The sequence below is a fragment of the Pseudomonas sp. Pseu.R1 genome (assembly GCF_045764065.1).
Classification (GTDB): Bacteria; Pseudomonadota; Gammaproteobacteria; order Pseudomonadales; family Pseudomonadaceae; genus Aquipseudomonas.
In genome coordinates this window covers 4044680-4102350 of record NZ_JBJGEE020000001.1, presented here as the reverse complement: position 1 = coordinate 4102350, position 57671 = coordinate 4044680, and the positions used below count along the sequence as shown (strand labels likewise).

At 59.6% G+C, this 57671-nt stretch carries 38 protein-coding genes (2 of these 38 running past the window's edge); 25 read left to right on the top strand and 13 right to left on the bottom strand.

The window, feature by feature from the left end:
• The 4 genes from aceE to msrA all read left to right on the top strand — a co-directional run.
• Nucleotides 1–1992, top strand: partial view of a pyruvate dehydrogenase (acetyl-transferring), homodimeric type gene (gene aceE / locus ACI5GA_RS18905; protein ID WP_404636403.1) — the 3' portion only. Its footprint begins 657 nt before the window's first position; only the last 1992 of its 2649 coding nucleotides appear in the window; the start codon falls outside the window, past its left edge; the stop codon is at nt 1990–1992.
• Between the two features lie 140 nt (nt 1993–2132).
• Nucleotides 2133–3788 carry a dihydrolipoyllysine-residue acetyltransferase gene (gene aceF / locus ACI5GA_RS18900; RefSeq protein ID WP_421423793.1) on the top strand — a complete coding sequence of 552 codons (1656 nt, stop codon included), beginning with the start codon at nt 2133–2135 and terminating at the stop codon, nt 3786–3788.
• Between the two features lie 448 nt (nt 3789–4236).
• On the top strand, nt 4237–6930 hold the full coding sequence (locus ACI5GA_RS18895) for a putative bifunctional diguanylate cyclase/phosphodiesterase (RefSeq protein ID WP_404636401.1): 2694 nt from the start codon (nt 4237–4239) through the stop codon (nt 6928–6930).
• Nucleotides 6931–7035: 105 nt separating this feature from the next.
• Entirely contained in the window at nt 7036–7698 is a 663-nt protein-coding gene (gene msrA / locus ACI5GA_RS18890) for a peptide-methionine (S)-S-oxide reductase MsrA (RefSeq protein WP_404636400.1), read from the top strand.
• A 140-nt stretch (nt 7699–7838) separates the two neighbouring features.
• On the opposite strand, the gene ACI5GA_RS18885 is transcribed toward msrA, so the two are convergent.
• Nucleotides 7839–8681: a 23S rRNA (adenine(2030)-N(6))-methyltransferase RlmJ gene (locus ACI5GA_RS18885; RefSeq protein WP_404636399.1), complete on the bottom strand. Its 843-nt coding sequence runs from the start codon at nt 8679–8681 to the stop codon at nt 7839–7841.
• A 332-nt stretch (nt 8682–9013) separates the two neighbouring features.
• On the opposite strand from ACI5GA_RS18885, the gene ACI5GA_RS18880 reads away from it, so the two are divergent.
• A complete protein-coding gene (locus ACI5GA_RS18880; RefSeq protein ID WP_421423790.1) occupies nt 9014–9277 on the top strand; it encodes a hypothetical protein in 264 nt (87 codons plus the stop codon).
• Nucleotides 9278–9410: 133 nt separating this feature from the next.
• Here ACI5GA_RS18880 and ACI5GA_RS18875 read toward each other — a convergent pair whose 3' ends face one another.
• Together ACI5GA_RS18875 and ACI5GA_RS18870 are read right to left on the bottom strand one after the other, a co-directional pair.
• The gene (locus tag ACI5GA_RS18875; RefSeq protein WP_093465236.1) at nt 9411–10514 is read right to left on the bottom strand and encodes a GlxA family transcriptional regulator; all 1104 of its coding nucleotides are present in this window, start codon (nt 10512–10514) and stop codon (nt 9411–9413) included.
• A 567-nt stretch (nt 10515–11081) separates the two neighbouring features.
• Nucleotides 11082–12458, bottom strand: a complete 1377-nt coding sequence (locus tag ACI5GA_RS18870; RefSeq protein WP_404636396.1) for an L-serine ammonia-lyase — start codon at nt 12456–12458, stop codon at nt 11082–11084.
• 466 nt (nt 12459–12924) lie between these two features.
• On the opposite strand from ACI5GA_RS18870, the gene ACI5GA_RS18865 reads away from it, so the two are divergent.
• From ACI5GA_RS18865 to yccS, 12 genes are all read left to right on the top strand, one after another.
• Complete coding sequence (locus ACI5GA_RS18865) at nt 12925–13872, top strand: choline ABC transporter substrate-binding protein (protein ID WP_404636395.1); 948 nt, start codon at nt 12925–12927, stop codon at nt 13870–13872.
• A gap of 64 nt (nt 13873–13936) precedes the next feature.
• A complete protein-coding gene (gene choW / locus ACI5GA_RS18860; RefSeq protein ID WP_404636555.1) occupies nt 13937–14785 on the top strand; it encodes a choline ABC transporter permease subunit in 849 nt (282 codons plus the stop codon).
• Nucleotides 14782–15963, top strand: coding sequence for a choline ABC transporter ATP-binding protein (gene choV / locus ACI5GA_RS18855; RefSeq protein ID WP_404636394.1), 1182 nt, complete (start codon nt 14782–14784; stop codon nt 15961–15963). Before choW ends, choV begins: the two co-directional genes overlap by 4 nt.
• Nucleotides 15964–16255: 292 nt before the next feature.
• Nucleotides 16256–16855 (top strand): transcriptional regulator BetI, encoded by a 600-nt coding sequence (gene betI / locus ACI5GA_RS18850; RefSeq protein ID WP_404636393.1) that lies wholly within the window; start codon nt 16256–16258, stop codon nt 16853–16855.
• A 90-nt stretch (nt 16856–16945) separates the two neighbouring features.
• Complete coding sequence (gene betB, locus ACI5GA_RS18845; protein WP_404636392.1) at nt 16946–18418, top strand: betaine-aldehyde dehydrogenase; 1473 nt, start codon at nt 16946–16948, stop codon at nt 18416–18418.
• A gap of 324 nt (nt 18419–18742) precedes the next feature.
• On the top strand, nt 18743–20440 hold the full coding sequence (gene betA, locus ACI5GA_RS18840) for a choline dehydrogenase (RefSeq protein ID WP_421423786.1): 1698 nt from the start codon (nt 18743–18745) through the stop codon (nt 20438–20440).
• Between the two features lie 207 nt (nt 20441–20647).
• Nucleotides 20648–22090 carry a TldD/PmbA family protein gene (locus ACI5GA_RS18835; RefSeq protein ID WP_421423784.1) on the top strand — a complete coding sequence of 481 codons (1443 nt, stop codon included), beginning with the start codon at nt 20648–20650 and terminating at the stop codon, nt 22088–22090.
• Nucleotides 22090–23415: a TldD/PmbA family protein gene (locus ACI5GA_RS18830; protein ID WP_421423782.1), complete on the top strand. Its 1326-nt coding sequence runs from the start codon at nt 22090–22092 to the stop codon at nt 23413–23415. The genes ACI5GA_RS18835 and ACI5GA_RS18830 overlap by 1 nt, the downstream gene beginning before the upstream one ends.
• 174 nt (nt 23416–23589) lie before the next feature.
• Complete coding sequence (gene mdtD, locus ACI5GA_RS18825) at nt 23590–25032, top strand: multidrug transporter subunit MdtD (protein ID WP_421423779.1); 1443 nt, start codon at nt 23590–23592, stop codon at nt 25030–25032.
• Between the two features lie 110 nt (nt 25033–25142).
• Nucleotides 25143–26522: an ATP-dependent RNA helicase DbpA gene (dbpA, locus tag ACI5GA_RS18820; protein WP_404636387.1), complete on the top strand. Its 1380-nt coding sequence runs from the start codon at nt 25143–25145 to the stop codon at nt 26520–26522.
• A 148-nt stretch (nt 26523–26670) separates the two neighbouring features.
• Nucleotides 26671–27849 carry an NAD(P)/FAD-dependent oxidoreductase gene (locus ACI5GA_RS18815; RefSeq protein ID WP_421425496.1) on the top strand — a complete coding sequence of 393 codons (1179 nt, stop codon included), beginning with the start codon at nt 26671–26673 and terminating at the stop codon, nt 27847–27849.
• Between the two features lie 224 nt (nt 27850–28073).
• Entirely contained in the window at nt 28074–30284 is a 2211-nt protein-coding gene (yccS, locus tag ACI5GA_RS18810) for a YccS family putative transporter (protein ID WP_404636386.1), read from the top strand.
• Here yccS and ACI5GA_RS18805 read toward each other — a convergent pair.
• Nucleotides 30265–31002 (bottom strand): substrate-binding periplasmic protein, encoded by a 738-nt coding sequence (locus tag ACI5GA_RS18805; RefSeq protein WP_404636385.1) that lies wholly within the window; start codon nt 31000–31002, stop codon nt 30265–30267. The two genes, yccS and ACI5GA_RS18805, sit on opposite strands and share 20 nt — an antisense overlap.
• A gap of 301 nt (nt 31003–31303) precedes the next feature.
• Between ACI5GA_RS18805 and ACI5GA_RS18800 the strand changes: the two genes are divergently transcribed.
• Entirely contained in the window at nt 31304–31762 is a 459-nt protein-coding gene (locus ACI5GA_RS18800; protein WP_404636384.1) for a GNAT family N-acetyltransferase, read from the top strand.
• Nucleotides 31763–32001: 239 nt separating this feature from the next.
• Here ACI5GA_RS18800 and ACI5GA_RS18795 read toward each other — a convergent pair whose 3' ends face one another.
• Genes ACI5GA_RS18795 through ACI5GA_RS18785 form a run of 3 tightly spaced genes read right to left on the bottom strand, consistent with a single transcriptional unit; the run spans nt 32002 to nt 35017 of the window.
• Nucleotides 32002–32298, bottom strand: coding sequence for a winged helix-turn-helix domain-containing protein (locus tag ACI5GA_RS18795; protein ID WP_421423776.1), 297 nt, complete (start codon nt 32296–32298; stop codon nt 32002–32004).
• A gap of 28 nt (nt 32299–32326) precedes the next feature.
• Entirely contained in the window at nt 32327–32821 is a 495-nt protein-coding gene (locus tag ACI5GA_RS18790) for a YgjP-like metallopeptidase domain-containing protein (protein ID WP_421425495.1), read from the bottom strand.
• Between the two features lie 54 nt (nt 32822–32875).
• Entirely contained in the window at nt 32876–35017 is a 2142-nt protein-coding gene (locus ACI5GA_RS18785) for a putative bifunctional diguanylate cyclase/phosphodiesterase (RefSeq protein ID WP_404636552.1), read from the bottom strand.
• 317 nt (nt 35018–35334) lie between these two features.
• Here ACI5GA_RS18785 and ACI5GA_RS18780 point away from each other — a divergent pair, with 317 nt between their 5' ends.
• Nucleotides 35335–36006: a polysaccharide lyase family 7 protein gene (locus ACI5GA_RS18780; RefSeq protein ID WP_421423774.1), complete on the top strand. Its 672-nt coding sequence runs from the start codon at nt 35335–35337 to the stop codon at nt 36004–36006.
• Nucleotides 36007–36160: 154 nt separating this feature from the next.
• Here ACI5GA_RS18780 and putP read toward each other — a convergent pair whose 3' ends face one another.
• Nucleotides 36161–37645: a sodium/proline symporter PutP gene (gene putP / locus ACI5GA_RS18775; RefSeq protein WP_404636381.1), complete on the bottom strand. Its 1485-nt coding sequence runs from the start codon at nt 37643–37645 to the stop codon at nt 36161–36163.
• A gap of 338 nt (nt 37646–37983) precedes the next feature.
• On the opposite strand from putP, the gene putA reads away from it, so the two are divergent.
• The 3 genes from putA (at nt 37984) to ACI5GA_RS18760 (ending at nt 44755) form a co-directional block, all read left to right on the top strand.
• Complete coding sequence (gene putA / locus ACI5GA_RS18770) at nt 37984–41934, top strand: trifunctional transcriptional regulator/proline dehydrogenase/L-glutamate gamma-semialdehyde dehydrogenase (protein ID WP_404636380.1); 3951 nt, start codon at nt 37984–37986, stop codon at nt 41932–41934.
• Nucleotides 41935–42482: 548 nt separating this feature from the next.
• A complete protein-coding gene (locus tag ACI5GA_RS18765; protein ID WP_404636379.1) occupies nt 42483–42695 on the top strand; it encodes a DUF6124 family protein in 213 nt (70 codons plus the stop codon).
• Between the two features lie 257 nt (nt 42696–42952).
• Nucleotides 42953–44755 carry an acyl-CoA dehydrogenase gene (locus ACI5GA_RS18760; RefSeq protein WP_404636378.1) on the top strand — a complete coding sequence of 601 codons (1803 nt, stop codon included), beginning with the start codon at nt 42953–42955 and terminating at the stop codon, nt 44753–44755.
• On the opposite strand, the gene ACI5GA_RS18755 is transcribed toward ACI5GA_RS18760, so the two are convergent.
• On the bottom strand, nt 44743–47280 hold the full coding sequence (locus tag ACI5GA_RS18755; protein ID WP_421423772.1) for a dermonecrotic toxin domain-containing protein: 2538 nt from the start codon (nt 47278–47280) through the stop codon (nt 44743–44745). The genes ACI5GA_RS18760 and ACI5GA_RS18755 overlap by 13 nt on opposite strands.
• Before the next feature lie 374 nt (nt 47281–47654).
• Here ACI5GA_RS18755 and ACI5GA_RS18750 point away from each other — a divergent pair, with 374 nt between their 5' ends.
• From ACI5GA_RS18750 to selO, 3 genes are read left to right on the top strand one after another with little or no spacing between them, the layout of a single operon-like run.
• Nucleotides 47655–49397, top strand: coding sequence for a potassium/proton antiporter (locus tag ACI5GA_RS18750; RefSeq protein WP_404636376.1), 1743 nt, complete (start codon nt 47655–47657; stop codon nt 49395–49397).
• Nucleotides 49398–49454: 57 nt separating this feature from the next.
• Nucleotides 49455–52832, top strand: coding sequence for a mechanosensitive channel MscK (gene mscK / locus ACI5GA_RS18745; protein WP_404636375.1), 3378 nt, complete (start codon nt 49455–49457; stop codon nt 52830–52832).
• A gap of 48 nt (nt 52833–52880) precedes the next feature.
• Nucleotides 52881–54344: a protein adenylyltransferase SelO gene (selO, locus tag ACI5GA_RS18740; RefSeq protein WP_421423769.1), complete on the top strand. Its 1464-nt coding sequence runs from the start codon at nt 52881–52883 to the stop codon at nt 54342–54344.
• On the opposite strand, the gene ACI5GA_RS18735 is transcribed toward selO, so the two are convergent.
• The 4 genes from ACI5GA_RS18735 to ACI5GA_RS18720 all read right to left on the bottom strand — a co-directional run.
• Nucleotides 54328–55224, bottom strand: a complete 897-nt coding sequence (locus ACI5GA_RS18735) for a hypothetical protein (protein ID WP_421423767.1) — start codon at nt 55222–55224, stop codon at nt 54328–54330. The two genes, selO and ACI5GA_RS18735, sit on opposite strands and share 17 nt — an antisense overlap.
• Before the next feature lie 671 nt (nt 55225–55895).
• A complete protein-coding gene (locus ACI5GA_RS18730; RefSeq protein ID WP_421423765.1) occupies nt 55896–56903 on the bottom strand; it encodes a hypothetical protein in 1008 nt (335 codons plus the stop codon).
• 287 nt (nt 56904–57190) lie between these two features.
• Nucleotides 57191–57553, bottom strand: a complete 363-nt coding sequence (locus ACI5GA_RS18725) for a type II toxin-antitoxin system PemK/MazF family toxin (protein WP_404636371.1) — start codon at nt 57551–57553, stop codon at nt 57191–57193.
• Nucleotides 57553–57671, bottom strand: the end of a protein-coding gene (locus ACI5GA_RS18720) for an AbrB/MazE/SpoVT family DNA-binding domain-containing protein (protein ID WP_421423763.1). 172 nt of this gene lie beyond the right edge of the window; only the last 119 of its 291 coding nucleotides appear in the window; its start codon lies beyond the right edge, outside the window; its stop codon occupies nt 57553–57555. Before ACI5GA_RS18720 ends, ACI5GA_RS18725 begins: the two co-directional genes overlap by 1 nt.

Below are 57671 nucleotides of genomic sequence, written 5' to 3'. Positions count from 1 at the left end.
TGGTGCTTCATCGGTGACGGCGAGTGTGACGAGCCGGAAACCCTGGGCGCCATCTCCCTGGCCGGTCGTGAAAACCTCGACAACCTGATCTTCGTCATCAACTGCAACCTGCAGCGCCTCGACGGCCCGGTTCGCGGCAACGGCAAGATCATCCAGGAACTGGAAGGCGTGTTCCGTGGCGCCAACTGGAACGTCAACAAGGTCATCTGGGGCCGCATGTGGGACCCACTGTTCGCCCAAGACGAAGACGGCCTGATGCAGCGTCGCATGGACAAAGCCATCGACGGCGAGTACCAGAACTACAAGGCCAAAGACGGCGCTTACGTTCGCAAGCACTTCTTCGGTGATGACCCAGAGCTGCTCAAGCGCGTCGAGAACCTGTCCGACGACGAGATCTGGAAACTCAACCGTGGCGGCCACGACCCGTACAAGGTCTACGCGGCGTACCACCAGGCGGTCAACCACAAAGGCCAGCCAACCGTCATCCTCGCCAAGACCATCAAGGGCTATGGCACCGGTGCGGGCGAAGCGAAGAACACTGCGCACAACACCAAGAAAGTCGATATCGAGTCGCTGAAGAAATTCCGTGACCGCTTCGACATTCCGCTGAACGATTCCGAACTCGAATCGCTGCCGTTCTACCGTCCGGCCGAAGACAGCGCGGAAATGAAGTACCTGCGCAAGTGCCGCGAGAAGCTGGGCGGCTCCCTGCCACAGCGCAACCGCGGCAACATCAGCATTCCGACCCCGCCGCTGGATACCCTCAAGTCCGTGCTGGACGGTTCGGGCGACCGCGAAATCTCCACCACCATGGCGTTCGGTCGTATTCTGGCCTCGCTGGTGAAAGACAAGGAACTGGGCAAGCGCATCGTTCCGATCCTGGCCGACGAAGCCCGTACCTTCGGTATGGAAGGCATGTTCCGTCAGTTGGGTATCTACTCGCCTGTCGGCCAGCTGTACGAGCCAGTCGACCGCGACCAGGTGATGTACTACCGCGAAGAGAAAGACGGCCAGATCCTGCAAGAAGGTCTCAACGAAGCCGGCGCGTTCTCCTCGTTCATCGCGGCGGGTACTGCCTACAGCAACTACAACACCCCGATGCTGCCGGTCTACATCTTCTATTCGATGTTCGGCTTCCAGCGTATCGGCGACCTGGCCTGGGCGGCTGGCGATGCCCAGACCCGCGGCTTCCTGCTGGGCGGCACCTCCGGGCGCACCACACTCAATGGTGAAGGCCTGCAACACGAAGACGGTCACAGCCACCTGCTGGCCAGCACCATTCCGAACGTGCGCAGCTATGACCCTGCCTATGCTTACGAGCTGGCGGTGATCATGCAGGAAGGCACGCACCGGATGATGACCCTGCAGGAAAACGTCTACTACTACATCACCGTGATGAACGAGAACTACCACCAGCCAGCAATGCCGGCCGGTGTAGAGCAAGGCATCATCAAGGGCATGTACCTGCTGGAAGAAGACAAGCGCGACGCGGCTCATCACGTCCAACTGATGGGTTCGGGCACGATCCTCAACGAAGTGCGTGAAGCGGCGAAGATCCTGCGTGAGCAGTTCAACATCGGTGCTGACGTGTGGAGCGTCACCAGCTTCAACGAACTGCGTCGCAACGGTCTGGCCGTTGAGCGCAGCAATCGCCTGAAGCCAGGTCAGAAGCCACAAGTGAGCTACGTTGAAGAGTGCCTGAGCGGCCGTAAAGGTCCGGTCATCGCGTCGACCGACTACATGAAACTGTTCGCTGACCAAATCCGTCAGTGGGTTCCGACCAAGGAATTCAAAGTCCTGGGCACCGACGGCTACGGCCGTTCCGACAGCCGCAAGAAGCTGCGTCACTTCTTCGAAGTTGACCGCCACTTCGTCGTGCTGGCAGCCCTGGAAGCCTTGGCTGATCGTGGCGACATCGAACCTAAGGTCGTGGCTGAAGCCATCACCAAGTTCGGTATCGATCCAGACAAGCGCAACCCGCTGGACTGCTGAGCGTAGGTCGGACGCGCACTGAGAGCGTGCGCGAAACAGCCGCCGATGCGGAATTTACTTCGGTAAATGAGCATCTCCGGCTGTTTCGTTGCAGTAGCACCAGCGCAATCGAGTGAACAGTTCTCCTGAGGAGAGACATTGTGAGTGAGTTAATTCGTGTACCCGACATCGGCAGCGGTGACGGTGAAGTCATTGAGCTGTTCGTCAAGGTTGGCGACCGCATCGAAGCCGACCAAAGCCTGCTGACCCTGGAGTCGGACAAGGCGAGTATGGAAATCCCTGCGCCAAAGGCCGGTGTCGTCAAAGCCCTGAAAGTGAAGCTGGGCGATCGCCTGAAAGAAGGCGACGAACTGCTGGAGCTGGAAGTGGAAGGTGGTGCGGCTACAGCTGCCCCGGCTCCGGCCGCTGAAGCACCCGCTGCTGCCCCTGCACCTGCTGCTGAAAAGCCTGCTGAAGCCGCTCCGGCGCCAGCCGCTGCTCCAGCCCCGGCTGCCGCTGCATCGGTTCAAGATATCCACGTGCCGGACATCGGCTCGTCAGGCAAGGCTCGCATCATCGAGCTGATGGTCAAGGTGGGCGACAGCATCGAAGCTGATCAATCTCTGATCACTCTGGAATCCGACAAAGCCTCGATGGAGATTCCGTCTCCAGCCGCTGGCGTGGTCGAAAGCATCAGCGTCAAGGTCGAAGACGAAGTCGGCACTGGCGATCTGATCCTGAAACTGAAAGTCGCAGGCGCTGCTCCGGCGGCTGCACCGGCTCAAGCGGCGGCTCCTGCTCCGGCCAAGGCTGAAGCGCCTGCTGCTGCACCGGCTGCCGCCCCTGCACCAAAAGCTGAAGCCGCACCGGCTCCGGTTGCCGCACCTGCTGCCAGCGGTGCAAAAGTCCACGCTGGCCCGGCTGTTCGCCAACTGGCTCGCGAGTTCGGCGTCGAGCTGAGTGCTGTGACTGCAACCGGCCCACACGGTCGCGTGCTGAAGGAAGACGTGCAGGCGTACGTCAAATCCATCATGACCAAAGCCAAGGATGCACCGGCTGCTGCTGGCGCGACCGGCGGCATGGGTATCCCACCGATTCCGGAAGTCGATTTCAGCCGTTTCGGCGAAATCGAAGAAGTGCCGATGACTCGCCTGATGCAACTGGGCGCCACCGGTCTGCACCGCAGCTGGCTGAACATCCCGCACGTCACTCAGTTCGACCAGGCCGACATCACCGACCTGGAAGCTTTCCGCGTTGCGCAGAAAGCCGTTGCCGAAAAAGCCGGCGTGAAACTGACCGTTCTGCCACTGCTGCTCAAGTCCATTGCGCACCTGCTCAAGGAACTGCCGGACTTCAACAGCTCGCTGGCACCTAGCGGCAAAGCGGTCATCCGCAAGAAGTACTTCCACATCGGCTTCGCCGTGGATACTCCGGACGGCCTGCTGGTTCCTGTGATCAAGAACGTCGATCAGAAGAGCCTCCTGCAACTGGCTGCCGAAGCCGCCGAGCTGGCTGAAAAAGCACGCTCCAAAAAGCTGTCGGCCAACGACATGCAAGGCGCCTGCTTCACCATTTCCAGCCTGGGTCACATTGGCGGCACTGGCTTCACGCCGATCGTCAACGCGCCGGAAGTCGCGATCCTGGGTGTGTCGAAGGCCACCATGCAACCAGTCTGGGACGGCAAAGCCTTCCAGCCACGCCTGATGCTGCCATTGTCGCTGTCCTACGATCACCGCGTGATCAACGGCGCCGCCGCTGCACGCTTCACCAAGCGTCTGGGCGACCTGCTGGCGGACATCCGCACCATCCTGCTGTAAGCCGTACAAGGCCCGTTTCCTTCGAGACGGGCCTTCGCTGTTTTCGAGCTGCCACGCTCGTACCTCAACCCCGCTCATGCAGCGGGGCTTTTTTTGCCCGGATATTTTGTATTGGCGCCGCACCATCTGTAGCAGTCCCGCTTACCGGCGGTTGCGCCCGAAAGATCACTGCCGCTGGCAAGCCGGATTGCTACAGAGAATTGCGTTCTCATTGGGCTGAGTCGATGGAGTTGCGCCTTCAGGCCTCTCGAATAACAACCAGTTACCCGCCCTTTCCGACAAATCCGACCAACAACCTTCAGTTAATGCACGATTTGCCGACAGATTTATAGCACTAAGCCATCGCGCTCACTTGTCAGCCCGTTCGCCATGATGCAACCTTGCGACACGCGATTTAACGTTGGGCTTCCTACCCACGCGCGACCGTACTCTTAAAGCGAGTTCCTTCATGAAAAGCCAACCTGATGCTGCCGCCCGATCGGCAGCCGAGGTCGTGACTCAGTTGCCGGTGCCCTCGCGGCTCGGCATGCTGCGTTTCGAGCGGCTGAATGAAGCCAGTTGGGCGATGCTGTACCTGGACCCCAACTGCGAAAAGCAGTTCGACATGCCCGCCATCGAGCTGTGCGCCCTGATCGGCGCGCCCTATGCCAGCCTGATGGAGCCTGATGCGCGCTACCAGTTGCATGACTCAGTGCAAATGCAGCTCAGCAATCACTCGCATTACATCATTCGCTACACCCTGCACACGACGCGCGGCCCCTTGGGCCTGATGGAGATCGGTGAAGGCTATCGACAGCACAATCGCGAGCTGTTACGCGGCTACCTGATCGTGGTCGATGGCGTCTTCGACCCCAGCGAGCTGGCGTTCACCCCCGATCTGGAAGTCCAGAACTCACGTTTGCAAATCGCACTGGAACTCAACCAGCGCGCGCAACACGAACAATTGCAGCATCTGGAGCGGGTTCGCGCTCAGCAAAGCCTGATTCTGCGGCTGACCCGCCATCGCTACCGCTCCAACGATTCGCTGCTCGAAGCCGCAGAGCTGATTACCAAAAGCGCCTGTGAAATCTACGACATCGACCGCGCCGCCATCTGGAACCTCAACGGCCAGGTGCTGGAACCCATTGCCGAATACCGTCGCGATATCGATGAGTACCTCAAAGGTGCGCCCATCGATATCAGTCGCTACCCCAGCTATCTGGAAGCCCTGCACAACAGCCGCGCCATCGACGCCCACGACGTGCAGCTCGACCCTCGCACTCGCGAGCTGGCCGAAAGCCTGGGGCCACGGGATATCAACGCCATTCTCGATGCCAGTATTCGCATCGATGGCCATGTAGTCGGCGTCCTGTGCCTGGAACAGACAGGCAGCGCCCGCGAGTGGCAGTCGGACGAAATCGCCTTTGCCGGGGAGTTGGCCGACCAGTTCGCGCAGGCCATCAACAATCACAACCGACGCACCGCCACCAACGCTCTGCACCTGTTCCAGCGGGCGGTAGAGCAAAGTGCCAATGCGTTTCTGCTGGTCAATTGCGATGGAGTGGTCGAGTACGTCAACCCAAGCTTTACCGAGATCACGCAGTACACCGCCGAAGAAGTGCACGGGCACCGCCTGTCGGAATTACCGGCGCTGGAAAACCTCAACTCGCTGCTGCTCGATGCCAATTCCAGCCTCGCCAGCAGCAACAGTTGGCAGGGTGAATTCAAAAGCCGCCGTAAGAATCTGGAACCGTACTGGGGCCAGTTGTCGATTTCCAAGGTGTATGGCGACAACCGCGAGTTGACCCATTACATCGGTATCTACGAAGACATCACGCAGGCCAAGCTCTCTCAACAGCGGATCGAGCGCCTGGCGTACACCGATAACCTGACCAACCTGGGCAACCGCCCGGCGTTCATTCGTACCCTTGATGAACACTTTGCTCGGGACATCGAAACGCCGATCAGCCTGTTGCTGGTGGACATCGACAACTTCAAGCGCATCAACGACAGCCTCGGTCACCAGACCGGTGACAAATTGTTGATCAGCCTGGCCCGTCGCCTGCGCAACAGCCTGAGCCCGAGCGGGATTCTGGCGCGCTTTGCCAGTAACGAATTCGCCGTCCTGCTGGATGACACAGGCCTGGAAGACGGCCAGCGCATTGCGCACCAGGTGCTGACAACCCTCGACAAGCCCATGTTCGTCGATAATCAGTTGATCAGCGTGACGGGGTCCGTGGGCCTGGCCTGTGCACCGTTGCATGGCCGCGATCCGCAAACACTGATGAAGAACGCAGGCCTGGCGCTGCACAAGGCCAAAGCCAACGGCAAACATCAGGTACAGGTGTTCACCGAAGCACTGAACGCCGAGGCCAGCTACAAGCTGTTCGTCGAGAACAACCTGCGTCGCGCGCTGACTCAGAACGAGCTGGAAGTCTTCTACCAGCCCAAGCTGTGCCTGCGCACCGGGCGCCTGCTGGGGATGGAGGCGCTGCTGCGTTGGAATCATCCGGAAAAGGGCATGATACGCCCGGATCAGTTCATCAGCGTGGCCGAAGAAACTGGCCTGATCATCCCGATCGGCAAATGGGTCGCGCGTCAGTCCTGCCGCATGAGCAAGCAACTCAGCGCTGCGGGTTACGGCAAGCTGCATGTGGCGATCAACGTGTCGCCCAAACAGTTCTCGGACCCGGATCTGGTCAGCTCACTGGCCAGTATTCTGCGCGAAGAACAGCTCGACCCCTCGTTGCTGGAACTGGAACTGACCGAAGGCTTGCTGCTGGAAGCGACCGAAGACACCCGCCTGCAACTGGAATCCTTGAAAACCCTGGGCCTGACCTTGGCCATGGATGACTTCGGGACCGGTTATTCGTCGTTCAGCTATCTGAAAAAATTCCCCATCGACGTGATCAAGATCGACCGCAGCTTCATCCGCGACATCCCGGATGATCAGGACGATATGGAAATCACTTCGGCGGTCATCGCCATGGCCCACAACCTCAAGCTGACGGTGGTCGCAGAAGGCATCGAGACCGCCGAACAACTGGCGTTCCTGCGTCGCCATCGCTGCGATGTGGGTCAGGGCTATCTGTTCGACAAGCCCATTCCCGGCGAAGACCTGATCGGCGCCTTGCGTCGCTACCCCCGCGCCACTCAAGCCTGAACCCTTCCCTGCCCCGCGCGAGTGCGGCAAACTGGCTGCCTTGACCGGAATCAGAACCCTCTGACCCCTTATTCAGCAGAAATCTGTCCAGAGAGGATTGCCCTCATGGCCCTGCGCTCGGAAATTCTTGTGAACAAAAACGAAATGCCTACTGCCCAGCAAGCTTTGCCGGGCCGTGAAACACCGATGGCTCTCCCGGAAACCCACTTCGTCAACGGTCGTCCGTTGCTGGGTCCGTTCTTTGAAGACGTCGAATTCGCCATTTTTGGTCTGGGTTGCTTCTGGGGCGCCGAACGTCGCTTCTGGCAACGGGAAGGCGTTGTCAGCACCGTCGTTGGCTACGCAGGCGGTTTCACCCCCAACCCGACGTACGAAGAAGTCTGCTCGGGCCTGACCGGCCACAGCGAAGTGGTGCTTGTGGTGTACGAGCCTGCGAAGGTCAGCTACGAAGCGCTGCTGGCCATGTTCTGGGAACTGCACAACCCGACTCAGGGCATGCGTCAGGGCAACGACATCGGTACGCAATATCGCTCGGTGATTTACGCCACTACGCCCGATCAACTGGACGCCGCAAAGAAAAGCGCCGAGGTGTATCAGGCCGAGTTGACCAAGGCGGGCTTGGGAGCCATCACCACCGAGATTGACCAGGCGCCGACCGTGTACTTCGCTGAAGCGTATCACCAGCAATACCTGGCGAAGAATCCGCAGGGCTATTGCGGGATTGGCGGGACGGGCGTGTGCATGCCGCCGAGCTTGAATCACGCATAACACGCCCTCAAGACTGACCGCGGCCATGTGGGAGCCGGCTTGCTGGCGAAAGTGCTGCGTCATTTACCGTTGTGGTGTCTGATGTTCCGCATTCGCCAGCAAGCCGGCTCCCACAGGTATCACGCGCGTCAGGCAACCTGTCACGCCTCAGCAATCAACCAATCCAGCCGCCAGTCGCCCTTGGTCTGCCCCAGCTTCTCGGCCAGCCACGGCAGCAACTCACGCAATTCCTCTTCCAGCCCCCATGGCGGGTTGGCAATCGCCAGGCCTGAGCCGTTCAGGCTGTTGGGTGTGTCCAGCGGATGCACCAGCAACTCGACGCGCAGCAACTTCGGCGCACCGGTTTCAGCCAGTTCCTGATAGAAGCGCTTGAGCGCGCGCTGGTCCTTGATCGGGTACCAAATGGCCGCCACGGTCTGACGCATGCGGCCGATGGTTTCCTTGAGCGCCACCGAGCAGCGCTTCATCTCGTCCAGTTGCTCGAATGGCGGGTCAATCAACATGACGGCGCGCTTTTCCTGCACCGGCAGCAAGGCTCGCGGCACGTGCCAGCCCTCACCCAGATGCACGGCGACGCGCTTGTCGTATTTCATGTTGTCCTTGAGCAGCACGCCATCTTCAGGGTGTTTCTCGTTGAGCAGCACGCGGTCCTGCTCGCGGGTCACGCGGCGGGCCAGCTCAGGGGAGCCGGGGTAGTAGCGCAGCTCACCGGTCTTGCGATTCATGTGGCGAATCACGTCCATGTAACCGGCCGCCATGGCAGGCACGTCAGCCGCATCCCACAAGCGGCCAATGCCTTCGATCCATTCGCCGGTGCGCGTTGCCTGATCGCCCTGCAGGTCATACAGACCGATGCCTGCGTGGGTATCAAGGTAGGCGAGCGGCTGCTCCTTGCGCGACATCAGCGCGATCAAGCGAGTCAGGACAATATGTTTCAAGACGTCGGCGTGGTTGCCAGCGTGGAAGGCGTGACGGTAGTTCATGGCGGCTCCTGGAAGGCTGCGGAGTTTAACAAAACCGCCGGTATTGCGCAGACCGCTCGTAGGCCAGCCCATCTCGTCGACAAAAACGACAGGCAAAAAAAGCCCCGGTTAAGCCGTTACAAAACCGGGGTTGAGGCACTGTCCGGGCCAGAAGGTGACCAAACCGAGGCCGGGACAATTTTGAGTGGAGCCATTATGCCGAGTTAACTAAACGGTTACATAGCCAAAACCGACACACTGATGTGCATGCCAGACATTGCCGATGACAGGTATTGCCGAGCGTGCAGCGGGCTACCAGAATCGGTTCCACCTCAATAAAAGGAGCGAGCGTCATGATGCATGCAGACCTGATCGACCAGGACGATCTACTCGGTCAACTCAGATCCATCGGCTTTGAAATGCCATCGGGCGCCACGGCCGAGCAAGCGTGCGCGCAAGCGGTCTGCGGCCTGAACGAAGACCGCGCCCGTGCGTTGCGCCAATTGGTAGAGAAGATGCTCAGCGGCAGCGCGACCATCCTGCCAGCGGTGCGTCAGGCGATTGATCAGCAGTTGTTGCCTGCGTTGGCGACGTATAACAAATCGCGCGCTCACTGATCAGGGCCAATATGGCTCCGTACTTGTGGGAGCCGGCTTGCTGGCGAATGCGGAGTATCAGACACCAATGCTGTGAATGACACACCGCTTTCGCCAGCAAGCCGGCTCCCACACCGGATAATTCGTGTCGCCTTTACAACCTCACACTCGCAAATGTCGATTCATTGCGCGCCTGGCTCAGGGCCGAAAGCGGGCCGGACAGCGGAGCGAGCACCATCGCTTGCGGAATCGGCATCATCGCCACTTGCTGGGCGGTGTTGGAACCGACGCGCTCGTCACGCGGTGGAATACCGAAGTATTCGCGGTAGCACTTGGAGAAGTGCGGCGTGGAGACGAAGCCACAGACCGACGCCACTTCGATGATCGACATCGGTGTCTGCTTGAGCAACTGCCGCGCACGGATCAGGCGCAGCTTCAAGTAGTAGCGCGATGGTGAGCAGTGCAGGTATTTCTGGAACAGCCTTTCCAACTGACGCCGCGACACCGACACGTAAACTGCCAGTTCGTCGAGGTCGATTGGTTCTTCAAGGTTAGCCTCCATCAGCGCAACGATTTCCTGCAGTTTTGGCTGGTTGGTGCCAAGCATGTGCTTGAGCGGCACGCGCTGGTGATCCTGTTCGTTGCGAATGCGCTCGTAGACGAACATTTCCGAGATGGCGGCGGACAGTTCACGCCCATGATCGCGACTGATCAGGTGCAGCATCATGTCCAGCGGGGCGGTGCCGCCAGAGCTGGTGAAGCGGTTACGGTCGAGGGTGAACAGGCGTGTGCTCATGGCCACGCGCGGGAAAGCTTCCTGCATGGCGGCCAGACATTCCCAGTGCACGCTGCAATCGAAGCCATCGAGCAGCCCTGCGCACGCCAACGCCCAACTGCCGGTGCACACGGCACCCAGACGGCGGGACTGACGGGCCTGGCTTTGCAGCCAGCTCACGTGCTCGCGGGTCACCGTACGTTGAATGCCAACGCCGCCGCAGACGATCACGGTGTCCAGCACCGGCGCCTTGTGCATGGCCGCATCAGGGGTAATTTGCAGACCGTCGCTGGCCCAGACCTGGCCGCCGTCGACGCTCAGAGTGGTCCAGCGATACAACTCACGGCCGGACAGTTGGTTGGCCATTCGCAGTGGCTCAACCGCAGATGCGAGAGAGATCAGTGTGAAATTGTCCAACAGCAAAAAGCCGATGGATTGAGGCGCACGGTTCTGGGGTTGAGCCCCGGAGTTGAACGAAGTCATCACGGTATCTCCTCACACGAAAAGCGGTTGATGGCCCCAAGTAGAGGCTCTTGTTGTTTCGCCCTCATCTCTGGAGAGCTTTATCTATTGCAACGCAAATGCCATGCCTAAAGTTGAACGCGCATTCAATAACTCTCGTTTGCGACGTCGCGAAGCGTCTATTCGGGAGCGACAGTACTGTTCCGTTAGCGACCTATCGATTGGGAAGCCGCGGAAACAGCGGGCGGGATGAGCAATTCGGTAGCACTTGTGTGAATTACCGAAAGATCATCGCCGAGGTGAGTGTCACCCCAGGCACGGGTGACGGGCGGTAGGCCTGGTAACGCCTGTGCGGCATGGCGTTGCGCCATGCCCTCACAGTTCACGCGCCAAAAGAAAGCGGCGGGGTTGGCGCGTGATCGAAAAGCGAGCAGAAGCGGTTCAACGACTGATCGTTCCCACGCTCTGCGTGGTAACGCCGCTCAGGACGCTCCGCGTCCACCGCCGTGTGACGCGGAGCGTCACAGGAGGCATGCCCACGCAGAGCCTGGGCACGATCAGGTTCTGCGTCAGATCGTAACGAGGTGTTCAGCACTCCACCGCGCTAACGGCCAACCCACCGCGCGATGTCTCTTTATATTTGTCGTGCATGTCGGCACCGGTATCACGCATGGTGCGGATCACACGGTCCAGCGAGATGAAGTGCTCGCCATCGCCGCGCAAGGCCATCTGCGCCGCGTTGATCGCTTTAACAGCAGCAATCGCGTTGCGCTCGATGCACGGCACTTGCACCAGACCGGCCACCGGATCGCACGTCAGGCCCAGGTTGTGCTCCAGGCCGATTTCCGCCGCGTTACACAATTGTGGCGGCGTGGCACCAAGAATGTCGGCCAGTCCGGCAGCCGCCATGGCACAGGCGGAACCCACCTCCCCCTGACAACCCACTTCCGCACCAGAAATCGAAGCATTCTTTTTACAGAGGATGCCGATCGACGCCGCACCGAGGAAGTAATCCACCACGTTGGCTTCGCTGACTTCATCGCTGAATTTGACGAAGTAATGCAATACCGCCGGGATGATCCCCGCCGCGCCATTGGTGGGGGCCGTGACCATTCGACCGCCCGCTGCGTTTTCTTCGTTGACCGCCAGCGCGAACAGATTGACCCACTCCATGGCGTTGAGGGTCGAGCCAATCACGTTAGGCTTGCCCAGCTCCTGCAAGCTGCGATGCAAACGCGCCGCACGACGGCGCACGTTCAACCCGCCCGGCAACACACCTTCTTCTTTAAGGCCGTGCTCGACGCAATCCTGCATCGCCTTCCACAGGCGCATCAGACCGGCGCGAATCTCTTCTTCGCTGCGCCAGACCTTTTCGTTTTCCATCATCAGCTCCGACACACGCAGGTTGTGCTTCTTGCACAACCGCAGCAGCTCTTCGGCACTGGAGAAGTCATACGGCAACACGGTGTTGTCGGCATCGAGCACGCCACTGGCCGCTTGCGCCTCGTCCACCACGAAACCACCGCCCACCGAGTAATACGTGTCGCGATGCAACTCGCCGTTCGCGTCGAAGGCGATCAGGCTCATGGCATTGGGGTGGTACGGCAGGTTTTCGTCGAGCAACAGCATGTCGCGTTGCCAGATAAAGGAAACCGGGTGATCGCCATTGAGCTTCAGCGTGTCGGTTTCGCGCAGGTCGGCAATGTGGCGGTTGATCTGCGACGGATCGATTGCGTCCGGCCATTCGCCCATCAGCCCCATGATCACAGCGTTGTCGCTGCCGTGCCCGACACCGGTTGCAGAGAGCGAGCCGTACAGGCGCACCTCAATGCGTTTCACCTGCGCCAGACGGTCGCTTTCACGCAGGCTCTGAACGAACAATGCCGCCGCTCGCATCGGCCCCACGGTGTGGGAACTGGATGGGCCGATACCGATCTTGAACAGGTCGAAAACGCTGATAGCCATTTACCGCAAACCTCCGAAGAACAGGGCTTCCGGCGCGCCCAGCGGCCGGCGACGGAGCTGCTACGCTTCACGCTGCAGTCCACCGAGATAGCGGCATCATCAGCCTTTTATCTCGAAGGGCGGCGTCTCACACCGACTCACTCTTGTCCACAAACGTCGTTCCACGCAGGAGCACATCCCCCGGAAGAAGAGCCACTGTTTTCGACACTTTTTGCCGCAACCACACTCGAAAACCTTCCGGCGAGCGGGGAAAAAATCTGTAAGCGACGTCACTGACACTGGATACGACCCCCTCTGTACTGGTTACGACGCGCCCTGTAGGCGTTTGTTTTTCCCTGTTACATGATCGTTATCGACTCAATCGCCAGACGCAGTGATAGAGCTGTTTTCCCACTTGACTCGCCGACACCAGAAAACGCGTCAGCCCTGACTGATGCCGAGAAGAAAACACCTAAGGAGTCCAACCATGAAAGGTTCACATAAGCTGTTGCTGGGCGTTGCGCTGAGTCTGCCGATGCTGGCACAAGCCGCAGAGCCAGCCGCTTGCCAGATGGTCAATTTCTCCGATGTCGGCTGGACCGACATCACCGCTACCACCGCCGTGACCAGCGTCGTGCTGCAGTCCCTGGGTTACAAAACCAAGACCACCATGATCTCCGTTCCCGTGACCTACAAATCGCTGGCCGACGGCAAGAACATGGACGTTTTCCTCGGCAACTGGATGCCGACCATGGAAAACGACATCAAGGCCTACCGCGATGCCGGAACGGTTGAAACCGTGCGCGCCAACCTTGAGAACGCCAAATACACCCTCGCCGTACCGCAAGCGCTCTACGACAAGGGCCTCCACGACTTCGCCGACATCGTCAAATTCAAGAAAGAGCTGGACGGCAAGATCTACGGCATCGAGCCGGGCAACGACGGCAACCGTCTGATCCAGAGCATGATCGACAAGAACGCCTTCGGCCTGAAAGACGCAGGCTTCAAAGTCGTCGAATCCAGCGAAGCGGGCATGCTGTCCCAGGTCGATCGCGCTTCCAAACGCGGCACCGACGTGGTGTTCCTGGGCTGGGAACCGCACCCGATGAACACCCGCTTCAAGATCAAATACCTGACCGGTGGCGACGACTACTTCGGCCCGAACTTCGGCCAGGCAACCGTCTACACCAACGTGCGCAAGGGGTACACCACCGAGTGCGCCAACGTCGGTCAACTGTTGAAGAACCTGTCGTTCACCTTGCCGATGGAAAGCGGCCTGATGGGCAACATCCTCGACGACAAAATGAAGCCTGAAGCCGCCGCCAAGGCGTGGCTGAAGAAGAACCCGCAAATCCTCGACACCTGGCTGGCGGGTGTCACCACAGTGGACGGTAAACCTGGCCTGGACGCCGCTAAAGCCGAGCTGACTAAGTAACGCGACAGGCAGGCGGGTTCGCCCGCCTGTTGTCCCCTTTTCATCCCGCACGCGGACAATCGATATCATGCTGACTGATCATAAACTCCCCTTAGGCCAGTACATTGCAGGCTTTGTCGAATGGCTGACGCAGCACGGCGCCAGCACCTTCGACGCGATTGCCTCGACACTGGAAGCCATGATCCACGGCCTGACCTCCGGTCTGACCTGGTTCAATCCTTTCGTTCTGATCGGCCTGATTGCTCTGCTCGCCCATTACATTCAGCGCAAGTGGGGCCTGACCGCCTTTGTCGTACTGTCGTTCCTGCTGATCCTGAACCTGGGCTACTGGCAGGAAACCATGGAAACACTGGCGCAGGTGCTCTTCGCGACCCTGGTGTGCGTCGTGATCGGCGTGCCACTGGGCATCGTCGCCGCACACAAACCCTGGTTCTACACCACCATCCGTCCGGTCCTCGACCTGATGCAAACGGTGCCGACTTTCGTTTACCTGATTCCAACCCTGACCCTCTTCGGGCTGGGTGTGGTGCCGGGTCTGATTTCGACGGTAGTGTTCGCGATTGCCGCGCCTATCCGTCTGACCTATCTGGGCATCTGCGATGTCCCGCAAGAACTGCTCGACGCCGGTAAAGCCTTCGGCTGCTCCCGCCGTCAACTGCTGTCCCGTATCGAACTGCCCCACGCCATGCCAAGCATTGCGGCCGGTATCACCCAGTGCATCATGCTGTCGTTGTCGATGGTGGTGATTGCGGCACTGGTGGGCGCCGACGGCCTGGGCAAACCCGTGGTCAACGCACTGAACACTGCTGATATCGCTCTGGGCTTCGAAGCGGGCCTTGCGATCGTATTGCTGGCGATCATGCTCGACCGTATCTGCAAACAACCCGACGCTAAAGTGAGGGCTGACGCATGAGCATCATCAAATTCGACCAGGTAGACGTCGTCTTCTCCAAAGACCCGCGCGAGGCGCTCAAGCTACTGGATCAGGGCCTTGCGCGGCCAGAAATCCTGAAGAAAACCGGCCAGATCGTCGGTGTCGAGAAAGCCAGTCTGGAAATCAACAAAGGTGAGATCTGCGTATTGATGGGCTTGTCCGGTTCGGGCAAATCCAGTCTGTTGCGCTGCATCAACGGCCTGAACACCGTGAGCCGAGGCTCGCTGTTCGTCGAGCACGAAGGCAAGCAGATCAACATCGCCAACTGCACCCCGGCTGAACTGAAAATGATGCGTACCAAACGCATCGCGATGGTGTTCCAGAAGTTCGCGCTGATGCCGTGGCTGACCGTCCGCGAGAACATCAGTTTCGGTCTGGAAATGCAGGGCCGTCCTGAGAAAGAACGTCGCCAACTGGTGGACGAAAAGCTTGAACTGGTGGGCCTTAGCCAATGGCGCAACAAGAAGCCTGACGAGCTGTCCGGCGGTATGCAGCAACGTGTGGGCCTAGCCCGCGCACTGGCGATGGACGCCGACATTCTGCTGATGGATGAACCGTTCTCGGCACTCGACCCGCTGATCCGCCAGGGCTTGCAGGATGAGCTGCTGGTTCTTCAGAAAAAGCTGCACAAGACCATCGTATTCGTGAGCCACGACCTGGACGAAGCCCTCAAGCTGGGCACCCGGATCGCGATCATGAAAGACGGCAAGATCATTCAGTACAGCGTGCCAGAAGAAATCGTGCTCAACCCGGTGGACGAGTACGTGCGCACTTTCGTGGCCCACACCAACCCGCTGAACGTACTGTGCGGCCGCAGCCTGATGCGCCCGATCAACGATTGCACCCGCATCAACGGCTCCCAAGTGTGCCTCGATCCGGGCGACGATTCGTGGATCGACCTGGCCGATGGCAACACCATCAAAGGCCTGCGCCAGCACGGCACTGCGGTCGATCTGCAAAGCTGGGAACCGGGCCAGGCGGTTGAAAACCTGGGCCGCAAACCCACCGTCGTGCACTCCAACATCGGCATGCGCGAAGCGCTACAGATCCGTTACCACACGGGTAACAAGCTGGTGCTGCAAGAGAACAACCAGCTGGTCGGCATTCTGGGTGACAGCGAGCTGTACCACGCGCTACTGGGCAAGAACCACGGTTAATCGCAGCACACGGATCAACGCGACACCTGCTGATCGTTCCCACGCTTCGCGTGGGAACGCATTCCGGGACGCTCTACGTCCCATGAGGTGACGCGGAGCGTCAAACACGGCATTCCCACGCGGAGCGTGGGAAAGATGATCGAATGTTTAACGGCTCTGGAACGGGGATGTTCGCGGCTTTTTCGCACGCCCATCGGTTTTTGTTGTTTGAACGTTCAATTAAAAAGCAATAGACTGGAGCCCGTTTTTTCAGCCCTTAACGATCACCCGGCGAGCCAAGGAGACCCAACAGATGCCCAAGGTCGGTATGCAACCCATTCGGCGTCAACAGCTGATCCAGGCCACCCTCACGGCGGTGGATCAGGTCGGTATGGGCGACGCCAGCATTGCGTTGATCGCCAAACTGGCCGGGGTCTCCAACGGCATCATCAGTCACTACTTTCAGGACAAGAACGGCCTGATCGCAGCGACCATGCGCCACCTGATGAACGCGCTGATTATCAACGTCGCCGAGCGCCGCCAGGCCCTGACCGATGACAGCCCGCGGGCGCACCTGAAAGTGATCATCGAGGGCAACTTCGATGCCAGCCAGGTCAACGGCCCGGCGATGAAAACCTGGCTGGCCTTCTGGGCCACCAGCATGCACTCGCCGTCGCTGCACCGGTTACAGCGGATCAACGATCACCGCCTGTATTCGAACCTGTGCTGCCAGTTCCGCCGCGTGTTGTCGCTGGACGACGCACGCACCGCCGCCCGTGGTCTGGCGGCATTGATCGATGGTTTGTGGCTACGCGGCGCGCTTTCGGGCGACGCCTTCGATACCGAACAGGCGCAACAGATCGCCTACGAATACATGGATTTGCAACTGGCAAAAGCGCCGCGCGGCTCCTGACAAGGACGCCCGGCGGCAGAACCGAATCGAGACAGCGTACAGCGTACAGCGTCTCGATCAACGCCCATCACAGACAACTGCGAGGACTCTATGGCCCGTTTCGAACTGCAAAAACTCTACATTGACGGTGGTTACGTCGACGCCAGCAGCGACGCGACTTTCGAAGCCATCAACCCGGCCAACGGCGAAGTCCTCGCCAAGGTCCAGCGCGCCAGCCAGGCGGACGTCGAACGTGCCGTGGTCAGCGCTGAGAAGGGTCAGAAAATCTGGGCTGCGATGACCGCCATGGAGCGTTCGCGCATTCTGCGTCGCGCCGTCGACATCCTGCGCGAACGCAACGACGAACTGGCCGCACTGGAAACCCTGGACACCGGCAAAGCGATCTCCGAAACCAAGTACGTCGACATCGTCACCGGCGCCGACGTGCTGGAGTATTACGCAGGTCTCGTGCCTGCCATCGAAGGCGAGCAGATCCCGCTGCGCGCCTCATCGTTCGTCTACACCCGCCGCGAACCGCTGGGCGTCACCGTCGGTATTGGCGCCTGGAACTACCCGATTCAGATCGCCCTGTGGAAATCCGCGCCAGCACTGGCCGCAGGCAACGCGATGATCTTCAAGCCCAGCGAAGTCACCTCGCTGACCACCCTGAAACTGGCCGAAATCTACACCGAAGCGGGCCTGCCCGATGGCGTGTTCAACGTGTTGACCGGCAGTGGCCGTGAAGTTGGCACCTGGCTGACCGAGCACCCGCGCATCGAGAAAGTCTCGTTCACTGGCGGCACCGACACTGGCAAGAAAGTCATGGCCAGCGCCTCCAGCTCGTCGCTCAAAGAAGTGACCATGGAACTGGGCGGCAAGTCGCCGCTGATCATCTGCGACGACGCCGATCTGGACCGCGCCGCAGACATCGCGATGATGGCCAACTTCTACAGCTCGGGTCAGGTCTGCACCAACGGCACCCGCGTGTTCGTGCCGAGCAGCCTGAAGGCCGCATTCGAAGCGAAGATCGTCGAACGCGTGAAGCGCATCCGCGCTGGCAACCCGCAGGACGACAACACCAACTTCGGCCCGCTGGTCAGCTTCGCCCACATGGAAAGCGTGCTGGGCTACATCACCAAAGGCAAGGAAGAAGGTGCACGCCTGCTGATCGGCGGCGAGCGTCTGACCGACGGCGAATTCGCCAAAGGCGCGTTTGTGGCCCCCACTGTGTTCACCGATTGCACCGACGAGATGACCATCGTCAAAGAGGAAATCTTTGGCCCGGTCATGAGCATCCTCAGCTACGAGACCGAAGAAGAAGTGATCCGCCGCGCCAACGACACCGAGTTCGGCCTGGCTGCCGGCATCGTCACCCGCGACATCACCCGCGCGCACCGCGTGATTCACCAACTGGAAGCAGGCATCTGCTGGATCAACGCCTGGGGCGAATCCGACGCCAAGATGCCGGTCGGCGGCTACAAGCAATCGGGCGTGGGCCGTGAGAACGGCATCAGCTCGCTGGCGCAGTACACCCGCCTGAAATCGGTACAAGTGGAGCTGGGCGATTACACGTCGGTGTTCTGACCTGGAACTCCGGAGCGCCGACTGACGCCATCGCGGATAAATCCGCTCCCACAGAGGAATGCGATCGTACTGAGATCCCCGATCAACCTGTGGGAGCCAGCTTGCTGGCGAAGGCGTCAGGTCAGAGACATCAATGTTGACTGACCCGCCCTGTTCGCCAGCAAGCCGGCTCCCACACTGCTCTGTGTCGAGCCATGAATTCAGGACCGACGCCGATTCTGTGGGAGCCGCCTTGGTGGCGAAAGTGGTTGATCAGCCAACATAGAATTTCCCACAGGTACCGATCGCATCTGCCCTGCCATTACTTTCTAGACGGAGGATCCCATGCCTCAAGAATTCGACTACATCATCATCGGCGCAGGCTCGGCCGGTAACACCCTGGCCACGCGCCTCACCGAAGACGCAGGCGTTACCGTCCTGCTGCTGGAAGCCGGTGGCCCGGATTACCGCGCCGACTTCCGCACGCAAATGCCCGCCGCCCTCGCCTTCCCGCTGCAAGGCCGTCGCTACAACTGGGCGTACGAGACCGATCCCGAGCCGCACATGAACAACCGCCGCATGGAATGCGGTCGCGGCAAGGGCCTCGGTGGCTCGTCGCTGATCAACGGCATGTGCTACATCCGCGGCAATGCCATGGACTACGACGGCTGGGCGAAATTGCCGGGGCTGGAAGACTGGACCTACCTCGACTGCCTGCCCTATTTCCGCAAAGCCGAAACCCGCGACATCGGCCCCAACGATTACCACGGTGGCGAAGGCCCGGTCAGCGTGACCACGCCCAAGGCGGGCAACAACCCGCTGTTCCACGCCATGGTCGAGGCGGGTGTTCAAGCCGGTTACCCGCGCACCGATGACCTCAACGGTTATCAACAGGAAGGCTTCGGCCCGATGGACCGCACCGTCACGCCTAAGGGCCGTCGCGCCAGCACCGCACGCGGTTACCTGGATGTGGCCAAGCAACGCGATACTCTGACCATCGTCACCCACGCCCTCGCCGATCGCATTCTGTTCGACGGCAAACGCGCCGTCGGCGTGGCGTACATGGTCGGCGACAGCGACACGCGCATCGAAGCCCGTGCACGCAAGGAAGTCATCGTCAGCAGTGGCGCCATCGCTTCGCCGCAACTGCTGCAACGCTCCGGCGTCGGCCCTGCTGCGCTGCTGAACAAGCTCGACATCCCTGTGGTGCACGACCTGCCGGGGGTGGGTGAGAACCTTCAGGACCACCTGGAGATGTACCTGCAATACGCCTGCAAAGAGCCCGTCTCGCTCTACCCGTCATTGCTGTGGTGGAACCAGCCCGCGATTGGCGCCAAGTGGTTGTTCCTTGGCAAAGGCATAGGCGCGAGCAACCAGTTTGAAGCCGGTGGTTTCATTCGCACCCGCGAAGAGTTCGAGTGGCCGAACATTCAGTACCACTTCCTGCCAGTGGCGATTAACTACAACGGCAGTAACGGCGTGCGGGAACACGGCTTTCAGGCTCACGTCGGCTCGATGCGTTCGCCGAGCCGTGGTCGCGTTCAACTCAAGTCGAAGGACCCGCGTGAGCACCCGAGCATCCTGTTCAATTACATGGCGACCGAGCAGGACTGGCAGGAATTCCGCGATGGCATCCGCCTGACCCGTGAAATCATGGCCCAGCCTGCGCTGGACAAATACCGTGGGCGCGAAATCAGCCCCGGCATCGACGTGCAAACGGACGAGCAACTGGACCAGTTCGTGCGCGAACACGCCGAGACCGCGTTCCACCCGTCGTGCTCGTGCAAGATGGGGACCGACGACATGGCCGTGGTCGATAACGAAGGCCGCGTGCATGGCATGCAGGGTTTGCGGGTGGTGGATGCGTCGATCATGCCGATCATCACCACCGGTAACCTCAACGCACCGACGATCATGATGGCCGAGAAAATTGCCGACAAGATCCGCGGTCGCCAACCGTTGCCGCGCAGCACGGCCAAATATTACGTGGCCGGCGATGCGCCAGTGCGGGGCAAACCGATGCGGGAAGTGACCTCGGCCTGAACCCGTCTGATCGTTCCCACGCTCCGCGTGGGAATGCAGCCGTAGACGCTCCGCGCCGCACTCTGGTGACGCAGAGCGTCACAGCATGCGTTACCACGCGGAGCGTGGGAACGATCGACCCCATTCCACATCTATCCCCCGCCGCAGAGCCCTTCCGCGCTATGATTCGAACCGTTGCCCGTCCGAATCGCCAAGGAGCCTTCCTGCATGTTCGACTTCTCCGCTCAACTCAAGCAGCGGTTCGCCGCCTTGCAGAGCAGCGCCCAGTTTTTCTCCCTGCGCTACGTCAAACAAACCAGCCAGCACCTCTCCGTACGCAAAAACGTCCCCGAGCCACCGCAACTGAGCACCGACGAAGGTGCGATGCTGACGGTGCGCATCAACGGCGTCGAAGCTTACGCCGCTACTAATGACATTTCGCAACAGGGCCTACAGGCCGCGCTAGAACGAGCCGAAGCCCAGGCCCGGATGCTCGCGCCCCATTCGTTGCTCGACCTGCGCGAGCACGCCGTCGCCACCAGCCGTGCCGATTACCTGTCGCCTAATCTGAGCAGCGCCTTCCCGTCCCTGAGCGATTGCTACGCCCTGCTCGGCCAGGAATCCGCCTCCGTGCCCAAGGACGAGCGGCTGGTGAACTGGCAAGTCAGCCTCGGCCTGGACAACGTCGAGCAGATCTACCTCAACAGCGCGGGCGCCGAGATTCGTCAGGCACAGCGTTACGTGTACCCCGGCCTGAGCGTCACGGCCTACGACGGCCAGGACAGCCAGACCCGCAGCCTGGGCCGCGATAACTTCGGTCAACAAGGCGGTGCGGAAGTCATCACCTCATGCGGCATCATCGGTGCGGCCGCCAACGTCGCTGATCAGGCGCTGCAATTGATCATGGCGCCGAACACGCCGACCGGCCCCCGCGACCTGCTGTTGACCCCGGACCAGATGATCCTGCAAATCCACGAATCCATTGGCCATCCGCTGGAGCTGGACCGCATTCTCGGTGACGAGCGCAATTACGCGGGCACCAGCTTCGTCAAAACCAGCGATTTCGGGCATCTGCAATACGGCTCAACGTTGCTCAACGTGACCTTCGACCCGGACATCCCGCAGCAACTGGCGAGCTACGGTTTCGACGACGACGGCACTCAAGCCAGCAAACAGTTCCTGATCAAAGACGGCGTGCTCGAACGCCCACTGGGCGGCGCGCTGTCGCAATACCGCAGCGGCCTGGAGGGCGTTGCCAACAGTCGAGCATGCAGCTGGAACCGCGCGCCGATCGATCGCATGGCCAACCTCAACATCGAGCCGGGCGACCAGACGATGGCGCAACTGATCGGCGGCATCGAGCACGGCATTCTGATGAGCACCAACCGCTCGTGGTCGATTGACGATGCACGCAACAAATTCCAGTTCGGCTGCGAGTGGGGCCAGCTGATCGAGAACGGCGAACTCAAAGGCGTGGTGAAGAACCCGAACTACCGGGCGATTTCCGCGCAGTTCTGGCGCAACCTTAGCGCGGTGGGCGACGCCAGCACGTTCCAGGTGCTCGGTACGCCGAACTGCGGCAAAGGCGAACCCAACCAGGTGGTGCGCGTGGGCCATGCTTCGCCCGCGTGTGTTTTCGCCAACGTTGACGTTTTCGGAGGTGACGCCTGATGTCCCATCAAGTCCAATTCAAGGCACTGGTTGACTGGCTGAACAAGGCCATCACGCCAGGAGAACGCTTTACCCTCAGCTACAACGCCGAGGCGTCGGACTTCATTCGCTTCAACCACGCCAAAGTGCGCCAGTCCGGGCACGTGCAACAAGCCAGCGTGTCCTTCAAGCTGATCACCGACGGTCGTCACGCCAATCTCAATCTCACTCTGTCCGGCGATGATGAGGTCGACATCCAGCGACTGGCTCACGCGCTACAACAACTGCGCGAAACCCTGACCCTGCTGCCGGTCGATCCCTATCTGCTGCTCAACGATGAGCCATGGCAGAGCACCCACATTCAAGACCTGCCGTTGCCCGACAGCGAGCATGTGGTCGAGCAAATCGCGCAACTGGGTGGAGGGCTGGATCTGGTGGGGATCTACGCCGCTGGGCCGATTTATCGAGGGTTTGCCAGTTCCAATGGCGCGTTTGGCTGGCATCAGGCGAACAGCTTCAATTTCGACTGGAGCCTGTTTCATGAGAATGACCAGGCGGTAAAAGCCAACTACGCCGGTCACGAATGGAGCGATGAAGCCTTCGCGAAACGCTTTGGTCTGGCGCATGAGCAATTGGCGTTCCTTGGCCAGCCTTCGCACGCCTTGGCACCCGGTCAGTACCGCGCGTACCTGGCTCCGGCAGCGCTTGAAGAAGTCATGGGCATGCTGTGTTGGGGCGGTTTCTCGGCACAATCACTGGCCGATAAAAGCAGCCCGCTACAACGGCTGTACGACGGTCAGGGCACGCTGAATCCGCTGGTCAGTCTGGATGAGCAGGTGACCGGCTCGTTATCTCCAGCGTTTTCGGGCGAGGGCTATCCCCGCTCGGATCTGGCCTTGGTGGTTGAAGGGGCAGCGAAGGATCGACTCGTCGATTCGCGCAGTGCAGTCGAATACGATCTGGTCGCCAACGGCGCCGGTTGGGGAGAGTCGCCCAGCGCGCTGAGCATGAACGGAGGCTCGCTGGCACTGGATGATGTGTTGAAGGCGCTGGGCACGGGGCTGTACATCAGCAATCTCTGGTACCTCAACTTCTCGGACCGCACCGCAGGGCGCATCACCGGCATGACCCGCTTCGCGACGTTCTGGGTCGAAGACGGCAAGATCAAGGCGCCGGTCAGCACCATGCGCTTCGACGACAGTATTTTCAGCCTGCTGGGCGGGGCGCTGGAGCAATTGACGCAAGAAAGGGAACTCATCCTGTCGACGAGCACCTACAGTCAACGTCAGACGGCGTCGAATCTGCTGCCGGGGGCGTTGATCAGCAAGCTGACCCTGACGTTGTAGCCGTTTCCAAGACGTACATAAAACCTGTGGGGGCCGGCTTGCTGGCGAATGCGGCGAATCAGATACATCGACGGTGACTGGCACACCGCATTCGCCACCAAAGCGGCTCCCACAATTCTGTGCCTTGCGCCGACGGGCAACAATCACAAGAAATCATAAGGACCCACGACCTACATGCCGACCACCACCCCGCAACTGGACGCCAGAACCCTGCGCTGGATGCCTTGGGTCATCGCCATCGCCTTTTTCATGCAAAGCCTGGACGGCACGATTCTCAACACGGCGCTGCCATCCATGGCCCGGTCGCTGTCGGAAGACCCGCTGCGCATGCAGTCGGTGATCATCGCCTACATGCTGACCATCGCCCTGCTGATCCCCGCGTCGGGCTGGATTTCCGACCGGTTTGGCATCAAGCGCATTTTCTTCAGTGCGATTCTGTTGTTCAGCTTCGGCTCACTGCTTTGCGCGGCATCCAACTCCCTCGGCATGCTGGTCGCCGCTCGCGTGGTTCAAGGGCTGGGCGGTGCGCTGATGATGCCGGTGGGGCGGCTGATCGTGCTGCGGGCGTATCCGCGAACCGAGTTGGTGCGCACGCTGGGCTTCATCACCACACCTGCGTTGCTCGGCCCACTGCTGGGTCCGACCGTGGGCGGCTGGCTGGTGGAATACCTGAGCTGGCACTGGATTTTCATCATCAATATCCCGGTCGGCATCCTCGGCTGCTTTGCCGTGCGCAAGTTCATCCCGGACCTGCAAGGCGGTGGCCGCACTCGCTTCGATCTGATCGGTTTTGGCCTGTTCGGCGCGTCCATGGTGCTGATCACCATCGCCCTGGAAGGTCTGGGCGAACTGCACCTGCCTCATCTGCGCGTGGTGATGCTGCTGTTTGGTGGCATGGCCTGTCTGGCCGCCTATTGGCTGCGCGCCGGGCATACCGAAGCGCCGCTGTTTTCGGCCTCGTTGTTCCGCACCCGCAGCTTTGCGGTGGGCATTCTGGGCAACCTGTTCGCCCGACTCGGCAGCGGCGCGCTGCCGTTTCTGGTGCCGCTGATGCTGCAAGTCGCGCTGGGCTATTCGCCGTCCCACGCGGGTATGAGCATGATTCCGCTGGCTGTGGCGGCCATGACCGCCAAGCCGCTGGCGACCCAGTTGATCCCGCGTCTGGGCTACCGGGTGATTCTGACCGGCAACACGCTGCTGCTCGGCGCACTGCTGGCGAGCATGGCGCTGGTGGATGCCGGCACGCCGTATTGGGTGCTACTGATTCATCTGGCGCTGCTGGGCGGGGTGAACTCGTTGCAGTTTTCGGCGATGAACGCTGTGACGCTGATCGACCTGGACGACGCCAGTGCCGCGAGCGGCAACAGCTTGCTGTCGGTGGTCGCGCAGTTGTCGTTGAGTCTTGGCGTCGCTTGTGCCGCCGCTTTGCTGGGCGGGTTTACCGACGACGTGAGCAGCGGTGAAGTCAGCAGCGTGCTGGGCGCGTTCCAGTTGACGTTCCTCTGCGTGGGCGTTTTGGCGATGCTGGCGGCGTCGATCTTCCTGCAATTGTCGCCACGTATGCCGCCAGAGAATCCTCCGCGCAAGCCGGAGGTGGAGCCAGAGATTCACGAATAACTCGGTTGTTTTTGTAGGAGCGCTTTCGGGAACCATTTATCGCCCACAGCCCCAAGCCAAGGCCTGTGACCTGATACACTGCGCGACATTTTGTTTTGCAGGCCACCCTTGTGACTAACACCGCGTTCAACTCACTGCCCCTTTCCGCCGCCATGCTGGCTAACCTGGAGTCACTTGGTTATGCCGAGATGACGCCGATTCAGGCGCAGAGCCTGCCGGTGATCCTCAAGGGTATGGACCTGATCGCCCAGGCCAAGACCGGCTCCGGCAAGACCGCTGCCTTCGGCATCGGCCTGCTCAACCCGATCAACCCGCGCTATTTCGGCTGTCAGGCGCTGGTCCTGTGCCCGACCCGCGAACTGGCGGATCAGGTCGCCAAGGAAATCCGCCGCCTGGCCCGTGCTGAAGACAACATCAAGGTGCTGACGCTGTGCGGCGGCGTCGCCTTCGGCCCACAGATTGGCTCACTGGAGCATGGCGCGCACATCATCGTCGGCACACCGGGACGCATCCAGCAGCATCTGCGCAAAGGCTCGCTGGTGCTCGACGGCCTGAACACGCTGATCCTCGATGAAGCCGATCGCATGCTCGACATGGGTTTCTACGACGCCATCGAAGACATCATCCAGCAGACGCCCGAGCGCCGTCAGACCCTGCTGTTCTCGGCCACTTACCCGGTTGGCATCAAGCAACTGGCCTCCAAATTCATGCGCGACCCGCAGACCGTGAAGGTCGAGACGTTGCACGCCGACAGCCAGATCGAGCAGATTTTCTACGAGATCGCTCCCGAGCAACGTCTGGAAGCCGTGGTGAAGGTGCTCGACCACTTCCGTCCGCAGTCCTGCGTCGCGTTCTGCTTCACCAAGCAACAGGTGCAGGACGTAGTCGCTCACCTGCTCGCCAAGGGCATGTCGGCGGTGGCGCTGCATGGCGATCTGGAACAGCGTGATCGCGATCAAGTGCTGGCGATGTTCGCCAACCGCAGCACCTCGGTGCTGGTGGCCACCGACGTCGCTGCGCGCGGTCTGGACATCGACGCGCTGGACATGGTGATCAACGTCGAGCTGGCCCGTGACTCGGAAATCCACATCCACCGCGTCGGCCGTACCGGACGCGCCGGGGAGAAAGGGGTCGCGGTCAGCCTGGTGTCGCCATCGGAAAGCCAACGCGCCCGGGCCATCGAAGAACTGCAAAAAGCCCCGCTCAACTGGCAGCAATACGACCAGTTGCAGCGCAAGGAAGGCGGCAAGCTGCTGCCGCCGATGACCACCCTGTGCATTGGCTCGGGGCGCAAAGACAAACTGCGTCCGGGCGACATTCTCGGCGCACTGACCGGCGAAGCGGGGATTCCCGGCACTCAGGTGGGCAAGATTGCGATTTTCGATTTCCAGGCCTATGTGGCGGTTGATCGCAACATCGCCAAGCAAGCGCTTGATCGATTGAACAAGGGCAAGATCAAGGGCAAATCGTTAAGGGTCCGGATTTTGTAATTCCGGCAATTGATCGTTTGCTGATCGTTCCCACGCTCCGCGTGGAATGCCGCTCAGGACGCTCCGCGTCCATTAAGGTGACGCAGAGCGTCACGGTATGCGTGCCCACGCAGAGCGTGGGTACGAGCTTATTCCCGAGGACACCGCTTTGCCCGCAACAGACGTTCTGATCATCGGCGCTGGCGCCGCAGGCTTGATGTGCGCTGCCACGGCTGCCAACCGTGGCCGCGAGGTGATGCTGATCGATCACGCCAACAAACCGGGCAAGAAAATCCTCATGTCGGGCGGTGGGCGCTGCAACTTCACCAACATGTACACCGAGCCTGCCAACTTCCTGTCGCAGAACCCGCATTTCTGCAAGTCGGCACTGGCTCGCTACACCCAGTGGGATTTCATCGAACTGGTGGTCAAACACAGCGTGCCGTACCACGAGAAGAAGCTGGGCCAACTGTTTTGCGACAACAAGTCCAGCGACATCCTCGGCCTGCTGCTCAGCGAGTGCGATGATGCGGGCGTGAGCCTGCATATGGACACCTCCGTGCAGACCATCGAGAAAACCGACAGCGGCTACCGGCTGCAAACCACGCTGGGCAAGATCGATTGCACCTCGCTGGTGATTGCCACTGGCGGCTTGTCGATCCCGACATTGGGCGCCACTGGCTTCGGTTATCAAGTGGGCAAGCAGTTCGGCCACACGCTGCTGCCGACCCGCGCGGGCCTGGTGCCGTTCACCATCACCGATCAGCTGAAAGACCTGTGCACTGAACTGTCCGGGACCTCGGTGGATTGTCTGGTCAGCTGCAACGACGCCAGCTTTCGCGAAAACATCCTGTTCACCCATCGCGGCTTGAGCGGCCCGGCGATCCTGCAGATTTCGTCATTTTGGCGACCCGGCGACACGGTGGAAATCAACCTGCTGCCCGATCACGACGCCCACGGCTGGTTGACGGAGCAACAGGCCGAACGTCCGAACAGCGAATTGAAAACCCTACTGAGCGAAGTCTTCACAAAGAAGATGGCCAACCTCATCGCCGAACAGTGGTTCGTTTCCAAGCCGATGAAGCAATACACCCACGCAGAGCTGACGGACATCGCCGGAAAACTGGCGAGCTGGAAGGTGATTCCCGCAGGCACCGAGGGCTATCGCACGGCCGAAGTGACGTTGGGCGGCATCGATACGCGGGAGGTGTCGTCAAAAACCATGGAATCGCTGAAATCGCCAGGGCTGTATTTCATTGGTGAGGTGCTGGACGTGAGTGGCCACCTTGGCGGGTTCAATTTCCAATGGGCCTGGGCGTCGGCGTATGCGGCGGCGCAGTTTGTCTAGCTGACACCGCTTATTTTTTGTGGGAGTCGGCTTGCTGGCGAAGGCGGTGGATCAGCAACATACCGAGTGTCTGACATGACGCTTTCGCCACCAAGGGGGCTCCCACAGGAATCGGCGCTAGCCGACGCTTGCGGAATAAATTTTGCTAATCGGATGTACAGCGCGCATTCGGCGCTGTACATATCGTTCAGCAGATTCAGTCGCGAAAAAGGCCGTCCGCGTTCATGGCATCGAAATCGTTGCGCAACACCTTCCGCCGCCTCTGGGCGTTGGACAAGTTTTCCTACAGCGTGCGGGTATTCATCGCGCTGACCGGCAGCATGGCCCTGTGCTGGTATCAAAACGAGATGTCGCTGGTCATCCCGCTGTTCCTCGGGATTATCGCCAGCGCACTGTCTGAAACCGACGACAGTTGGCAAGGCCGCCTCAATGCGCTGGCCGTGACGCTGGTGTGCTTCAGCATCGCGGCACTGTCCGTCGAGCTGCTGTTCCCCTACCCCGTCCTTTTCATCTGCGCCTTCGCCCTCGCCGCGTTCTGCCTGACGATGCTCGGCGCACTGGGTGAGCGCTACGGAGCTATCGCCTACGCGACGCTGATCCTGTCGGTCTACACCATGATTGGCGTGGACCAGCGCGGCGGCGAAGTGACCGATTTCTGGCACGAACCGATGCTGCTGGTGGCCGGTGCCGCGTGGTATGGCCTGCTGTCGGTGCTGTGGCAAATGCTGTTTTCCAACCAGCCGGTGCAACAGGCATTGGCCCGCTTGTTCCGTGAACTGGGTTTGTACCTGAAACTGAAGTCCGAGCTGTTCGAACCGATCCGCACGCTGGACGTCGAAGCTCGCCGCCTGGAGTTGGCCAAGCAGAACGGCAAGGTGGTCGCAGCCCTCAACGTGACCAAGGAAATCATCCTCAACCGCGTCGGCAGCGGACGCCCCGGCTCGAAAGTCAGCCGTTACCTGAAACTGTATTTTTTGGCTCAGGACGTTCACGAACGCGCCAGTTCCTCGCACTACCCCTACAACTCGCTGGCCGAGGCGTTTTTCCACAGCGACGTGCTGTTTCGCTGCCAGCGCCTGCTGCGTCAGCAGGGCAATGCCTGCCGTGACCTGTCGGTGTCGATCCAGTTGCGCCAGCCCTTCGTCTACGACGACAGCTTCGCCCACGCACTGGACGACCTGCGCGCCTCCCTTGAACACCTGCGCATCCAGAGTAACCCGGCGTGGCGCGGCCTGCTGCGCTCGCTGCGCGCACTGGCCAACAACCTCGGCACACTGGATCGTTTGCTCAGTGACGCCAGCAATCCCGACGCCCTGGCCGACGCCTCCGACAGCAGCCTGCTGGACCGCTCTCCGCGCAACCTGAAAGACGTCTGGACGCGCCTGCGCTTGCAGCTCACGCCGACTTCGCTGCTGTTCCGCCACGCCCTGCGCCTGCCGCTGGCACTGGTGGTGGGTTACTTGATGCTGCACCTGATCCACCCGTCGCAGGGCTACTGGATCATCCTGACCACGGTTTTTGTCTGCCAGCCGAGTTACGGTGCGACCCGACGCAAGCTGGGGCAGCGCATCATCGGCACCGCACTGGGCCTGACGGCCGGCTGGATTCTGTTCGACCTGATCACCACGCCGATCCTGCAATCGATGTGTGCGGTGCTCGCCGGGGTGGTGTTCTTCGTCAACCGGACCACGCGTTACACCCTGTCGACCGCTGCAATCACCGTGATGGTGCTGTTCTGCTTCAATCAGGTCGGCAATGGCTATGGGCTGTTCCTGCCGCGCTTGTTGGACACCCTGCTGGGCAGTCTGATTGCGGGCCTGGCGGTATTCCTGTTCCTGCCGGACTGGCAAGGCCGTCGACTGAACAAGGTGCTGGCCAATACACTGTCGTGCAACAGCATTTACCTGCGCCAGATCATGCAGCAATACGCCGCAGGCAAGAGCGACGACCTCGCCTATCGTCTGGCCCGCCGCAACGCCCACAACGCGGACGCTGCCTTGTCTACCACACTGGCCAACATGCTCATGGAGCCAGGGCACTTCCGCAAAGAGGCGGACGTGGGCTTTCGTTTTCTGGTGTTGTCACACACGCTGCTGAGCTACCTGTCTGGCTTGGGGGCGCACCGCGAAACCCAGCTTCCGAGCGAAGTGCGCGAACAACTGATCGAGGGCGCGGGGGCCAATCTGGCGTCCAGCATCGATGAAATCGCCCAAAGTCTGGCGACCCGTCAGCCGGTCGCTGTGCAAAGCGATGCCGAGGAAGCGCTCGCGGCGGACCTGGAACAAATGCCCGAAGAGATCGACGAAGGCCAGCGACTGGTGCAAACGCAGTTGGCGTTGATCTGCCGTCAGCTTGGGCCGCTGCGCACCCTGGCCGCGCACCTGATCAAAGAGCCGGAAAAAGAAGCGGCGGACATCACAGACCGTGCAGCTTGAACAGTTGATCGTAGCTGCCATCGGCCTTCATCGCGGCGATGGCTTTGTCGAAATCGGCGACGATCTTCGCGTGATTGGGGTTCTTCAGGCTCACCAGAATGTGAAGGTTGTTTTCGCTCAGTGATTTGGGCAGGAACTCGACCCCATCACGCACCTCTTCGGATTCGTGGCTGAGCGCAACGCGAGCGGCGTATTCGTCCTCGACAGTCAGGTCCACCCGCCCCGCCGCCAACATGCGCGCAGCCGTCGAAAAGCTCGCGACGGGCACCTTCTTCAAATCGACATCGCCGTCGAACGCAGGCGAATAGGCGTAGCTGCGCACCACGGCAATCGAATAGGGATGCAGTTGTTGCAGGTTTTGGTACTGGATGTCTGAGGTTTTACGCTTGAGAAAGCGCAGCCGGTTGATCATGTACTCGCCGGAAAACTCGCCAATGAGCGTGCGCTCTTCGCTGTACCAGGCGTTGATCAGAATGTCGTAACGGCCCTCGCCGACACCATGAATGGCACGTGCCCAAGGCACCTGATCATATTCAACGGTGTAACCGGCGCGAGTCAGCGCGGTGCGAACCAGGTCCGTCGACAGCCCGCCATTGAGCAGAGAAACATCGGAATACGGCGCCCAGGCGTCTCCGGCCATCCGCAGCGTTTGCGCCCAGGCGTCTTGCGCGATCAACAGCATTCCCAGCAAAGCCATGGCTCGAAGCAAACGCAGCATGCTCAAGATCCTTAGGCAGGTGGAAGCCTGCAATTCTGTTCAGCGGCCATCAAGCGACACTGTGACATCCCTGAAGCGAGCGGCGGGCACCGAAACCCGTGAAGTGGCAGTAGCAAGTGGCTTTCATTGAAGACCTCTTGCCGACTTTCCACAACACATAAGCGGCCAATCTGTGTGCCGCAGTTCAAGAAAATCACACGGTGTCCTGATCGCCGTCACAACTGTCATCACTCAGCGGCTTTGGGCTTGCGGTCATATGCGTTTAGTATCCGGCATGGACTTTTTTTCGTGAGCCGGCTTCATGTCTATCAACTGGATTTGCAAACACCATACCGCCCTCAGCAAAGAGCAGCTGTACGCCATTCTAAAGCTTCGCGCGCAAGTGTTCGTGGTGGAGCAGAAGTGTTTCTATCAGGACGTCGACGGGCTGGATTTGCTGGGCGATACCCGCCATTTGATGGCTTGGCAAGATGATGACCTGGTCGCGTACTTGCGACTGCTGGACCCGATCCAGCAAGACGGCGATGTAACCATCGGGCGGGTAGTGACCGCTCCATCAATGCGCAACAAGGGCATGGGCCATGAGTTGATGGTGCAAGCGCTCGAACACGCCGAACGCAACTGGCCGGACCAGCCGATCTACCTCTCGGCCCAAGCGCATCTACAGGGTTACTACAGCCGCTACGGCTTCAATCCGGTGGGCGAGGTGTACGTCGAGGATGGCATTCCGCACATCGGCATGCGTCGGGATCTGGATTGAATTCTCTGGTTAACGCGTAACCAGACTGTGGGAGATTCTATGCTGGCTGGTCAATCGTTTTCGCCACCAGAGGCGGCTCCCACAGAATCAGCGTCAATCACAAATCCAGGGTTCAACACGTATCACTGTGGGAGCCGGCTTGCTGGCGAATGCGGCGTGTCATTCACCATTGATGCGCCTGATACATTGCATTCGCCAGCAAGCCGGCTCCCACAGTTTGAGCGTCATTGTGAACTTGATCACGGATACCCCAACACCGCCTTGATCTGCCCCAGATGCTCGGCAATCCAGCGCTTGTCGATCGCGCCCCAATCACGAATCCGATAAGCCCCCGCGTGGTTGCGAGCGCCGTCCTCCTGTTCGAACTCGCATACGATGTCCAGATCCGCCAGCGCCAGCAGGGTGTCCTGCGCGGTGCGTCGTGGCATGCCGGTCACGTCAGTGATCGCCGGGACGCTGGTGGCGATTCCGCTATCAATCAGATACGCCACGTACAGGCGACGATAGAAACTGCTTTTGGTCTTGCTGACGTCCATCGTCAGGTCCTTGTCGATGAAAAGGTGATCAATCCTGCATGTCTCGCCACGTCAGATAAATGCGCAGGTCGAACTCCAACTGGTGATACCCCGGCTGCATGTGCTCGCAGAGTTTGTAGAACGCCTTGTTGTGCTCGGTTTCCTTGAAGTGCGCCAATTCGTGCACGACGATCATTTTCAGAAACTCGGGCGCGGCGTCCTTGAACAGAGAGGCGACGCGGATTTCCTTCTTGGCCTTGAGCTTCCCGCCCTGCACCCGTGACACCGTCGTGTGCAGCCCCAACGCGCGGTGGGTCAGGTCCAAGCGGTTATCGAAAAGTACCTTGTCGATGTTCGGCGCGTTGCGCAGGTGCTCCTGCTTGAGAGCGAGCGCGTAGGCGTACAGCGCCTTGTCGCTCTGGACGTCATGCCGCCCTGGATAGCGTTGTCGCAGGTAGGCGCCCAGCTTGTCCTGGGCGATCAGTTGCCGCACCTGGTCCTGCAGCGACGCGGGGTAGGCCTGCAGGTACTTGAGCGGCGTCACGGCTGTAAAAGTCATGGTCGAATCAATGAGTTCAAAGGGCGTCAGTCTACCGCGTCAATCCTTCTTGAGCAGCGGATGCCTGACCGGCAAGGTAATCGGCTCGACGAAACGCAGCGCTTCCTCCGGCATCATCGGGTGGGCCAACAAAAAACCCTGAATGATCTCGCACCCGTTATCTACCAACCATTGATATTGCTCTTGCGTCTCTACGCCTTCGGCAATGACCTCGATGTTCAGCAAACGGCACATGTCGATAATGCTGCGCGCCACGGCCAGATCACGAGGCGAGCTCATCATGCCGCCGATGAAATGCCGGTCGATCTTGAGGGTGTCCAGGTCCAGATTGCGCAGGTGCGCCAATGAGCTGTCGCCCGCACCAAAATCATCCAGCGATACCCGCACGCCAATGTCATGCAGGCTTTGCAGTTGTTTGCGGCTGTGAACAAGGTTGTGCACCAGCGACGGCTCGGTGATTTCCACTTCCAGTTGTCGCGGCTTGAGGTTGTGGATGTGGATGGCCCGCTGCAATTCGGCCGCCAGATTGGGCAGGCTGAACTGCGCCGGGCTGACGCTCACGCTGACCACCAGATCGTCCGGGAAGACCCCGTCCCAGCGCTGTCGCTGAGCCGCGCCCTGTTCGTAGATCCAGCCGCCCAGCTTGTTGATCAGGCGGGTCTCTTCCAGTAGCGGAATGAACAGGCTAGACGGCACATCCCCCGCATCAGGATGATTCCAGCGCAACAACGCTTCGAAACCGCGCGTTCGCCCACTGACCACGTTGATTTGTGGCTGATAAACGATCGAGAAATCCTTGCCTTCAATGGCTGTGCGCACGCTTTCTTCCAGCATGAGCCGCGAGCGGGCGCGACCGTTCATGTACTGATCATAGAAACGGTATTGATGGCGACCGGCGCGCTTGGCCTCGTACATCGCGATATCGGAGGCCCGCAGCAGGCCGTCCAGATTGGTACCGCAATCGGGGTACACCGCAATCCCGATACTGACGCCCAGCGTAGCTTCGATGCCGTCGACATGACGCCGCACGGAGATCCGATCGATCAGTTTTTCAGCGACTTTGGCGGCATGTTCAGGGAAATCCAGCCCATCGATGACCACCACGAATTCGTCGCCTCCCATCCGCGCCAGCACATCGTAGGGCCGCAGGCTGTCCTTGAGTTGCTCGGCCACCCAAATCAACACCTGATCGCCAGCGTCGTGCCCCAAGGAGTCGTTGACGTGCTTGAAGCCGTCCAGGTCCAGGTAGAGCACCACCAGGTATTTTCCGGCGTTCTCGTTGCGTACCAGCATCCCTTCGACCGTCTGATAGAAGCCCCGACGGTTGAGCAGCCCGGTCAGCGAATCGGTAACGGCCTGTTGCTCCAGTTGGCTATAGAGATCGCGCACCACCGACATGTCGAGCACGCTCAACACCATCGCTTTCTGCTCTTCCGGCAACGGCGCGCAGGACAGCGCCGCTGGGACTTGTCGCCCTTCAGGGGTACGCAGGATTGCGTCGTGAATGCGGTAGGTGTCGGCGCGACGATAGTGGTGATAGAAGCCCGAATCGGTCCACTCACTGAAGGCGGGCTCTTGCAGGTAGCAACACAAACCGGTGCCGCGCAATTCGCCGTCGGTCATGCCCAGCAATCGACAGATCGCAGGGTTGGCGAAACTGATGATGCCGTCCTCCTTGACCACCAGAATGCCCTCGGCAACGTTCGCCAGCACCGAAGCATTGAAGGCCCGAGCAGACTCCAGTTCGCGACTGAGCTTCTGCAAGGCGCGGCGATTGCTTTGCTGCTCCAGCAGCGCCTGGACCTTGGGCCTGAGAATATTGGGGTCGAACGGCTTGAACAGGTAATCGACCGCCCCGCTGGCATAGCCTTTATGCACAGCGTCGCGGGACTGCTCGTTGGCCGTAAGGAAAATGATCGGGGTCAGACGGGTCCGCTGGCTGCCACGCATCAGGCGCGCGACTTCGAAGCCGTCCATTTCCGGCATTTGAACATCAAGCAAGACCAGATCGACGTCAACGTCCAGAAGCAGACCTAGCGCTTCCATGCCAGAACTGGCCGTAACTATTTCCCAGTCCTGTCGTTGCAGAACCGCCCGCATCGTGACCAGATTCTCTGGATAGTCATCGACTACCAACAAAACTGATTTGCCATTAGATGGCTGGGGTTGCACGCATTCCATGCTGCTACTCATTCACGTTACTGCCTGGTGAGAGGGTTCCGCCCATCGTCCGATAGGCGTTTACTCTAGCCCCGAATCAAAAAAAGTGAAGGAAGGCCACCGTTTTGCCATCCCAAAAACTCGAGCAAGCCGACTAACGGTAACGGCTCTCAAGCGCCGTGCTCACCAGCCCTTCGCCAGAAATGGCGGCACATTGACTGCAGCCATTCGACGGATTCACGTTAACAACCGGTTAGGCGAAACGTATAAGGATCGCCCCTCAAACCCTAGCGCCAGACGCGTTTGCTGGCAATGAGACATAACCGGACGAACGACAAATGATTGATTTGGGAACGTGGAATCTGAGCATTCCAGTGGGCTCGCCCCCCGCCACCATCGAGACGAAACAACTGCTTCAGGGCTACGACGGAAAATATTTCACGTCCAGCGCCTCAAACGTTACATTCTGGGCGCCCGTGACGGGCAGCAAAACCGCCAACGCAATCTACCCGCGCAGTGAACTGCGGGAAACCTGGTCCAACGGCGAGTTGCACAACTGGTTCTACACCGACGCCGACAACTTCCTGAACGCCAAGCTCAAGGTGCTTCAGGTGCCCTCTTCCGGGCGGGTGGTGATTGGGCAGATTCATGTCTACGAGAGCAATCAGCCCCTGCTCAAACTTGAATATCAGTACAAGGACGCCACGCAGGACGGCACCATCGTCGCCAAAGTGCGCTTTCATCCCACCGACAAGAAACCCCGCGTCATCACCATCGCCGAAGGCATCCGCCTCAATGAAACCTTCAAGTACGTCATCCATTTGAACAAGGCGGGATTGTTGACCGTCCGGGCCAACGACATGGTCTGGAACGACCGCATCAGCGCCACTTGGCGTGCTCAACAGCTCTATTTCAAGGCGGGCGTCTACACCCAGGACAACACTGGCTACACCAGCGAAGGTGGCAAGGTGATGTTCTTCAACCTGGATATCGACCACAACAAGGGCTAAAGCCCACACCCGATGTAGGAGAGCGCTTGCTCGCGATGGCGTCGTTGAAAATCACCGGCTCATCTCACCCTGATCGCTGTAGCAGCACGGTTTGCCGGCGGGAGCGTCCGAAAAATCGCCATCGTCGGCAAGCCGTGCGGCTACAGAATCCGTATTACGCAGCTTTGTACTCTTTCTCAGCCGCCTCAAAGCGCGCGACCATGCCTTGCGTCGGGCCTTTGCCCAGCAGACTGAACAGCACAATGGCAACGCTGGCAAAGACGAAGCCCGGAATGATTTCGTACAGGCCCAGCAATTCGAACTGCTTCCACACCACGACCGTGATCGCGCCGGTAAGGATCCCGGCCAGTGCGCCGTTGCGGGTCATGCCTTTCCAGACCACCGAAATCAGCACCACAGGCCCGAACGCCGCACCGAAACCGGCCCAGGCGTAACTCACCAGACCCAATACGCGGTTTTCCGGATTGGCCGCCATGGCGATGGCAATCAGCGCCACCAACAGCACCATCGCACGCCCCACCCACACCAGCTCACGCTGCGAAGCGCCTTTTCGCAGAAAGGCCTTGTAAAAATCTTCGGTCAGGGCACTGGAGCAGACCAGCAACTGACAGCTCAATGTGCTCATCACCGCCGCAAGAATCGCCGACAGCAGCACACCTGCGATCCACGGGTTGAACAACAGCTTCGCCAGTTCGATGAATACCCGCTCGTGGTTTTCCGTGACCGGACCCGCGACGTCCGGGTGAGCAGAGAAATAAGCGATGCCGAAAAAGCCTACGGCAACCGTACCGCCCAGACACAGGATCATCCAGGTCATGGAAATACGACGGGCGTTGGCAATGGACTTGACCGAGTCAGCCGCCATGAAACGCGCGAGAATGTGCGGCTGACCGAAGTAGCCCAAGCCCCAACCCATCAACGAAATGATGCCGATAAAGGTGGTGTTCTTGAGCATGTCAAAACTGCTCGGGTCTTTGGCCTCGATGGCCATGAACGTGGTATCCACGCCGCCAGTCGCCAGCAATACGATGATCGGCGTGAGGATCAGCGCGAAGATCATCAAGGTGGCTTGAACGGTGTCGGTCCAGCTCACCGCGAGGAAGCCGCCAATAAAGGTGTAAGCGATGGTCGCTGCCGCCCCCGCCCACAAGGCGGTCTCATAAGACATCCCGAAGGTGCTTTCGAACAGACGAGCGCCCGCGACAATGCCCGAGGCGCAGTAGATGGTGAAGAACACCAGAATGACGACGGCAGAAATGACTCGCAGCAGGCCGCTGGTGTCTTCGAAACGACTGGAAAAGTAATCCGGCAGGGTCAATGCATCGCCGTTGTGCTCGGTCTGCACCCGCAGACGACCTGCGACGAACAGCCAGTTCAGGTAAGCGCCGATGATCAGCCCGATCGCGATCCAGCTCTCAGACAGACCCGACATGTAAATTGCACCCGGCAATCCCATGAGCAGCCAGCCGCTCATATCCGATGCGCCTGCCGATAGCGCCGTGACGACGCTGCCAAGGCTACGACCGCCAAGGATGTAATCCGACAGATTATTGGTGGAGCGATAGGCCATCAGTCCGATAAGGACCATCGCCGCGATGTAGATCACAAACGTGATCAAAGTGGGGTTACTGACGCTCATTGTGTGTCCGTGCGTTGTTTTTATGACAGGGGCAACGGGTTGCACCAAGGGTGCGCATGCTAGCCATCAACACCTCACAGGAGCAACCAGAAAACGATAATGAGTTGCACCTTTTTTGCCCAAAACTCGTAACCGTTCGCTTCTGTAAGGCTTTCAGACTGCCGTAAAACCGCCAGCTTTCAATATTCGGCGTCATCTTCGAGCGTTCATGCGCCATCATCGGTCACACCGGAAATATCTTGCAAAAATGGGTTGCACCCGGTTGCACCCTCCTCGACGCACAGCTAATCTTGGCGGCAGCTATAGCCGCATCATCGTGGCTCTTATGAGGACAAAACATGGCGACCACCACTCTGGGTGTCAAACTCGACGACCCGACCCGCGAGCGATTGAAAGCAGCCGCCCAGTCCATCGACCGGACTCCGCACTGGCTGATCAAGCAGGCAATTTTCAATTACCTGGAAAAGCTTGAGAGTGGTGCAACCCTCAATGAACTGAACGGCCTCAGCAAGGACAGCGACGATCAGGGCGACCTGCCGACGGACAGCACCCATCAGGCGTTCCTGGAATTTGCCGAAAGCATCCTGCCGCAATCGGTTTTACGTGCAGCCATTACGTCTGCCTACCGCCGCCCGGAACCCGAGGTGGTGCCTATGCTACTGGAACAGGCGCGCCTGCCAGCGCCCATGGCGGACGCGGCCCACAAACTGGCCGCCTCTATTGCAGAAAAACTGCGCAACCAAAAGAGCGCCGGAGGCCGCGCCGGTATCGTGCAAGGGTTGTTGCAGGAGTTTTCGCTGTCGTCTCAAGAAGGCGTAGCGCTGATGTGCCTTGCCGAAGCGCTGCTGCGCATCCCGGACAAGGGCACTCGTGACGCACTGATCCGCGACAAGATCAGCACTGGCAACTGGCAACCGCACCTGGGTAACAGCCCGTCGCTGTTCGTCAACGCCGCCACCTGGGGCCTGCTGCTGACCGGCAAACTGGTCAGCACCCATAACGAAGCGGGCCTGACCTCTTCCCTGAGCCGTATCATTGGCAAGTCCGGCGAACCGATGATTCGCAAGGGCGTCGACATGGCCATGCGCCTGATGGGCGAGCAGTTCGTCACCGGTGAAACCATCGCCGAGGCGCTGGCCAACGCGAGCAAGTTCGAAGCCAAAGGCTTCCGGTACTCCTATGACATGCTCGGCGAAGCGGCGCTGACCGAACACGATGCTCAGAAGTACCTGGCCTCCTACGAGCAGGCCATTCACTCCATCGGCAAAGCCTCCCATGGCCGCGGCATTTATGAAGGCCCGGGCATCTCGATCAAGCTCTCGGCACTGCACCCGCGCTACAGCCGCGCCCAGTACGAGCGCGTGATGGACGAACTCTACCCGCGCTTGCTGTCCCTGACCTTGCTGGCCAAACAGTACGACATCGGCCTGAACATCGACGCGGAAGAAGCCGACCGCCTTGAGCTGTCGCTGGATCTGCTGGAGCGCCTGTGCTTCGAGCCGCAACTGACCGGCTGGAACGGCATCGGCTTCGTGATTCAGGCTTACCAGAAGCGCTGCCCTTACGTGATCGACTACGTGATCGACCTGGCGCGCCGCAGCCGTCATCGCCTGATGATCCGTCTGGTGAAAGGCGCGTACTGGGACAGCGAAATCAAACGCGCTCAGGTTGAAGGGCTGGAAGGCTATCCGGTCTACACCCGCAAGGTGTACACCGACGTTTCCTACATCGCCTGCGCCCGTAAATTGCTGTCGGTGCCAGAAGTCATCTACCCGCAATTCGCCACGCACAACGCTCACACTTTGTCGGCGATTTACCACATTGCAGGTCAGAACTATTACCCCGGCCAGTACGAATTCCAGTGCCTCCACGGCATGGGTGAACCGCTGTACGAACAGGTTGTGGGCAAAGTCGCCGACGGCAAACTGAATCGCCCGTGCCGCGTGTACGCCCCTGTCGGCACGCATGAAACCCTACTGGCGTATCTGGTTCGCCGCCTGCTTGAAAACGGCGCCAACACCTCGTTCGTCAACCGCATCGCCGATCAGTCGATCTCGATTCAGGAGCTGGTCGCCGATCCGGTTTCCAGCATCGAACGCATGGCGACACAAGAGGGTGGCTTCGGCCTGCCGCACCCGCGCATTCCACTGCCACGTGACCTGTACGGCAGCGAGCGCGCCAACTCGGCAGGCATCGACATGGCCAACGAACATCGCCTGGCGTCGCTGTCTTCCGCCCTGCTGGCCACGGCCCACAATGACTGGAAAGCCTTGCCGATGCTCGGCAGCCCGGTCAGCGCAGGTGCTACCGCGCCGGTGCTGAACCCGTCCGATCTGCGTGATGTGGTGGGCCATGTTCAAGAGGCTAGCCTGGAAGACGTCGACAACGCCCTGTTCAGCGCCCTGAGCGCAGGCCCGATCTGGCAAGCGACCCCGCCTGCCGAGCGCGCTGCGATCCTCGAACGCGCCGCCGACCTGATGGAAGCTGACATTCAGCCATTAATGGGCCTGCTGGCTCGGGAAGCAGGCAAGACCTTCGCCAACGCCATCGCCGAAGTGCGCGAGGCTGTGGATTTCCTGCGCTACTACGCCGTGCAGGCCCGTAACGACTTCAGCAATGACGCACACCGCCCGCTGGGTCCCGTGGTGTGCATCAGCCCGTGGAACTTCCCGTTGGCGATTTTCAGTGGGCAGGTTGCTGCCGCGCTGGCAGCAGGCAACCCGGTACTGGCCAAGCCTGCCGAACAAACACCACTGGTGGCGGCTCAGGCCGTACGTATTCTGCTGGAAGCCGGTATCCCTGAAGGCGTGGTGCAACTGTTGCCGGGCCGCGGTGAAACCGTCGGTGCACGCCTGGTGGGTGATGATCGCGTGAAAGGTGTGATGTTCACGGGTTCAACCGAAGTGGCGCGCCTGCTACAGCGCAACATCGCGGGCCGTCTGGACGCTCAAGGTCGCCCGATCCCGCTGATCGCCGAAACTGGCGGCCAGAACGCGATGATCGTCGACTCCTCGGCGCTGACAGAACAAGTGGTCATCGACGTCGTGTCGTCGGCCTTCGACAGCGCCGGTCAACGCTGCTCGGCGCTGCGCGTGCTGTGCTTGCAGGAAGATTCCGCAGACCGCGTCATCGAAATGCTCAAAGGGGCCATGGCCGAAAGCCGTCTGGGCAACCCCGAGCGCCTGTCGGTGGACATTGGCCCGGTGATCGACGCCGAAGCCAAGGCCGGTATCGAGAAACACATCCAGGCCATGCGCGACAAAGGCCGCACGGTCTACCAGGTCGCCATCGCCGACAGCGATGAAATCAAGCGCGGCACCTACGTGATGCCGACCCTGATCGAGCTGGAAAGCTTCGACGAACTGCAACGCGAAATCTTCGGACCGGTGCTGCACGTGGTTCGCTACAAGCGCAAAGAGCTGGATCAATTGATCAGCCAGATCAACGCCTCGGGTTACGGCCTGACACTGGGCGTGCACACACGCATCGACGAGACGATTGCCAAGGTGATCGACTCGGTCAATGCGGGCAACATGTACGTCAATCGCAACATCGTTGGCGCCGTGGTCGGGGTGCAACCGTTCGGCGGCGAAGGCCTGTCGGGCACGGGTCCGAAGGCCGGTGGCCCGTTGTACCTGTACCGTTTGCTGTCGACCCGCCCTGCCGATGCTGTGCAGAAATCCTTCGCCACCCGCGACGCCGGGGTTGCACCGGACACTCGCCTGCGCGAAACACTGCTCAAGCCGCTGAATGCATTGAACACTTGGGCAACCAGCCAGCAGCTTTCGGAACTGGAAAGCGTGATCTCGCAGTTCAGCGAACAATCGCAAAGCGGTGTCACCCGTCTGCTCGCGGGCCCAACCGGTGAACGCAACAGCTACACCCTCCTGCCGCGCGAACACGTGCTATGTCTGGCCGATGATGAAGCGGATCTGCTGACGCAACTGGCCGCCGTTCTGGCCGTCGGCAGCAGCGCCCTCCTCCCGGACAACGAGTTGAGCAAGCCGCTCTACAAACGTCTGCCGAAAGAGGTTCAGGCCCGCATCAAACTGGTGAATGACTGGAACAAGGACGACGTCGTGATCGACGCCGTTCTGCACCATGGCGACTCCGACCAGTTGCGCGCCATCTGCGAACAGGTCGCTCAACGCAGCGGCGCCATCGTCGGCGTACACGGCCTGTCCAAAGGCGAAACCGGCATCGCACTGGAGCGCCTGGTGATCGAGCGCGCCCTGAGCGTCAATACCGCTGCGGCTGGGGGTAATGCGAGTTTGATGACGATCGGGTAACGGTCCGAAGCGCAAACCTGTAGGAGCGCGGCTCGCCCCGCGATCTGGCGCGCAGCGGCAGTTAGATCAGTTGATCCGGTATTCCTGACATACCGACGTTGCCTGATTTCGCTGCCGCTGCACGCCGGATCGCGGGACAAGCAGCGCTCCTGCAGTCGTTTGGGCAGTCGCAAAATATGTGTTCGCGCCACTGGCTGCTGACAGATGAACCGCCATTTCCTGCAACACATCCTCCGACTTGTAGCCCCTTTCTTACAGCCCTCTCCCTTTCTTGTGAAGGACATTTCCGAGAAACTCTTACCCGCTTGTGCCACGCGATTTCGATCTCTAGGCTGCGTCCATCGCTGGGAATCAGCGGTCGGGTTTAGCAGCCTGAATCAACTCAATCTGGCACGCAGGACCGCTTTATGGCGGCTTTGCTCGGGGCACGCTCGCGTGCGCTGGTTTTTGCCTATTGGGGCCAGTCTGCTAACCCGTGTCAAAGCCGCCACCCTGTTCCGTTTAGCAGCAGAGCATGGGTGGAACCTCCAATCCAATAGGTATCCGACATGCTGAAAATCACCCCCGATCCACCTGACAGATCCGTCGAAGAAGCCCTCGCCCATGTCTCAGCCCTGTTGCGCTGCGCCACAGCCACCGCCTGCGAGAGCGCCGAAAACCTCATTGGCGTCAAACGCGACCTCGCGTTCTCTGTCGTACACCTGATCGACCTGGCCAGAGCCGTGGTCGACCGCTCGCTCGATCAAATAGAAATACGCTGAACCGCACAAATCTCCTGTAGCAGCCCGGCCGGTGGCGTTCCGATGCCGGCGGCAGTGATCTCAAAGACGCCGCCGCAGGCAAGCCGTGCTGCTACAGATGCCGCGCTCTCAAGAGAGTAAGGCACACACCGGAATTACCGCAGTGAGCGGTCAGCCCACCTCGCGTTCTACCCCTCCATCACCCAAATCAATCTTCCTGTTCACCCCCTCCGCGCCCCCCTAGACTCGTCCGCAATCCAATAAAAGGTAATGCCGCCATGTCCGAGACGCTGCTCAGTTCCCGCAATCTGGCTTTCGAGCTGTATGAAGTGCTGGATGCCGAAGCGTTGACCCGTCGCGAGCGCTTCGCCGAACACAGTCGTGAGACGTTCGATGCGGCGGTCACCACGGCGCGGACGATTGCCGAGAAGTTCTTTGCTCCGCACAACCGCAAGAACGACGAAAACGAACCCCGCTACGAGAACGGCGAAGCGGTATTGATTCCTGAGGTGAAACTCGCCGTCGATGCCTTTCTGGAAGCAGGTTTTCTGAACGCGGCGCGCGATTTCGAGGCGGGTGGCATGCAGTTGCCGACGCTGCTCTCCCAAGCGTGTTTCGCGCATTTCCAGTCGGCCAACGCGGCCTCGGCCTCGTATCCGTTTCTCACCATGGGCGCAGCAAATCTGATCGAGAACTTTGGCAGCGATGAGCAGAAACGGCGCTTTCTTCAGCCGATGATCGAAGGGCGTTTCTTTGGCACCATGGCGCTGACAGAGCCCCATGCCGGATCGTCGCTCTCGGACATCCGCACTCGTGCGGAGCCTGCCGAAGACGGCACTTACCGCCTGCGCGGCAACAAGATTTTCATTTCGGGCGGCGATCACCCGTTGTCGGAAAACATCGTGCATCTGGTGCTCGCGAAACTCCCCGACGCGCCTCCCGGCGTGAAGGGTATCTCACTGTTCATCGTGCCGAAGTTTCTGGTCAACGATGATGGCAGCCTCGGCGCTCGCAACGACGTGGTACTGGCCGGGCTGTTCCACAAGATGGGCTGGCGTGGCACGACATCCACGGCACTGAACTTCGGCGATAACGGCCACTGCACAGGCTATCTGGTGGGCAAGCCGCATCATGGCCTGAGCTACATGTTCCAGATGATGAACGAGGCGCGGATAGGTGTGGGCATGGGCGCGGTCATGCTCGGCTACGCCGGTTATTTGTATTCTCTGGAATACGCCCGTGAACGACCGCAGGGTCGCCTTCCGGACAGCAAGAACCCTGAAAGCCCGCCAGTGATGATCATTCAGCACGCCGATGTGAAACGCATGCTGCTCACTCAGAAAGCTTACGTCGAAGGTTCGTTCGATCTGGGTTTGTACGCGGCGCGCCTGTTTGATGACACCCAGACCGGCGAATCCGAAGAGCAACGCAAGCTAGCGCACGAGTTGCTGGACCTGCTGACGCCCATCGTCAAATCCTGGCCGTCAGAGTTCTGCCTGAAGGCTAACGAGCTGGCGATCCAGATTCTCGGCGGCCATGGCTACACGCGAGAATATCCGGTCGAGCAGTATTACCGCGACAACCGCTTGAACCCCATTCACGAGGGCACACACGGTATTCAGTCCCTGGATCTGTTGGGGCGCAAGCTGGCACAGAACGGCGGTGCTGGACTCAAACAGCTTGTCCGCCTGATCGCCCACACCTGCCAGCGTGCTCAGGAGCATGCAGCGCTCAGCCCGTTGCGCGAGCCTCTGGAGCAACTGGTTGCCCGCCTGCAAGCCGTGACACTGGGTCTGCTGACCGATCTCGCTCAAGGCAAGATCACCGTCACCTTGGCCAACTCGGCGCTGTTTCTAAAAGCCTTTGGCCATTCGGTTATCGGCTGGCGCTGGCTTGAACAAGCGATCCGTGCCCAGGAAGGCTTGCTTCGCGAACAATCGACAGATGAGGCTTTTTACCGAGGCAAACTCGCCGCAGCCCGGTACTTCCTGACGTGGGAGGTACCGGCCTGCCATCACGAGTTAGCCATCCTACAAACGCGGGATGACCTGTGCCTGTCCATGCAGGATCAGTGGTTCTGAGTGGGGAGCACGGTTGGCAACGGGAAGAAAGTTTCCACCAACACCTCTGCCCCCTCCCCGAGCTTTTCGGCGTATTGCTGGCGGCTGAACATCATCCCGGTGCGCAGGTCATAGACAGCTCCCGCAACCTGCTCCATTGCAATCTGCTTCAGTTGCACATGCATGAACCGGTAATGGGCACCGGCCACTTCCTGTATTCGCTGAATTTCGAAGTAGTGGCCCGGCAGGAAGACCGACTCGACCTCATCAGGGCTCGCAGAGAACGGACTGATGGGGGTCGCGCTCAAGTAGTCCTTGGCGGGCAGCTCAAAGACGACAGAGGTGTCGTCGAATGTGATGTCGCCACGATAGGTCTCAGATGACGCCCCTCCCTGGCTGCTCGCGAATACCCGACAGACGTAAGGATTTTCACTGAAAGACGTGACATCGGTATTCACCAACACATCACCGACCTTGAACTTGCCATCGCGAAATACTTGCCCCGAGGTGCCACGATTTCCGCTGCCCCCCCGGTACAGCGTCACGTCGTTGTTGTAATCAATCTCGGCGAGGTCCTCGACCAAACGAGTGATCACGCCCAGTTGGTCACGTTGCTTACGCTCTCCGGTTCGAAGAAAGACGTTGTAGGCATCCTCGTCCTCTGTGTACAGCGTGATGCTCCTGCCGAACCAGTCATCCACCGTTTTGAACACGCGATGTTTTTCGCCAAAACTGTCGATCACGACGTCATCGCCGTCCGAATCAGTGAATACCTCGTCGTCTTCCTCTGCTTCGTACACGTTCGCCAGCGATTCTTGCCGAAGGTTGCCCACATCGGACAGGCGCCGCTCCTCAGAGAGATTGAACTGCATGTAGATATCCCAGAATTCAGACGACACCGTTTCGAATGGCAACGCCGCACTGCTCACGGCTTCCAGGGGAGCGCCGCCACGCAGTCCAGGACTGCCAACCAACTCCCACTCATTCGCCTCGTTGAACCGAACCAGTTTCGCGCCACTGAAGGAAAATGGGTTTTCCGGATTAACGATGAACCAGAGCTTCAAATCCTGAACGTATTGAACCCGGAAAGGGCGATCATCCAAGCTGATCCATGACTCGCCATTTTCCAGCACATGCACCCCTTGGTAGTGGCTCATGCTTTGGGTGGGCGCCGCATCCGGGAGCGCAACATTACCTTCCAGAGCCTCCAATTGCCCTGCCGGGGTAATGACATCGACTTCAGGAGTGACAAGAGAGGGCACTGGGCGGCGCAGGTCTGCCAACAGCGGCAAATTGAACAACAGATAGATCGAGTTGATGATGGCGCCAATGACTCCAGCTCGCTTCAGACGTGCTGTGCTCCCGTGCAGCGCCTGATCGATATTCAATCCGACGCTGGCAATACCCGCCCCGATCAACGTCAATGCAACAGGCCATCCGATGGGCGCAAGCGCCCCCGCCACTTGAATGAATGCGCCCAGATAGCCGAGCCACATTTGCTTGCGCAACTCGGCGCTGGTGACCAGTTGCTCATGCATGTCCTCGTGCATTTCCTGACGCGCGATGTCCCGCAGGTGCTCAAACGCCCGCGTTGACGTACCTCCCCTCTGGAGGTGGATGGTGATCAATGGGGTACTCGACCTGATGATTTTCTCGGCCAGCTCCATTTGACGCTGACTACCTCGCGCAAAGGAACTGAACAAGGTGCTCCTGGCAGACGGATCATTCAGTCGCGCTTTTACCCAACGCGCCAAGGTCGGCACGTCGTCAAAACAGAGAAAAGCAGGTTGCACATCTGGCCGATAGAGGATTTGCCGCCCTTCTACCCCCCCGATCAACAGCATATTCCGCGAAGCATGACCCGCCAGCTCAAAGGTGTGGACCGACACATCCGGATTTAAGGGCGTGGCGCTTTTCAACATTGACCACGTCACATGGGTAGCGGTCCCACCCGTCACAGCTTTCAGGACGGCTTGAAAATCCTGCGGGGTCAGTTGCTTTCTTCTGAGTTCCAATCCCGCCGCCGCCAGCAACCGGGCTTTGGCGAACGCACAGAAATCATCTGCGTGATGACGCCAGAATGCCTCGACCTTTCGCTTGCACTCGGATGCGAAGTCGAGTGCCCAGAAGTCACGCAGCACGTCGCTGGGCAACATGGGGACCTGATTGCGTTCGTCATATGTCTGCGCGTCGGGGCCAGCCGTATAGAAACCGCCGTAAACATTCAGGTCATCTGACGCGTCCTGATCGGCTGCGCTGAAGCGGTGCATCACCAGCTCAATGAAGTTCAGCGTCTCCGAAGGCTGCCCATTATGCTTCCAGCCCGTGAACGTTTGAGCACTGCTGGATGCCGTTCTGAATCGATGCCAGTAAACCATGGAAGGGTCAACCGACGTTCCTGTGTGCTGCAGAATGATCTTGCTCGCGGCACGCTGAGCCAGCGCGTAAACATCGGGATAATCGGACATGAACGCCGTGACACGCTCACGAAGATTGCGCTCGGTGAGGCCGCCGACCGGAGGGGGTGGAACAATGTGAGTAAACAAAAATATGGCTTCCTGTCTTATGAAACGGAAGCCACTTAAATAATCACCCCCCACATTTCATATGCGGTACTTATTTGTTCAGCAGGTAAATCCAGAAATACCTGGTGCGAGTTGAGCGCCAAAAAGGCATGTCAAAACCTCATGCCCTGGCTTGAACAGTGGGCAAAATAGATTCCAGTTGTTCTTTTTGGCGAAGAACATCATTTCCGACGTCTTCGTCGATAGCGATATGCAACGCTGACAGACCGTCACGGGCAAACGGGGGATTTGCCTTTGACAGCCCACTAATTCAACAGGTTAAATCCTCTGGCACGTCGGCTGCATGGTTGGCCTGCGGCTGCCCTCTTTTTCCACCTTTGTCTGGAGTACCGCCCTTGGATGCCACGACCATCAACAGCCTGTTCCTGATCGGCGCGTTGCTGGTGGGCGCGAGTATTCTGGTCAGTTCGCTGTCGTCGCGACTTGGCATCCCGATTCTGGTGATCATCCTGGCGGTCGGCATGGTGGCGGGCGTCGATGGTGGCGGCATCATCTTCGACAACTACCCGACGGCCTATCTGGTCGGCAACCTGGCGCTTGCGGTGATTCTGCTCGACGGCGGGCTGCGAACGCGGGTGGCGAGTTTCCGTGTGGCGCTGTGGCCTGCGTTGTCGCTGGCTACGATTGGCGTACTCATTACCACCGGTTTGACGGGCATGGTTGCCGCCTGGCTCTTCGACCTCAATATCATTCAAGGCCTGCTGATCGGTGCCATCGTCGGCTCAACCGACGCGGCGGCGGTGTTCTCGCTGCTGGGTGGCAAGGGCCTCAACGAGCGGGTAACCGCCAGCCTCGAAATCGAATCCGGCAGCAACGACCCGATGGCGGTTTTCCTCACCGTGACGCTGATCGACATGCTGTCCAGTGGTCAGACCGGCCTGCACTGGAGCCTGTTGGGGCATCTGATTCAAGAGTTCGGCATCGGCAGCATCATCGGCCTGGGTGGCGGATGGCTGATGCTGCAACTGGTCAACCGCATCAATCTGGCCAACGGCCTGTACCCGATTCTGGTCATCGCGGGCGGTCTGGCCGTCTTCGCCCTGACCAACGCCATTCACGGCAGCGGCTTCCTTGCGGTATACCTGTGCGGTCTGGTGCTGGGCAACAAGCCGATTCGCAGCCGCCATGGCATCCTGCACATGCTCGACGGCATGGCCTGGCTGGCGCAGATCGGCATGTTCCTGGTACTGGGCCTGCTGGTCACGCCCCACGATTTGCTGCCCATCGCTGTGCCTGCGTTGGGCTTGGCGCTGTGGATGATTCTGGTGGCGCGCCCGCTCTCGGTGCTCGCCGGATTACTGCCCTTCCGCGTGTTCCATGGGCGCGAAAAGGCCTTTATCGCCTGGGTTGGCCTGCGGGGCGCGGTTCCGATCATTCTCGCGGTGTTCCCGTTGATGGCCGGTTTACCCCATGCGCAACTGTTCTTCAACCTCGCCTTCTTTATCGTGCTGATCTCACTGCTGGTTCAAGGCACGAGCCTGCCGTGGATGGCGAAATGGCTGAAAGTGACCGTTCCGCCTGATCCTGCGCCCATCTCCCGTGCAGCACTGGAAGTGCACGTGACCAGCGAGTGGGAGTTGTTCGTTTATCGGCTGGGCGCCGAGAAATGGTGCATCGGCGCCGCTCTTCGCGAGCTGAAAATGCCGGAAGGCACCCGGATCGCCGCCCTGTTTCGTGGCCAGCAACTGCTCCATCCGTCGGGTAGTACGGTATTGGAAACAGGCGATTTGCTTTGCGTGATCGGCCACGAACATGACCTTCCAGCCCTCGGCAAGCTGTTCAGCCAGGCACCCCAACGCGGCCTCGACTTGCGTTTCTTCGGTGACTTCGTCCTTGAGGGAGACGCTCAGCTCGGGGCTGTCGCGGCATTGTACGGTTTGAAACTCGACGGTCTGGATTCGAATATGCCGCTGAGCCAGTTCATCATTCAGAAGAATCGCGGCGCGCCAATCGTCGGCGACCAGATCGAATGGAACGGCACAATCTGGACAGTTGCGGTGATGGAAGGGAACAAGATCCTCAAAGTGGGCGTCAGATTCCCCGAAGGAAGCCGCCCGGGTCCCGGGTTGTTCCTCTAAACTGCTCAGCTTCATATTTTGTTGCGTCCTATTTCCTGACTGCTCGACCCGGTGTCTATGTTCTCGTTGCGTACTTTTCTTGCCTCAGCCTTGCTGGGGCTTTGCCTGTTCAACGTCCCGGCGTTTGCCGCTGACACGCCTCCACTTTCCGCCGACGCGGTCCAGCAGAGTCTGGACAAGATCGCCGACCGCAAATTGTCGGCTGATGACCAGAAAGCCCTGCAACAAGTGCTGGAGCAAACTCTCGGCTTCCTGGCCAGCCAGAAAGACAACCAGCAAAAGCTGGAGGACCTGAAGAAGCAACTGGCCGATGCACCACGGCAAACCAGCGAAAACCAGCGCGACCTCATACGGCTCAAGGCCAGCAAAGTTATTCCGGTCGCCCAGCGCTACGCCAACATGGACGTGCCGCAGCTCGAGCAGATGCTCAGCCAGCGCAGCACCCAACAGACCGATTTGCAAAAGGCGTTGAACGACGCCAACAGCATGACCATCAACGCGCAAACCCGTCCGGAGCGGGCGCAGGCCGAGATCAGCAACGCCCAGACGCGCATCCAGACCATCAACGGGATTCTCAAGTCCGGCAAGGACGGCGGCAAAGCCATCAACGCCGACCAGCGTAACCAACTGAATGCTGAGTTGGCGTCGATCAATGCCTTGATCGCCCTGCGCCGTCAGGAATTGGCCGGTAACAGCCAGTTGCAGGACCTGGGCGGCAGTCAGCGCGATTTGTTGACCGAAAAGGTTGCGCGCCAGGATCAGGAAATCCAGGACTTGCAAACCCTCATTAACGACAAGCGTCGCGCGCAGTCTCAGGAAACGGTCGAGCAGTTGTCCATCGAAGCGCAAAAAGCGGGCGGCAGCAGCTTGTTGGCCACCGAAAGTGCGACCAACCTCAAGCTCTCCGATTACCTGCTGCGCGGCACCGACCGCCTCAACGAGCTGACTCAGCAGAACCTCAAGACCAAGACCCAGCTCGACGCGATCACCCAGACCGACGCCGCGCTGGATGAACAGATCAACGTGCTCAGCGGCAGCCTGCTGCTGTCCAAGATTCTCTACAAGCAGAAGCAATCGCTGCCCAAACTCAAAGTCGATAGCGGCCTGGCGGACGAAATCGCCGACATTCGCCTGTATCAGTTTGAGGTCAATCAGCAGCGCGAACAGATGAGCAACCCGACAAATTACGTCGATACTCTGCTCGCCACCCAGAAACCGGAAGACGTCACCCCTGCCCTGCGCAAGACCCTGCTCGATCTGGCCACCACCCGCATCGACCTGCTGGAGCGGCTGAACCGCGAGCTGAGCGCTCTGCTCAACGAATCCATCACCCTGCAACTGAACCAGAAGCAACTGGTCAGCACCGCCATCAACCTGCGCCAGACACTGGACGAGCAGATGTTCTGGATTCCCAGTAACAAACCGCTGGATCTGGAATGGTTCGAGCGCGTTCAGCCGCGTTTGATGAAGCAAATCTCCACCCTGCCGTGGACCTCGACCGTCAGCGAACTGGGCGATGGCTTGACCCAACGCCCATTGATCTTCCTGCCCCTGTTGCTGGTGATCGGTGTACTGACGTGGAAGCGCAAGGCGCTGTACGACAAACTCAATCGCTTGCATGGCGACATCGGCCATTTCAAGCGTGACCGACAGTGGCAAACGCCGCTGGCTATTTTCATCAATATTCTGCTGGCCATGCCGCTCTCGCTGGCACTGGCGTCCTGTGCACTGGCGTTGCAGATCGATGCACGCGAACAGAACGTCAATCTGGGCGCGGCCTTGATGCAAATCTCGCTGGCGTGGCTGGTGTTCTACACCGCGTACCGCATCCTGGCGCCGGGCGGCGTGGCGCAGCTGCATTTTCGCTGGGAGAAATCCCAGGTTGAATTCCTGCGCGGCTGGATTCGCCGGTTGGGGCTGGTGGTGCTGGCGCTGGTGACTGTCGTCGCCGTTGCCGAGCATGAGCCTTCGGCGCTGGCCGATGACGTGATCGGCATTGCGGTGGTGCTGACCTGTTACGCGCTGATGACCTGGCTGCTGGGTCGTCTGCTGTTGACCAGCCCGACCCACGAAAACGCCTCGCTGTTCCGCCGAGCGGTGGGCCTGGCCTTCACTGCGCTACCCGTCGCGTTGTTCGTCGCCGTGTGCTTTGGCTACTACTACACCGCACTGAAACTCAGTGACCGCTTGATCGACACCCTGTACCTGCTGATGCTCTGGCTGGTGATCGAAGCCACTTTCGTTCGCGGGCTGGGTGTGGCGGCGCGGCGGCTGGCCTATCAGCGCGCGTTGGCGAAACGTCAGGCAGCCAAGGAAGCGGGAGAAGGCGAAACCCTGGTCGAGGAACCGACGCTGGACATCGAACAGGTCAACCAGCAGTCCTTGCGCTTGATTCGCCTGGCCTTGATCGGCGGCTTCATCGGCGCGCTGTATCTGGTCTGGGCCGACCTGATCACCGTGTTCTCGTACCTGGACAACATCACCCTCTACGAATACACCAGCGGCACGGGCGCCACCATGAGCATGGTGCCGATCAGCCTGGGTGACATGATCGGCGCGCTGGTGATCATCGGTATCACCTTCGTGCTGGCGGGTAACCTGCCCGGTTTGCTGGAAGTCTTCGTGCTGTCGAAGCTGAACCTCAAGCAAGGCAGTTCCTACGCGACGACCACGTTGCTGTCCTACATCATCGCGGGCGTGGGTTTCGTCTCGACGCTGTCAGCGTTGGGCGTGAGCTGGGACAAACTGCAATGGCTGGTCGCGGCGCTGTCGGTGGGCCTGGGTTTCGGCATGCAGGAGATTTTCGCGAACTTCATCTCCGGCATCATGATCCTGTTCGAGCGTCCGGTACGGATCGGCGACACCATCACCATCGGCAACCTGTCAGGCACGGTGAGCAAGATCCGCATTCGTGCGACCACCATTACCGACTTCGACCGCAAGGACATCATTGTCCCGAACAAGACGTTCATCACCGGGCAATTGATCAACTGGTCGCTGACCGACACCATCACCCGCGTCACCCTGAAGCTGGGCGTGGACTACGGCTCGGACCTGGATCTGGTGCGCAAGCTGCTGTTGCAGGCCGCCCGCGAAAACCCTCGCGTCCTTAAAGAGCCTGAGCCGATCGTCTACTTCCTGAACTTCGGCGAGAGCACGCTGGACCACGAACTGCGCATGCACGTACGTGACCTTGGCGACCGCAACCCGGTGCTCGACGAGATCAACCGCTTCATCAACAAGGAATTCAAGAAGCAGCACATCAACATCTCGTTCCGGCAGATGGAGGTGTACCTCAAGAACATGCAGGGCCAAGAGTACAAGATGGTGCCAGTCGAACCGGAACAGAAGACCATCGCCGCACCAGCACCGTCCACCAGCGTGCCCGCCGCGCCGAAAGATGTGCCCGAGCCGCCGGAAGCCAAGCTCGACTGACAGCGTGAATCCCAGCAGAATGCTCGGACATTCTGCTGGAGCTGCGCTGTGAAAGCCCTCGACGAACTGACCTTCGACAATCGTTTCGCCCGTCTGGGCGACACGTTTTCCACGTCCGTCCTGCCTGAACCCATCGCCGAACCCCGCTTGGTGGTCGCCAGCGATGCAGCCTTGGCACTGCTGGATCTTGACCCCGCCCACGCCGAAGAGCCGGTTTTCGCCGAGTTGTTCAGCGGCCACAAACTGTGGGCCGAGGCCGACCCTCGGGCGATGGTTTATTCCGGGCATCAGTTCGGTTCGTACAACCCGCGTCTGGGTGACGGCCGGGGGCTTCTGCTGGGCGAGGTCTTCAACGACGCGGGCGAGCACTGGGACTTGCACCTCAAAGGCGCCGGGCAGACGCCGTATTCGCGCATGGGCGATGGTCGCGCCGTGCTGCGTTCATCGATTCGTGAATTCCTCGCCTCCGAAGCGCTGCATGCGCTGGGCATCCCGACCAGCCGCGCAGGTTGCGTGATCGGCTCAACCACGCCGGTCTGGCGCGAGACCCAAGAGCGCGCGGCGATGGTGTTGCGTCTGGCCCAGAGCCATGTGCGCTTCGGCAGCTTTGAGTATTTCTTCTACACCCAGCAACACGAGCCACTGAAGCAACTCGCCGACCATGTGCTGGCGCTGCACTACCCCGAATGCCTTGAGCAGCCTGAGCCGTATCTGGCGATGTTCCGCGTGATCGTCGAGCGTCAGGCCGAATTGATCGCCAAATGGCAGGCTTATGGCTTCTGCCACGGCGTGATGAACACCGACAACATGTCGATTCTGGGCATCACGTTCGACTTTGGCCCATTCGCCTTCCTCGACGATTTCGACCAGCATTTCATCTGCAACCACTCCGACCACGAAGGCCGCTACTCCTTCAGCAATCAGGTGCCCATCGGCCAATGGAACCTCAGCGCACTGGCCCAGGCCCTGACGCCATTCGTCGAGGTCGAGCCGCTGCGTGAAGCGCTCGGCATGTTCTTGCCGCTGTATCAGGCCCACTACCTGGACCTGATGCGCCGCCGCCTGGGCCTGACCACCGCTGAAGACGACGACGCCGACCTCATCGCTCGTCTACTGCAACTGATGCAGAACAGTGGTGTGGATTACAGCCTGTTCTTCCGTCGCCTGGGCGAAGACGCTGCTGACGTCGCAGCTCAAAGCCTGCGCGACGACTTCGTCGACATGCTGGGCTTTGACGCCTGGGCCGATGCCTACAAAGCCCGCATCGCCCGCGACCCCGACAGCACCCAGGAAGACCGCCGCGCCCGGATGCACGCCGTCAACCCGCTTTACGTGCTGCGCAACTACCTGGCCCAACGCGCCATCGAAGCCGCCGAACAAGGCGACTACACCGAAGTTCGTCGCCTGCACCAAGTGCTGTGCAAGCCCTTCGAGGAACAGGCGGGGATGGAAAGTTATGCACAGCGGCCGCCGGATTGGGGGAAGCATTTGGAGATCAGTTGTTCGTCTTAGGTGTCGGCGCGGAATCAGTATCCGATACCGCCGTAGGTTTATCAGAAACAGAGGACGAGGCTGGCGCCTGCGCAGAGTGCTGTTTTACAGACTGCTCACGCTTGGCTTCAGCCTCTTTTCTCTCAGGCATCGCGATGCTCGCCAGAATGTCATACAGATTAAGTCCCCGCTTCGCCAGCTCCGGCGCTTCGTCATTGGGCCGACTCAACTCCAGGCGAATCTTCTCCAACAGTTCTGCTTCGTAATCGCCTGGATAGCAGTCCTGAACCTGCTCGATTTTAGGCAGGCCCCTGTAGAAGTTCAGGACCTCCGTGAGAAAGACCGGGATCCTGCCGGATTGCGCACTTTCTAACTGTGCGCGAGTGACCGCGCCCTTCGCCCATTCGGATTTCAGGCGATGACTTTCAGACCAGGCCGCATGTCGCTCATTGATCGTGTAGCCGCCACTGTCGTCATAAGCGATCAGTGCTAACTGATCACGAGACAGACCTGCAAACGGATTTTTTGCATAACGATCGCCACTAGCGGCTTGGTTGACGTAATCGGTTGCCTGCCTGGCCCTCGCCAGATGTTCAGGGTCGTCTGTATCGGGTAGTTCCTGATCGTGTCGATGTTTTCCAAAGCTGTAGCCGTCGAGCGCAAAATCATTTAGCTGCTTCTTTGCATAAGCAGCCAGCTCATCGCGGGTCAGCTCCTGCTCTCGTTTGCTGGATCGAAGAGCACTCTCACTTAACTGTCGAGCGAGAAGAGAAATACTAGTTTTATCCGATTGCTCCTTCGAAGACTCCGGCATATTAACTGCTTCACTGTCAGGCACACTTTCTTTTTCTATCGCCAAACCAACAGGCATTACTGATACGGCACTCACACTTTGGATCATATTGCCTCCCTGCAATGCGCTCTTAAATAGAGCCACCCCTTCGGTGGCCCTACTTAAACTATGCACATCAACGCATGATGAGATTCACGCTCCAATCGTGACTGGAATAATTCACAGAGGTGATACTGATATCGCATCTGGCACCGCCACTCGCGACTGCGCTTTTATTCCACTTGGGCGTTCTGACTCCGCCAGGTGTGGCGTTCATCAGATAGCTGGTCGTGAAACGGCATGACTTGCTTCCTGACTTGTATGTCACCATCGCATAGGTGATGGGCGAGGAGCCTGTAGCCCGGACAATGTAACTTTCAGTACCACCTGCCGGCACATTAGATGGCTTAGGGGAAGCATTCGAGTACGTCGTAGCTTCATTCCGACTACTGCCCGGCTGGTAAACCACAGGCTCCGCCGTGCTATTAATGAAGTTAACGGCTACCTGTGGGGTTGCAACCGCCACTCCTACATTCAGCATCGCGACCGCCGCTATGGAACACTTAATCGGCTTAACACTTTTCATTTTGATCATCCTTTTTTGTTATATCTGAAAAAAGCTAATCAGACATCAGCAATCGCGACAACTACTCGAACGGATAGTCCTTTTAGAACAGACCTGCATTCCCTTGATGCGTACTAAGGCCGGTGAAAAACTTCCATTACATTGACACCGATAACTACCCAGCCATCGGCTTCGAGTTACTGGCTGTTTCACCCTTAGTTGTTGAGTTCGTGAGTGTCGCTGCCGACGCAGTTGACGGAGTCGCAGCAGTTGTCTGCACAGGCTTCACCGCCTTGGCCGCAGCCGCTTCTTTCTGCGCCCATCGCTCATTCCACGACACTGGCGTTGGCGAGGTTCTGGGGGTGAATTTCTTTCTGAGGGTGGGGCTGTTCGGGTCGGTCTTGCTTTTGGCGGGTTCGACAATGCCCGCAATCACATCGAACAACGTCAGTTTTCGATCGCCGCCCTGGCGCTGAATGAGGCCGGGCATGCTCGGCGCGGGTAGGGTCTTGTCACCCTTGATGCGCGACTCAAGGATCGCCTGGGCATCTTTGGGGTAATCCACGGCCTTTTCGATGGCAGGCAGCGATTTGAAGTAACTCAATGCCTCGTTGTAAAACCTTGACGCCTTGCCTGTGCGAATCTGCTCGATCTCGCCCTGAGGGATCGCGACTTTGCGCCAGGCTTCATCCATCTTCTGCACGCCCTGCCATGCCGCACGTCGCTCATTGAGGGTGAAGTTGCCACTGTCGTCGTAGGCGATGTGATTCAGTTGCTCGCGGGACAACTTCTCGAACGGGCTTATGGCGTTCTTGTCCCCCGCGAGGGTGCGCGTGACGTACGCAGAGGCCGCCCGCGCACGATCCAGCAATTCCGGATCAGTGGTATTCGGCACTTCCATCGCTCGGGTGCCGCTGTTGGCCTTGGGCGTTTCCTGGGTGAACGCCTTGATTTGGTTACGCCCATATTGGCCCAGCTCTTCGTAAGTCATCCCTGCATCTCGCTTGGCGGCGCGGGCAGCGCTTTCGTTCAACTGGCTGGCCAGTGTGGAAAAGCTCGTCTTGTCGGTGGCCGTCTTTTGCGTTTTATCCACAGCAGGCTCATTCGCCTTTTCCGCCGTGACGGGCGCGGGCATCTTGTTCGGAAGGATGGCGGCAACGGCAGCCTGAAGGTGATTGATCATCGGCAACTCCCTGACAATGAATGGACAGGGGCCAATGCGGGTGAAGCGGAACGAAACAGCCCCTGACGCGGGAAGCTAATCGGGGTAGCAGGCCAGAGCTAGCTGTGCGAATGGGGGTGGTCTTTCGGATAAAAGCGTCGGAAGGAAAGCCTCTGGAGTAGTGTGTACCGGCGTATCAATACCGCTGCTCAGGGAATGTCCAGCGTCTTCAAATGCGCCGACATCGACGCAGAAATATCAAGCCGCGTTGCACAACGTGATGAGAAACACATTCCGTTTGTTAACAGCTAGTCCGTTAAATCAATAACGCTTAGCACCCTGGAGACGATTTCATTGACAGTAACCTTGTCCAACGTCTCGACAAACCTCGCAGATCCAGTGCGAACACGCTGCTCAAGGTCAAAGCTACGCACTTGATTACACACCGCAACACCGCTGGTCTCGTGTCCTGAAATGACCACACAGAGCCCGGATTGCCGCGCGAAATCACCGCCACTGGTCACCGGGACAGTCATGCAAATACCTAGCGCGTTGATTTGCTGAGCAGTGATGACTACGAATCGATGCCGATCTTTCATCTCCCTCCCCGCCACTGGATTGGGGTCTACCCAATACACATCGCCCTGGCAGGGGGCCTTGCGACGAACCATCAGTTGATCTCCCGCCCGACAGAGTCGCCTTCTCGAGCCCAAGCTGTTTCGTTGTTCAATTCAGCAACGAATTCAGCCCCTTTTAACAGCTCGGTTACCGAATAGCGCTTGCGGATGA

What these genes read in the sequence shown, in the direction of transcription:
- ACI5GA_RS18870 (WP_404636396.1), bottom strand. Translation starts at nt 12,458, where the DNA reads ATGGCTATCAGCGTTTTCGACCTGTTCAAGATCGGTATCGGCCCATCC.
- choV (WP_404636394.1), top strand. Translation starts at nt 14,782, where the DNA reads ATGAGCATCATCAAATTCGACCAGGTAGACGTCGTCTTCTCCAAAGAC.
- ACI5GA_RS18880 (WP_421423790.1), top strand. Translation starts at nt 9,014, where the DNA reads ATGATGCATGCAGACCTGATCGACCAGGACGATCTACTCGGTCAACTC.
- ACI5GA_RS18760 (WP_404636378.1), top strand. Translation starts at nt 42,953, where the DNA reads ATGTCCGAGACGCTGCTCAGTTCCCGCAATCTGGCTTTCGAGCTGTAT.
- msrA (WP_404636400.1), top strand. Translation starts at nt 7,036, where the DNA reads ATGGCCCTGCGCTCGGAAATTCTTGTGAACAAAAACGAAATGCCTACT.
- putP (WP_404636381.1), bottom strand. Translation starts at nt 37,645, where the DNA reads ATGAGCGTCAGTAACCCCACTTTGATCACGTTTGTGATCTACATCGCG.
- ACI5GA_RS18805 (WP_404636385.1), bottom strand. Translation starts at nt 31,002, where the DNA reads ATGCTGCGTTTGCTTCGAGCCATGGCTTTGCTGGGAATGCTGTTGATC.
- ACI5GA_RS18795 (WP_421423776.1), bottom strand. Translation starts at nt 32,298, where the DNA reads ATGGACGTCAGCAAGACCAAAAGCAGTTTCTATCGTCGCCTGTACGTG.
- ACI5GA_RS18780 (WP_421423774.1), top strand. Translation starts at nt 35,335, where the DNA reads ATGATTGATTTGGGAACGTGGAATCTGAGCATTCCAGTGGGCTCGCCC.
- betI (WP_404636393.1), top strand. Translation starts at nt 16,256, where the DNA reads ATGCCCAAGGTCGGTATGCAACCCATTCGGCGTCAACAGCTGATCCAG.
- betB (WP_404636392.1), top strand. Translation starts at nt 16,946, where the DNA reads ATGGCCCGTTTCGAACTGCAAAAACTCTACATTGACGGTGGTTACGTC.
- ACI5GA_RS18885 (WP_404636399.1), bottom strand. Translation starts at nt 8,681, where the DNA reads ATGAACTACCGTCACGCCTTCCACGCTGGCAACCACGCCGACGTCTTG.
- ACI5GA_RS18800 (WP_404636384.1), top strand. Translation starts at nt 31,304, where the DNA reads ATGTCTATCAACTGGATTTGCAAACACCATACCGCCCTCAGCAAAGAG.
- mdtD (WP_421423779.1), top strand. Translation starts at nt 23,590, where the DNA reads ATGCCGACCACCACCCCGCAACTGGACGCCAGAACCCTGCGCTGGATG.
- putA (WP_404636380.1), top strand. Translation starts at nt 37,984, where the DNA reads ATGGCGACCACCACTCTGGGTGTCAAACTCGACGACCCGACCCGCGAG.
- ACI5GA_RS18725 (WP_404636371.1), bottom strand. Translation starts at nt 57,553, where the DNA reads ATGGTTCGTCGCAAGGCCCCCTGCCAGGGCGATGTGTATTGGGTAGAC.
- betA (WP_421423786.1), top strand. Translation starts at nt 18,743, where the DNA reads ATGCCTCAAGAATTCGACTACATCATCATCGGCGCAGGCTCGGCCGGT.
- ACI5GA_RS18765 (WP_404636379.1), top strand. Translation starts at nt 42,483, where the DNA reads ATGCTGAAAATCACCCCCGATCCACCTGACAGATCCGTCGAAGAAGCC.
- ACI5GA_RS18730 (WP_421423765.1), bottom strand. Translation starts at nt 56,903, where the DNA reads ATGATCAATCACCTTCAGGCTGCCGTTGCCGCCATCCTTCCGAACAAG.
- mscK (WP_404636375.1), top strand. Translation starts at nt 49,455, where the DNA reads ATGTTCTCGTTGCGTACTTTTCTTGCCTCAGCCTTGCTGGGGCTTTGC.
- ACI5GA_RS18895 (WP_404636401.1), top strand. Translation starts at nt 4,237, where the DNA reads ATGAAAAGCCAACCTGATGCTGCCGCCCGATCGGCAGCCGAGGTCGTG.
- yccS (WP_404636386.1), top strand. Translation starts at nt 28,074, where the DNA reads ATGGCATCGAAATCGTTGCGCAACACCTTCCGCCGCCTCTGGGCGTTG.
- ACI5GA_RS18830 (WP_421423782.1), top strand. Translation starts at nt 22,090, where the DNA reads ATGTCCCATCAAGTCCAATTCAAGGCACTGGTTGACTGGCTGAACAAG.
- ACI5GA_RS18735 (WP_421423767.1), bottom strand. Translation starts at nt 55,224, where the DNA reads ATGATCCAAAGTGTGAGTGCCGTATCAGTAATGCCTGTTGGTTTGGCG.
- ACI5GA_RS18875 (WP_093465236.1), bottom strand. Translation starts at nt 10,514, where the DNA reads ATGACTTCGTTCAACTCCGGGGCTCAACCCCAGAACCGTGCGCCTCAA.
- ACI5GA_RS18865 (WP_404636395.1), top strand. Translation starts at nt 12,925, where the DNA reads ATGAAAGGTTCACATAAGCTGTTGCTGGGCGTTGCGCTGAGTCTGCCG.
- ACI5GA_RS18835 (WP_421423784.1), top strand. Translation starts at nt 20,648, where the DNA reads ATGTTCGACTTCTCCGCTCAACTCAAGCAGCGGTTCGCCGCCTTGCAG.
- ACI5GA_RS18785 (WP_404636552.1), bottom strand. Translation starts at nt 35,017, where the DNA reads ATGGAATGCGTGCAACCCCAGCCATCTAATGGCAAATCAGTTTTGTTG.